General features: G+C 44.0%; 52 protein-coding genes and 1 tRNA gene (1 of these 53 running past the window's edge). 45 read left to right on the forward strand and 8 right to left on the reverse strand.

What is annotated here, in order from left to right:
* Window positions 1-9: 9 nt before the first annotated feature.
* Window positions 10-1,602, reverse strand: a complete 1,593-nt coding sequence (locus tag HYY55_00005; protein ID QQG46219.1) for a hypothetical protein — start codon at window positions 1,600-1,602, stop codon at window positions 10-12.
* An 83-nt stretch (window positions 1,603-1,685) separates the two neighbouring features.
* On the opposite strand from HYY55_00005, the gene hisF (HYY55_00010) reads away from it, so the two are divergent.
* From hisF (HYY55_00010) to HYY55_00060, 11 genes are all read left to right on the forward strand, one after another.
* A complete protein-coding gene (hisF, locus tag HYY55_00010) occupies window positions 1,686-2,447 on the forward strand; it encodes an imidazole glycerol phosphate synthase subunit HisF (protein QQG46220.1) in 762 nt (253 codons plus the stop codon).
* Between the two features lies 1 nt (window position 2,448).
* Entirely contained in the window at window positions 2,449-3,084 is a 636-nt protein-coding gene (gene hisH / locus HYY55_00015; protein QQG46221.1) for an imidazole glycerol phosphate synthase subunit HisH, read from the forward strand.
* Window positions 3,085-3,091: 7 nt separating this feature from the next.
* Window positions 3,092-3,790 carry a class I SAM-dependent methyltransferase gene (locus HYY55_00020; GenBank protein QQG46222.1) on the forward strand — a complete coding sequence of 233 codons (699 nt, stop codon included), beginning with the start codon at window positions 3,092-3,094 and terminating at the stop codon, window positions 3,788-3,790.
* Entirely contained in the window at window positions 3,790-4,974 is a 1,185-nt protein-coding gene (locus tag HYY55_00025; protein QQG46223.1) for an N-acetyl sugar amidotransferase, read from the forward strand. The genes HYY55_00020 and HYY55_00025 overlap by 1 nt, the downstream gene beginning before the upstream one ends.
* Before the next feature lie 33 nt (window positions 4,975-5,007).
* A complete protein-coding gene (locus tag HYY55_00030) occupies window positions 5,008-5,742 on the forward strand; it encodes an acylneuraminate cytidylyltransferase family protein (GenBank protein ID QQG46224.1) in 735 nt (244 codons plus the stop codon).
* 83 nt (window positions 5,743-5,825) lie between these two features.
* Entirely contained in the window at window positions 5,826-6,827 is a 1,002-nt protein-coding gene (locus HYY55_00035) for a Gfo/Idh/MocA family oxidoreductase (GenBank protein QQG46225.1), read from the forward strand.
* A gap of 75 nt (window positions 6,828-6,902) precedes the next feature.
* Complete coding sequence (gene neuB, locus HYY55_00040; GenBank protein ID QQG46226.1) at window positions 6,903-7,940, forward strand: N-acetylneuraminate synthase; 1,038 nt, start codon at window positions 6,903-6,905, stop codon at window positions 7,938-7,940.
* Window positions 7,919-9,070 carry a UDP-N-acetylglucosamine 2-epimerase (hydrolyzing) gene (gene neuC, locus HYY55_00045; GenBank protein QQG46227.1) on the forward strand — a complete coding sequence of 384 codons (1,152 nt, stop codon included), beginning with the start codon at window positions 7,919-7,921 and terminating at the stop codon, window positions 9,068-9,070. Before neuB ends, neuC begins: the two co-directional genes overlap by 22 nt.
* Window positions 9,071-9,113: 43 nt before the next feature.
* Window positions 9,114-9,929, forward strand: a complete 816-nt coding sequence (locus HYY55_00050) for a formyl transferase (GenBank protein QQG46228.1) — start codon at window positions 9,114-9,116, stop codon at window positions 9,927-9,929.
* 243 nt (window positions 9,930-10,172) lie between these two features.
* Window positions 10,173-11,288, forward strand: a complete 1,116-nt coding sequence (locus HYY55_00055; GenBank protein ID QQG46229.1) for a DegT/DnrJ/EryC1/StrS family aminotransferase — start codon at window positions 10,173-10,175, stop codon at window positions 11,286-11,288.
* Window positions 11,289-11,297: 9 nt separating this feature from the next.
* Window positions 11,298-12,386: an SDR family NAD(P)-dependent oxidoreductase gene (locus tag HYY55_00060; protein QQG46230.1), complete on the forward strand. Its 1,089-nt coding sequence runs from the start codon at window positions 11,298-11,300 to the stop codon at window positions 12,384-12,386.
* A gap of 63 nt (window positions 12,387-12,449) precedes the next feature.
* On the opposite strand, the gene HYY55_00065 is transcribed toward HYY55_00060, so the two are convergent.
* Window positions 12,450-13,418 (reverse strand): hypothetical protein, encoded by a 969-nt coding sequence (locus HYY55_00065; protein QQG46231.1) that lies wholly within the window; start codon window positions 13,416-13,418, stop codon window positions 12,450-12,452.
* Between the two features lie 127 nt (window positions 13,419-13,545).
* Here HYY55_00065 and sat point away from each other — a divergent pair, with 127 nt between their 5' ends.
* Entirely contained in the window at window positions 13,546-15,723 is a 2,178-nt protein-coding gene (gene sat / locus HYY55_00070; GenBank protein QQG46232.1) for a sulfate adenylyltransferase, read from the forward strand.
* A gap of 16 nt (window positions 15,724-15,739) precedes the next feature.
* Here the strand turns inward: sat and HYY55_00075 are convergent, their stop codons facing one another.
* On the reverse strand, window positions 15,740-16,711 hold the full coding sequence (locus HYY55_00075) for a hypothetical protein (GenBank protein ID QQG46233.1): 972 nt from the start codon (window positions 16,709-16,711) through the stop codon (window positions 15,740-15,742).
* Between the two features lie 92 nt (window positions 16,712-16,803).
* On the opposite strand from HYY55_00075, the gene HYY55_00080 reads away from it, so the two are divergent.
* The 19 genes from HYY55_00080 (at window position 16,804) to HYY55_00170 (ending at window position 38,591) form a co-directional block, all read left to right on the forward strand.
* Window positions 16,804-18,585 (forward strand): ABC transporter ATP-binding protein, encoded by a 1,782-nt coding sequence (locus HYY55_00080; protein ID QQG46234.1) that lies wholly within the window; start codon window positions 16,804-16,806, stop codon window positions 18,583-18,585.
* Window positions 18,586-18,587: 2 nt separating this feature from the next.
* A complete protein-coding gene (locus tag HYY55_00085) occupies window positions 18,588-18,869 on the forward strand; it encodes a GIY-YIG nuclease family protein (protein ID QQG46235.1) in 282 nt (93 codons plus the stop codon).
* 18 nt (window positions 18,870-18,887) lie between these two features.
* Window positions 18,888-20,192 carry a hypothetical protein gene (locus HYY55_00090; GenBank protein ID QQG46236.1) on the forward strand — a complete coding sequence of 435 codons (1,305 nt, stop codon included), beginning with the start codon at window positions 18,888-18,890 and terminating at the stop codon, window positions 20,190-20,192.
* Between the two features lie 3 nt (window positions 20,193-20,195).
* A complete protein-coding gene (gene pseB / locus HYY55_00095; protein QQG46237.1) occupies window positions 20,196-21,182 on the forward strand; it encodes a UDP-N-acetylglucosamine 4,6-dehydratase (inverting) in 987 nt (328 codons plus the stop codon).
* A 139-nt stretch (window positions 21,183-21,321) separates the two neighbouring features.
* Entirely contained in the window at window positions 21,322-22,458 is a 1,137-nt protein-coding gene (gene pseC / locus HYY55_00100; GenBank protein ID QQG46238.1) for a UDP-4-amino-4,6-dideoxy-N-acetyl-beta-L-altrosamine transaminase, read from the forward strand.
* Window positions 22,430-23,530 (forward strand): GNAT family N-acetyltransferase, encoded by a 1,101-nt coding sequence (locus tag HYY55_00105; GenBank protein ID QQG46239.1) that lies wholly within the window; start codon window positions 22,430-22,432, stop codon window positions 23,528-23,530. Before pseC ends, HYY55_00105 begins: the two co-directional genes overlap by 29 nt.
* Entirely contained in the window at window positions 23,508-24,521 is a 1,014-nt protein-coding gene (locus HYY55_00110) for a class I SAM-dependent methyltransferase (protein ID QQG46240.1), read from the forward strand. Before HYY55_00105 ends, HYY55_00110 begins: the two co-directional genes overlap by 23 nt.
* Window positions 24,511-25,134: an imidazole glycerol phosphate synthase subunit HisH gene (gene hisH / locus HYY55_00115; protein ID QQG46635.1), complete on the forward strand. Its 624-nt coding sequence runs from the start codon at window positions 24,511-24,513 to the stop codon at window positions 25,132-25,134. The genes HYY55_00110 and hisH (HYY55_00115) overlap by 11 nt, the downstream gene beginning before the upstream one ends.
* Window positions 25,131-25,937 (forward strand): imidazole glycerol phosphate synthase subunit HisF, encoded by an 807-nt coding sequence (gene hisF, locus HYY55_00120; protein QQG46241.1) that lies wholly within the window; start codon window positions 25,131-25,133, stop codon window positions 25,935-25,937. The genes hisH (HYY55_00115) and hisF (HYY55_00120) overlap by 4 nt, the downstream gene beginning before the upstream one ends.
* A 12-nt stretch (window positions 25,938-25,949) precedes the next feature.
* The gene (locus HYY55_00125; GenBank protein QQG46242.1) at window positions 25,950-27,170 is read left to right on the forward strand and encodes an N-acetyl sugar amidotransferase; all 1,221 of its coding nucleotides are present in this window, start codon (window positions 25,950-25,952) and stop codon (window positions 27,168-27,170) included.
* The gene (locus HYY55_00130; protein QQG46243.1) at window positions 27,160-28,044 is read left to right on the forward strand and encodes an aldo/keto reductase; all 885 of its coding nucleotides are present in this window, start codon (window positions 27,160-27,162) and stop codon (window positions 28,042-28,044) included. The genes HYY55_00125 and HYY55_00130 overlap by 11 nt, the downstream gene beginning before the upstream one ends.
* Window positions 28,020-29,357, forward strand: coding sequence for an aminotransferase class III-fold pyridoxal phosphate-dependent enzyme (locus HYY55_00135; GenBank protein ID QQG46244.1), 1,338 nt, complete (start codon window positions 28,020-28,022; stop codon window positions 29,355-29,357). The genes HYY55_00130 and HYY55_00135 overlap by 25 nt, the downstream gene beginning before the upstream one ends.
* Window positions 29,354-30,112, forward strand: a complete 759-nt coding sequence (locus HYY55_00140) for a glycosyltransferase family protein (GenBank protein QQG46245.1) — start codon at window positions 29,354-29,356, stop codon at window positions 30,110-30,112. Before HYY55_00135 ends, HYY55_00140 begins: the two co-directional genes overlap by 4 nt.
* Window positions 30,112-31,431, forward strand: a complete 1,320-nt coding sequence (locus HYY55_00145) for an HAD-IA family hydrolase (protein QQG46246.1) — start codon at window positions 30,112-30,114, stop codon at window positions 31,429-31,431. Before HYY55_00140 ends, HYY55_00145 begins: the two co-directional genes overlap by 1 nt.
* A gap of 46 nt (window positions 31,432-31,477) precedes the next feature.
* The gene (locus HYY55_00150; GenBank protein QQG46247.1) at window positions 31,478-31,930 is read left to right on the forward strand and encodes a GNAT family N-acetyltransferase; all 453 of its coding nucleotides are present in this window, start codon (window positions 31,478-31,480) and stop codon (window positions 31,928-31,930) included.
* A 191-nt stretch (window positions 31,931-32,121) separates the two neighbouring features.
* Window positions 32,122-33,237, forward strand: a complete 1,116-nt coding sequence (gene pseI / locus HYY55_00155) for a pseudaminic acid synthase (protein ID QQG46248.1) — start codon at window positions 32,122-32,124, stop codon at window positions 33,235-33,237.
* Window positions 33,238-33,260: 23 nt separating this feature from the next.
* Window positions 33,261-35,501: an O-antigen ligase family protein gene (locus HYY55_00160; protein ID QQG46249.1), complete on the forward strand. Its 2,241-nt coding sequence runs from the start codon at window positions 33,261-33,263 to the stop codon at window positions 35,499-35,501.
* A gap of 174 nt (window positions 35,502-35,675) precedes the next feature.
* Entirely contained in the window at window positions 35,676-37,163 is a 1,488-nt protein-coding gene (locus tag HYY55_00165; GenBank protein QQG46250.1) for a hypothetical protein, read from the forward strand.
* Between the two features lie 33 nt (window positions 37,164-37,196).
* A complete protein-coding gene (locus HYY55_00170) occupies window positions 37,197-38,591 on the forward strand; it encodes a peptidoglycan-binding protein (GenBank protein ID QQG46251.1) in 1,395 nt (464 codons plus the stop codon).
* A 55-nt stretch (window positions 38,592-38,646) separates the two neighbouring features.
* Here the strand turns inward: HYY55_00170 and HYY55_00175 are convergent, their stop codons facing one another.
* Window positions 38,647-39,696: a hypothetical protein gene (locus HYY55_00175; GenBank protein ID QQG46252.1), complete on the reverse strand. Its 1,050-nt coding sequence runs from the start codon at window positions 39,694-39,696 to the stop codon at window positions 38,647-38,649.
* Window positions 39,697-39,817: 121 nt separating this feature from the next.
* On the opposite strand from HYY55_00175, the gene dnaX reads away from it, so the two are divergent.
* From dnaX to HYY55_00195, 4 genes are all read left to right on the forward strand, one after another.
* Window positions 39,818-41,014: a DNA polymerase III subunit gamma/tau gene (gene dnaX, locus HYY55_00180; protein QQG46253.1), complete on the forward strand. Its 1,197-nt coding sequence runs from the start codon at window positions 39,818-39,820 to the stop codon at window positions 41,012-41,014.
* The gene (locus HYY55_00185) at window positions 41,014-42,531 is read left to right on the forward strand and encodes a hypothetical protein (protein QQG46254.1); all 1,518 of its coding nucleotides are present in this window, start codon (window positions 41,014-41,016) and stop codon (window positions 42,529-42,531) included. The genes dnaX and HYY55_00185 overlap by 1 nt, the downstream gene beginning before the upstream one ends.
* A 95-nt stretch (window positions 42,532-42,626) precedes the next feature.
* Window positions 42,627-42,697, forward strand: a tRNA-Gln gene (locus HYY55_00190).
* A 72-nt stretch (window positions 42,698-42,769) separates the two neighbouring features.
* Window positions 42,770-43,864: a ThiF family adenylyltransferase gene (locus tag HYY55_00195; protein ID QQG46255.1), complete on the forward strand. Its 1,095-nt coding sequence runs from the start codon at window positions 42,770-42,772 to the stop codon at window positions 43,862-43,864.
* Window positions 43,865-44,056: 192 nt separating this feature from the next.
* Here HYY55_00195 and HYY55_00200 read toward each other — a convergent pair whose 3' ends face one another.
* Window positions 44,057-44,653: a hypothetical protein gene (locus HYY55_00200; GenBank protein ID QQG46256.1), complete on the reverse strand. Its 597-nt coding sequence runs from the start codon at window positions 44,651-44,653 to the stop codon at window positions 44,057-44,059.
* Between the two features lie 135 nt (window positions 44,654-44,788).
* Here HYY55_00200 and HYY55_00205 point away from each other — a divergent pair, with 135 nt between their 5' ends.
* The 5 genes from HYY55_00205 to HYY55_00225 all read left to right on the forward strand — a co-directional run bounded on the left by HYY55_00205 (window position 44,789) and on the right by HYY55_00225 (window position 50,093).
* Window positions 44,789-45,277, forward strand: coding sequence for a hypothetical protein (locus HYY55_00205; protein ID QQG46257.1), 489 nt, complete (start codon window positions 44,789-44,791; stop codon window positions 45,275-45,277).
* A gap of 83 nt (window positions 45,278-45,360) precedes the next feature.
* A complete protein-coding gene (locus HYY55_00210) occupies window positions 45,361-46,419 on the forward strand; it encodes a nitroreductase family protein (protein ID QQG46258.1) in 1,059 nt (352 codons plus the stop codon).
* Window positions 46,419-48,044, forward strand: coding sequence for a hypothetical protein (locus HYY55_00215; GenBank protein QQG46259.1), 1,626 nt, complete (start codon window positions 46,419-46,421; stop codon window positions 48,042-48,044). The genes HYY55_00210 and HYY55_00215 overlap by 1 nt, the downstream gene beginning before the upstream one ends.
* A 167-nt stretch (window positions 48,045-48,211) precedes the next feature.
* Entirely contained in the window at window positions 48,212-49,639 is a 1,428-nt protein-coding gene (gene aspS, locus HYY55_00220) for an aspartate--tRNA ligase (GenBank protein ID QQG46260.1), read from the forward strand.
* 118 nt (window positions 49,640-49,757) lie between these two features.
* Complete coding sequence (locus HYY55_00225; GenBank protein QQG46261.1) at window positions 49,758-50,093, forward strand: ASCH domain-containing protein; 336 nt, start codon at window positions 49,758-49,760, stop codon at window positions 50,091-50,093.
* Window positions 50,094-50,502: 409 nt separating this feature from the next.
* Here the strand turns inward: HYY55_00225 and HYY55_00230 are convergent, their stop codons facing one another.
* From HYY55_00230 to HYY55_00240, 3 genes are all read right to left on the reverse strand, one after another.
* A complete protein-coding gene (locus tag HYY55_00230) occupies window positions 50,503-50,739 on the reverse strand; it encodes a hypothetical protein (GenBank protein QQG46262.1) in 237 nt (78 codons plus the stop codon).
* A 737-nt stretch (window positions 50,740-51,476) separates the two neighbouring features.
* Window positions 51,477-51,980, reverse strand: coding sequence for a WxcM-like domain-containing protein (locus HYY55_00235; protein ID QQG46263.1), 504 nt, complete (start codon window positions 51,978-51,980; stop codon window positions 51,477-51,479).
* 263 nt (window positions 51,981-52,243) lie between these two features.
* The gene (locus HYY55_00240; GenBank protein QQG46264.1) at window positions 52,244-52,726 is read right to left on the reverse strand and encodes a hypothetical protein; all 483 of its coding nucleotides are present in this window, start codon (window positions 52,724-52,726) and stop codon (window positions 52,244-52,246) included.
* A gap of 120 nt (window positions 52,727-52,846) precedes the next feature.
* On the opposite strand from HYY55_00240, the gene HYY55_00245 reads away from it, so the two are divergent.
* The 5 genes in view from HYY55_00245 to HYY55_00265 are tightly spaced (at most 20 nt apart) and all read left to right on the forward strand, a layout consistent with a single transcriptional unit that may run on beyond the window.
* On the forward strand, window positions 52,847-53,551 hold the full coding sequence (locus tag HYY55_00245) for a segregation/condensation protein A (GenBank protein QQG46265.1): 705 nt from the start codon (window positions 52,847-52,849) through the stop codon (window positions 53,549-53,551).
* A 1-nt stretch (window position 53,552) separates the two neighbouring features.
* The gene (gene scpB / locus HYY55_00250) at window positions 53,553-54,095 is read left to right on the forward strand and encodes an SMC-Scp complex subunit ScpB (protein ID QQG46266.1); all 543 of its coding nucleotides are present in this window, start codon (window positions 53,553-53,555) and stop codon (window positions 54,093-54,095) included.
* Window positions 54,092-55,066 carry a D-alanyl-D-alanine carboxypeptidase gene (locus tag HYY55_00255; protein ID QQG46267.1) on the forward strand — a complete coding sequence of 325 codons (975 nt, stop codon included), beginning with the start codon at window positions 54,092-54,094 and terminating at the stop codon, window positions 55,064-55,066. The genes scpB and HYY55_00255 overlap by 4 nt, the downstream gene beginning before the upstream one ends.
* Window positions 55,063-56,121: a hypothetical protein gene (locus HYY55_00260; protein ID QQG46268.1), complete on the forward strand. Its 1,059-nt coding sequence runs from the start codon at window positions 55,063-55,065 to the stop codon at window positions 56,119-56,121. Before HYY55_00255 ends, HYY55_00260 begins: the two co-directional genes overlap by 4 nt.
* Before the next feature lie 20 nt (window positions 56,122-56,141).
* On the forward strand, window positions 56,142-57,671 hold the 5' portion of the coding sequence (locus tag HYY55_00265) for a hypothetical protein (protein ID QQG46269.1). 156 nt of this gene lie beyond the right edge of the window; the window shows 1,530 of its 1,686 coding nt (coding positions 1-1,530); the start codon lies at window positions 56,142-56,144; its stop codon lies beyond the right edge, outside the window.

A 57,671-nucleotide genomic window follows, 5' to 3' on the forward strand; every position in this document is an offset into this window, starting at 1 on the left:
TTTATAATATTAAAAGGGCTTATTAAGGCCTAATTTTGAGGCAAGTAAATCTACGAAAGAAGAAACCTCTTTTTCTTTTCCCTCCATATTTGCTCCGCCCTCTATATCCCAAATTTTTATCAGGTCCATATCCGCGCTCTCTCCGAAGATTGCCGTAAGGAGATTAACCAGCGCCTCTTCGTCGTATTTGAATTTTTCCAACTGTTCTTTAATTAAGTAAGGTAAGTCGGTAATCGCTCGGCATATTTTAACCATGGGCAAAACGCTGAAAAAAGCGTCGCCAAAAATTACAGCCGGTTTTTTTAAAAGCGCTCCTTCCCAAGCCGCTGTTCCGGATATGGAGAAAACGATTTTGGCGCAATTCAAAAGTTCAAAACTTGTGAGGGTCGGTTTGAGCAATTTAACATTGGTAATTTTTTTTAACTCGCGATAGAAGCTTCTTGGCCGGTAGCCGAACATAACCGGGTGTTCTTTAACATATAATTTATAATTGATTGGCAGAGAGCGCGCGATTTGTTTAATAAGCCATAACTGGTCTTTATAGTACGGAGCGAAAAGCGAAATAGACATTTCCGGTTCAAAATGAAGCGGGAAGAAAGCGGAGTTCTCTTTCGGGTCAAGTTCATCATAAAATTTCTCAAATCCTATAAGCACTCTTATTTTGCGTTTCGCGCGATCTAAAAGCCAGTGCCAGGGTTTCGGGTAATAATCCTTTTTTCCGTATCGAAAATAATCCGCTGAATTTTTTGCCAGCCAATAGACCGAATTAAATAATTTGTGCGGCAGAAGAAATTTAAACTGCCTGGAGCGGGAAACCGGTCTTGCTTGCGATGTTTGGGTGGGGGAATGGGATACCGGTTTTTTACGGAACTCCTCAAGAAATTTTAGGGCCTGGGCGCGTTCATTCGGAAGGGAAATTTTTTTTGCGTCCAGGTCCCCAAAGGTTTTCTCAATAAAACTCAGGCCTCTGTAGTCATCCGTAAGCGTGTATTTGTTCCCGACCCTCGCGGTTTGTATGAAAAAAGTTTTTATATTTTTTTTCTTGGCAATGTGAAACAAAAGCAGGGAATTAATGCCGTTTATGGCTGAAAAAAGAATGAAATCCGGACTCTCTTTTTCCAGGAAGGCGATGATTTTTTTGGCGCTTGATTGCAGGATGCGCATCATTTCCTCATGCGTGAAAGGAGAGGCATTGTGGGGGTACTCGCGTAAAAATAAGCCGTGGCGTATGACTCGGTCAATTTCTATGTACGGCCAGAGATTCGGCAGGCCGTACTCTTTTTCCAAAAATTTAAGATAATCAAGGTCAAGTTTTTCGGTTTTGTGGCCGTCTTTTAACTCGGCATCATACAAAAGACGGGAGTAATTTATTTCTTTTTGCGACTTTAGAAATTCCAGACTTGAAGCCAGTTCAACATAGCCGCAAAAATCTTTAATGCCGTATTTTTTTTGCATCACCAGGGCCATGGCGTGTCCCACGTAGGCGAAGCGTCTTTGCAGTTGCAGACAGGCTTTCGGCCCGTTAGAAAATTCTCTACCGGGGTCGTTTCGAAATATTTTGCTGTCGTTGTTTGTATTGGCGGTCTTTATAACGTGGTTCATGCAAAAACGATACCACATTGACCCAAGCTTATCAACTTGGTATATTGTGAAAGATATTCGTAAATTGTTTAGGAAATTATGTTATGAAAAACATTCGCGTTATCCCGCTGCTTCATATCAAAGGGCCTAATGTGGTGAAGCCGGTTCACACCGAAGCTTTACGCGTGGTTGGAAATCCCAAAGAGCTGGCCGGGAGATATTACGAGGAAGGCGCGGATGAGATTATATATTTAGATATTGTCGCGAGTTTATACCAGAGAAATTTAGATTTCGAGTTATTGAAATCCGTTACCGAAAATATTTTTGTTCCCGTAACGGTCGGCGGAGGCATGAGAACGATTCATGACATAAATAACGCTCTTCGTGCCGGGGCTGACAAGGTGGCCATAAATACTTATGCCGTTCACCATCCGGAATTTTTGACCGAAGCGGCCAGAGTTTTCGGCTCGCAATGCATTGTCGCTTATATTGAGGCCAAACGTCAGCCGGACGGAATGTACGAAGTTTATACTGACGGCGGCAGAGAGCGTTCGGGCGTTGAAGCGATTGGCTGGGCTCGCCGGGCAATGGAATTGGGAGTGGGTGAAATTTTAATAACGTCAATTGACCAAGACGGTACGCATAGAGGATATGATTTAACGCTCCTGAAAAAAATTACGGGATTTTCTCAAATACCGGTTATAGCTCACGGCGGAGCGGGCGATCCGGAATCCGTTTTGAAGGCCGTTAAAGACGGCGGGGCGGATGCCGTATCGGCATCATCTATTTTTCATTATCAGGAATTCGGCATGAAAGAGGTCAAAAAATATTTAAAAGAAAACGAGGTTAACACGCGATCCGTTTAATATGATTAAGCCCAAAATAACAATAATAGATTACGGCGTTGGAAACCTTCATAGTTTAAAAAAGGCATTTGAGCATTTTGGAGCGGAATATAAAATTTCGGAGGAAGCAGAAACAATTTTAAATTCCGATGCCGTAGTTCTTCCGGGCGTGGGAGCGTTTGAAGCGGGCATGCGAGGACTTGAATCCAGGGGGCTGACCGGCGCCGTAAGGGATTTTGCAAAAAGTGGCAAGCCGATGCTGGGAATTTGTCTCGGGGCGCAGATTCTTTTAAGCCGAGGTTATGAATTCGGCATTTTTGAAGGACTTGATATTATTAAAGGCGAGGTGACTAAATTGCCGGAGATAAAAGACGCCAAGATTCCTCATATTGGGTGGAATAAAATTTACGCCAATGTCGGCGATAACTGGAAAGGGACCGTATTGAATGATATTGAAGAGAATGCTACTGTATATTTTGTTCATTCTTATATCTTTCAGCCAAAGGATAAAAGCGATATTCTGGCGCTATCAAATTACGGCGGTTTTGAATTTTGTTCGGCTGTTCGCAAAGGAAATATTTACGGTTGTCAGTTTCACCCCGAAAAAAGCGGGGAGAACGGATTAAGAATAATAGAAAATTTTATAAATTTAGTTTAAAAATTTTATGGCGGAAAAAGATCTCTTTCATTTAAAACAAGGCAAGGAATTTGAAGTCAAAGAACTTTTTAAGGATATTTCGCGCGCGATAAAAGACCACTTTCACGGGAATACCGGCAATCTTGATTTGCTGGATATCGGATGCGCTTCCGGAGAACTCCCTTATTTTCTGAAAAAAGACACCGGCACGTCGGGGCAGGTTTGGGGTTTTGACATTTCTCCGACCTTGACCAAAAACGCCGTTGAGAGGTTTGGCGGGGAAGGAATAAATTTTTTTGTGGCCGACGCCAAAGATTTTAAACTCGATGCCCAATTTGACGTTATAACCATGGCTTCGGTATTAAGCTATTTTGACGACCCCTATCCGGTCATGAAGAATATGCTTGGACATTTAAAAAAGGGCGGGCTTGCGATTATTTCCGGCATTTTCAACGAATATAATGTTAATGTTTTATTAAAATATAAATTGGAAAATGACGAGGAATGGGCCGCCATCAACCAGTTTTCCATGAAAAATATACGCGATTTTTTGATTAATTCCGGATATCAGGCCGAATTTGCCAAACAAAATATGCCAATTGATATTTATCCTAAAGAAAATCCGGTTCGTTCCTGGACTGTGGATGTCGGAGGTTCAAAACGGATGACCAACGGTCTGCACCTTCTTTATGATATACAGATTTTGAAAATAACCGACAAAAAATAATGAATTCTTTTTTGGATAAACAACTTGATTCCCAGCCTAAAAAAGTTGTTTTTTGCAAACGATGCGTTGTATCCAATCAGAGGCCGCGCACGGAAATAGACGAAGAAGGGGTTTGCGGCGCCTGCCGCTGGTCCGATCGTAAAAAAAATGAAATAGATTGGGCGGCGCGCGAAAAAGAATTGGCGGCGCTTTGCGATAAACATCGCTCAAAAGACGGAAAGTTTGACGTAGTTGTTCCGGGCAGCGGAGGCAAAGACAGCGGGCACACCGCGCATCTTTTAAAGGCAAAATACGGCATGCATCCTTTGTGCGTTACCTGGGCGCCGTTTATATATACCGATATCGGATGGAAAAACTTTCAGAATTTTGTTAAATCCGGCTTTACCACCATCAATTGTTTTCCCAACGGAGCGCTGCATAGAAAACTTGCCAAGGTTGCTTTTGAATTAAAGGGCGATGCCTGGGAACCGTTTACTTACGGCCAAAAGGCCTTTGCTTTTAATATCGCCGTCAAATTCGGCATTCCGCTGATTTTTTACGGCGAAAACGGCGAAGTTGAATACGGCGGCTCGCTTAAAAACGCCGGCAAGCCCTATGAATCGCCGGATGACTGGGATGAGCTTTATTTTAAAGGAGCGGGAATTGACGCGCTTTTAAAACAAGGGTTGGAGACGGGCGTATTTTCCGAAGAAGAAATTAAAGATCCGGCGCTTGAATTTTACCGTCCGCCGAAGCGTGAGGATATAGAAAAACTCGGGGCCCAGATGCACTGGATTTCGTATTACCGAAATTGGATTCCGCAGGAAAATTTTTACTATGCCCAAAAGCACACCGGTTTTACGGCGAACGAAGAAGGGCGCTCGGAAGGCACTTATTCAAAGTACGCGAGTTTAGACGATAAAACCGACGGATTCCATTTTTATCTTGGATATATCAAATTCGGACTCGGACGCGCGACCAGAGATGCCATGATGGAGGTTCGTTCCGGGCACATTACCCGCGAAGAAGCCGTTGCTCTCGTTAAGCGTTATGACGGCGAATTTCCTAAAAAATATTTTAAGGAATTTCTTGAATATTTGGATATCACCGAAGAACATTTTTGGGAAATCATTGATTTTTATCGTCAGCCGCATCTTTGGGAAAAAGTTAACGGGGAGTGGAAATTAAAATATCAAGTTAGTTAATAATTCACCTAATTCACCTAATAAAATCCACAAATGACCAATTCTAAAATATTAGCCATCATTCCCGCTCGCTCGGGCTCAAAAAGAATCCGCAATAAAAATATCAGGAGTTTTCTGGGCAAGCCCTTGATTGCTCATACAATTTTACAGGCCAAAAAAATTCCGTGGATTGACAGGGTTGTCGTTGACACCGATTCGCTGAAAATCGCCGCGATTTCTAAAAAATACGGAGCCGAAGCGCCGTATTTGAGACCAAAACCTTTGGCCGGCGACAAAGCGCAGGTAGTGGATGCCATTATTCATTTGCTCAAAAGATTAAAAAACGACGAAAGATATGAGCCGACGCATATTATAATTTTACAAACAACATCGCCTCTTCGCGGAAATGAGGATATTTATGCCTGTTGGGATTTGATGAAGAGGACTAACGCAACGACTGTTTTAACCGTAGCCCCGACTCATCCACGGCTTTACTGGATGGATGAAAATAAAAACATTGTTTTGGCTAATAAAACGGCGGTTAAATCAACAAACTTCCAGGCCTGGCGTCAGGCCTATCTTCTAAACGGCTGTTTCGTTTATATAGTTAAGACTCCGGCTTTGCTGAAAGAAAAAAAGATTATTACTAAAAATACTAAAGCGGTAGTTTGCGATAAATGGCGCTCGGTGGATTTGGATACGCCCGAAGAATGGGCGTTGGCAGAATTGCTGCATAAGAACAGGAAGAAAATTGAACAAAGGATTGAGAAATTAAAAGTGCGATGCTAATATGCGAATGCATACTAATAAAACGAATTACAAACGCATATTTGTATAATTAGTATTAATTAGTATATTGGCATCGATATTATATGAATTTAAGATTTTTGATAATTGGCTTGGGTTCTATGGGGAAAAGGCGAATCCGCAATTTACTCGCGAATGGCGAGAAAAACATAATTGGTTTTAATCCTAATCCCGAGAGACGCAAGGAGGCCGAGGAAAAATACGGCATAAAAACGATTGACAGTCTTGAGAAAATAGCGAGCAAAGATTTTGACGCGGTTATCATTTCGTCTCCGCCGAACACGCACGGTCAGTACATCCGTTTTGCCATAGCCAATAAGAAACATTTTTTTACCGAACATCCGACGACTGATGACGGGTATAAAGAAATCTTTGAAAACAAAGATTCGGGCATTATTATGGCGCCGTCTTCCACATTTCGATATTATGCCCCGATCAAGATGATTAAAAAAATTTTAGAAGAAAACAAAATAGGAAAAATCCTCGCCTTCCAGTATCATATGGGCCAATTTCTTCCCGATTGGCATCCGTGGGAAGACTATCGTAAGGTTTATTTTTCAAAAAAAGAAACGGGGGCGTGTCGTGAAATGCTGCCGTTTGAATTGATATGGTTAAATTGGCTTATGGATTCCTCGGTGACGGATGTTGCCGGTATAATTACCAAAGTTTCCGACCTTGATATGGACGCCGACGACATTATTTTAGCCAATCTTAAGTATAAAAACGGCATACTGGGCAATGTTTTGATTGATGTTATTTCAAGAAAGCCGGTAAGGACTCTGCGCGTTTTGGGAACAGACGGCGTTTTGGATTGGGAGAGATTTGACTTTGCCATCAAAATTTATGATCTGAAATCTAAAAAAACCGAAGTCTTTTCGGTTCCCAAAGGCAATCCGGAAAGCGGTTACGTGAATGAAGAGGAAATGTATAATGATGAAATCAAAGCATTTTTAGACGCCGTTTACGGCAAAGCCGAATACCGGTTTTCGTTTGAGGAAAATCTTTTGAATTTAAAAGCGCTTTTCGCGCTTGAAAAGGCTCATAAGTCCGGACTGACGCAAGTATGATTTGTGTCAGTTGACTTTATTTAGAAAGATGGTATATTTAAGGTAGATGTATGGCAAACATTGGAGGACAAATTTATGAATAAAAGACAGCGCGTTTTTGTTATAGCCGAAGCCGGAGTAAACCATAACGGCAAATTATCTTTGGCTTTAAAACTGGTTGACGCGGCAAGCCGAGCGGGGGCAGATGCCGTAAAGTTTCAGGATTTTAAGGCGGAGGAGGTTGTGACCTCGGCCGGCAAAATGGCCGGCTACCAAAAAAGAAACATCGGCCAAGAAAAAAGCCAGTTGGAAATGCTCAGGGCTTTTGAGCTTACTCCCAAAGAATGGCGCAAACTGGCGGCGTATTGCCGTGAGAAAAAAATCACTTTTCTTTCAACTCCTCACGGCGGATTTGCAAGCGTCCACAGGGTTCATAAATTAGGCGTGTCGGCTTTTAAATTCGGTTCGGGGGACCTGACCAACATTCCGCTTTTGGAATACGCCGCGCGTTTTAAAAGGCCCATGATAATTTCAACCGGCATGGCAGTAATGAAAGAAGTTGAGCGGGCCGTAAAAGCCATCAGAAAAGCCGGAAACAATAAAATCACGGTTTTACAATGCACGACCGACTATCCTTCAAAGCCCGAAGAAGCGAATTTGAGAGTTATGAATGTTTTTCGAAAAAAATTAAAAACAGCCGTCGGTTATTCTGACCATACATCCGATATTTTTGCTTCCGTCCTGGCTTCTTGCTTGGGAGCTGAGATGATTGAAAAACATCTGACTCTTGATAAAAATCTGCCCGGTCCCGACCATAAAGCGTCTTTGGAACCGGATAAGTTTCAAGAAATGGTTAGTCTGATTAGGGCGATACCGGCGTTTATGGGCTCGGCAGTTAAAAAACCCTCAAAAAGCGAACTCGCTTACAGACCCCTTGTCAGGAAAAGCATAGTGGCCGCGCGCGATATTAAAAAGGGCGAAAAATTAAGCAGGGAAAATCTGGCCATAAAAAGACCGGGCACGGGAATTAGGCCCGAATATTTCTATAAAATAATGGGCGCTGAAGCCTTGAGAAACATTGAGACGGACTCGCCGGTTAAATTAAGCGATATATGGCCAAGAAAAAAGTTTTAATTATCACCGGCTCAAGGGCTGATTATGGCCTTTTGAAGCCGGTGATTTTTTATTTGCGAAAAAGTCGTAAGCTTGAACCAAAAATTCTGGCCACCGGAATGCACGCGCTTAATAAACTCGGCAATACCCTGAAGGAAGTTAAGAAGGATTTTCCGAACGTCGCTGTTGTCGGAATTTCAGAAAAAGATGATATGCTGCGCGGCCTCTCAAAAGAAATTGAAGGAATCAGAAAATATTGTTTAAAAAACAGCCCGGACGGAATATTCGTTTTAGGCGATAGAGACGAAATGCTGGCGGGAGCAATTGTGGGCGCGCATCTTAATATACCGGTTTTCCATCTTCGCGGAGGCGAGCTGACCGGCTATGTTGTAGATGAACATATCAGGCACGCCATTACTAAATTTTCTTCTTTGCATTTTGTAACAACTAAGAATCACCGTAAAAGGGTTTTGCAGCTCGGAGAAGAGCCGAATAGGGTCTTTGTAACGGGCGCCACGGAATTTGACCGGCTTTGGGATATGAAATTTTTATCGCGCCGCGGGCTTAAAGATAAATTTGGGCCGGACCCCGAGAAGAGATGGTTTGTGGTTCTTCAGCATCCAACCCCGCTTGATATCGTTTCGTTTAAAGACCAGATAAAACCTCTTTTAAGAGTTGTTTCCGGGATTGAAGCTGAGAAAATAGTGATTTATCCTAATTCCGATACCGGAGGGCAAATTTTAATAAATGAGATTAATAAATACAGAAAGCGCGGAGATTTTTATGTTTTCGCGAATCTGTCGCGTGAAGATTATTTAAGTTTTTTAAAACAATCGGACCTTTTAATAGGCAATTCAAGTTCGGGTATCGTGGATTCGGGATATTTTAAGATTCCCTCAATTCAGGTTGGGACTCGTGAAAAAGGAAGGGAGCGGGGAAAAAATGTTATTGAGTGCGGATATGATGAAAAAAGCATAAAACGAGCGATAGCCAAAGCTTTATCGCCGATATTTAAAGCCGTTTGCCGCAAATCCGTAAGTCCCTACGGTTCGGGAGGCGCTGCTAAGAAGATTGTAAGAATACTTGAAAAACACATTGACCGCAAAGACTTGCTGCTCAAAAGTTTTGTTACCCTTGACATAATGGTATAGCGGTTATATTGATTAATAAGATTGGCGTGTTTTCGGGGGTCTTATGAAAAAGCGCAAATTAAAAAACGTCATATTTTTAGGGCGAAAAAGCGGAGCGTCAGAGGCCCTGAAATTTTTAATAGAGAGCGATATTAAAGTTTTATGCGTTGTGGCTCCTGAAAATGAGCGGTACAGTCCGTCTTTAAAATCAACTTCTGAAAATTACGGTATTCCCGTTTATACCGGCGATAAAGAAATTTACCGCATGATTGAAAGGAAAGACCCGGCGGTGGGCGATGTGGATTTGGTGATTTCCTATCTTTTCTGGAAAAGAATCAAAGCCCCTCTTATAAATCTCGGTCATCTGGGCTGCGTAAATTTTCATCCCGCGCCCCTGCCCGATTACAAGGGTCGAGCCGGTTATAACACGGCGATTATTGACCAAAGAAAAGATTTCGGGGTAAGCGCTCACTTCGTAGATTCGGAGGAATTTGACGCGGGACCCATCATAAAAGTTCTTCGTTTCCCGATTAACCAAGAAAAAGAGACCGCGCTGTCTTTGGAACAAAAAAGCCAGAAAAAGCTTTCGGAGCTTTTCAGAGAAGTTATAAAAATATTCCGGGAAAAAGAGGAAATCCCCACAACCGCGAATGTCGGCGGACTGTATTTATCTTCCGAGGAGCTTGAGAAATTAAAGATAATAGATCCGGCGAAAGACGCCCCGGAACTTATTGACCGAAAAATCCGCGCGTTTTTCTTTCCGCCGTATCCAGGCGCGAAAATTGAAATAGGCGGGCGATATTTTACTTTGGTTAATGAACAAATCCTGGACTACCTCCACCGTTTAATTGCCGGAGAAGAAAAAAACCGCGGCGATTGATTTCAGGCGGCAATACATCTATATTAGATTAAGCCGCCTTTTTGTTTCGGCCTAATTATAGGGTGAATTAGACATCAGATGAATTAGGCGAATTTTATCCGCCTTCGCAGAAGACCACGGCTGTAAAGCCGTGGATGAATGCGAAGGTCGGACCCTCCGAAGCTCGGAGAGCGAAGGAGGGTGCTTCGGCGGATTCCGCCGAAGAAATGAAAGATACTACGGGCGTAAGCCCGTGGAGGCTTCATGAAGTATCCCATAGCAAAACCTTATTTTGATAATGAAGAAGAAAAATTGGTTCTGGAAGTTTTGCGTTCCGGAACTTTAAGTATTGGTTCCAAAGCAAAAGAGTTTGAAAAAAAATTCGCCGAAGTCCTCGGCGTGAAATACGCCTGCGCGGTTTCAAGCGGAACTGCCGCCCTGCATTTGGCTCTGATTGCCGCGGGCATAAAGGAAGGTGATGAAATTATAACTTCTCCTTTTTCTTTTGTTGCTTCAAGCAACGCTATTTTATACGTGAACGCCATACCGGTATTCGCGGATATTGACCCGATTACTTTTAATATTTCTCCCGCCGAGATTGAAAAAAAGCTTACCCCAAAAACCAAAGCGATTTTACCGGTGCATATTTTCGGGCAATCTTGCGATATGCAGCCGATAATGGCTCTTGCGAAAAAACATAATTTAAAAGTCATAGAAGACGCCTGCGAAAGCATCACTGCCGGACATAAAGGCCGGAAAACCGGAACTTTTGGCGAAGCCGCGGCGTTTTCCTTTTATCCCAACAAGCAAATGACTACGGGTGAAGGAGGAATGATTGTTACCGATAATAAAGTCATTGACGGTCTTTGCCGGAGTTTGCGTAATCAGGGTCGCGCCGAAAATATGCAGTGGCTTGACCATGAGCGTCTCGGCTACAATTATCGGATGCCTGAGATGGCGGCGGCCCTGGGAATCGCCCAATTTAAAAAATTGCCTAAAGTTATAGAAGAGAGGCGGAAAATAGCCGGATGGTATTCAGAGGAGCTCAAAAAATACGCGGATATAATCGATGCTCCGCGAACACACCCGGACAATACTCACGTTTGGTTTGTTTATGTCGCGAGAATCAAGAATTTTAAAATAAGACGCGATGAAGTCATTAAAAAATTAGCTGAGCTCGGCATTTCAACCAAACCCTATTTACCTTCAATCCATCTTTTTAATTTTTATCGCGATAAGTTCGGTTTTAAGGAGGGAGATTTTCCGGTGTCAGAGCGGGTAAGCAGTTCTTCAATCGCGCTTCCGTTTTATATCGGACTTGACAGAAAGGATATAAAATACATTTGTCAAAAATTAGCGGAAGTGGTAAAGATAACATAATAGCTGATTATGTTTAAGAACGAAATTGTCAAAAATAAAGCCGAACAAAAAGGCTTTCTGGCGGAGTTTAAGGGCAAAGATATTTTGGTGACCGGAGGAACCGGTTCCATTGGTTCTGAAATTGTCAGGCAGCTTATTTCTTTTGGGCCGAGAAAAATAAGGGTTTTTGCCAGAAGCGAGTATGCCCACCATAAATTCAGGCGGGAAATGGGGCCCGAGCAGGACCACTCGGTACGTTTCATTATCGGCGACATCAGGGATAAGGACCGGCTTAAGCTTGCTATGGAGAATGTGGATATTGTTTTTCACGCGGCAGCCATGAAGCACGTTGATATTTGCGATAACGACCCCTTTGAGGCGGTTGCCACCAATATCATAGGCACCCAAAATGTAATCAACGCGTCCAGGGAACTCAATGTCGGCAAGGTTATCGCCATCTCCACCGATAAAGCCGTTAATCCCGAAGGTGTTCTGGGTGTTTCCAAATTGATGGCCGAAAAGTTAATTCTAAATTCTTATTATTATCGCGGCCACAAAAAAACCCAATATACCTGCGTGCGTTTCGGAAATGTTCTGGGTTCTTCCGGAAGCATCTTGCCGACATTTAAAAATCAAATTATAAAAAACGGCTATATTACTGTTACCGACCCGAAGATGACTCGTTTCGTGATGACTATTCCGCAAGCGGTTAAACTGGTTTTGCGCGCGGCCGTTTTAACAAAGGGGCAGGAGATTTTTGTTTTAAAAATGCCCGCGGTAAAACTCGGGGATTTAGCTGATTGCGCGATTAGGCACTATTCCGATGTTTTTGGCAAAAACCCCGCCGATATTAAAAGAAAGATTATAGGGTTGCGCGCTGGAGAGAAAAAACACGAACAACTTCTGGCAAATCATGAGATAGATAAAGTTTTTGAAACCGAAGATATGTATATTTTAACTCCCCGAGAAGATGTTTGGGGCTATTTTCATAAAAGCGGTTATCTCGGCAGGCCTCAAAAAGCCACTCGCGGTTTTTCTTCCGAATTTGCCAAAAAACTTAAGCCGAAAGAAATTTTAAAATTACTTAAAGAAACAGACAGCGATTTGAATATCGTTTAAGTCGGAACAAAAGAAAAAAGACGATCCCCTCGGATCGCCTTTTTGATTTTTTGGGAATAATTTTTATCCGCCAAAAGACAAAGCAATGGTTATTGCTCCGATTACCGCCAACAGAACCAGAATTTTTTCTATTCCCCGATATTGTTTATATTCGTCAAACATAAAGAGTCCCAAAATCATCCTTCCGAGCATCTGGGAAACAAAAAAGATCGGCTTTACTACGGTAAGGGGCGCGAGCTGCAGCGCCCAGTATGAAAGAAAAATAGAGGAAAAAATAGATCCGCCTGCGACGGCAGTCATCCATAAAGTGGTTCTGATTGGAAGCGGACTTAGTTCTCTATTCATTTCATCGTTTTTCTTTTCATTGTCCTTGTTTTCGTTATCCTTTTTTGGGAAAATACTTTTTATCTTGGTTATGCAAAAGATTGCCAGCGCCATCAGGAATGCTCCGCCATACCATCCGAAAACAAATTTACCGACGGAAATATCGCTAAGAGCAAAATACCGCATAGAGAAAGTGGCAAATCCCCAGATAACCGTATAAACGGCGACATAGATGAAAAGCTTTGGGGCGACATGCTCTTCTCCGATCTTTTGCTTGCGGTAGTTGCTGAATCCAAGCCCTATAATTGTAACCACGCAAAGAAAAAGACCCGCGCCCATCCCGAAATTTAGGTATTTGCTCTCGTTTAGGACGATGTAGCCCAAAGTTATGGCAATGACATCATCCATGAATAAAGTTATGGACACAAAACTAAGGGAATGCTGGTCTGCCTTCCATTGGCAGTAAGCGGCGTAGCCGTTCGCGGCGCCTATGGACGTTATGAACAAGAGTGTTTTATCAAAGACTAATTGTCCAAGGAATAACGCGGCGACGGAACCGAAAGCCGCGGCAAAAAAGTAATGCAGGGTAAAGCGGTTGTTAAAACTGATTTTGTCGGTATGTATAAGTTTTGCTTTTCCGAACCAGGGGTAAAATATGTTGCCGATTAGAATTCTTATAATTACCGGCACAAGCCACATTCCGGCCATTTCCGCTTGCCCCTCTGTTTATCTTGTTGATTTCAAACAACTTTCAAACTCAATTAATGTTTAGCAGAATTTTACCAAAAAGTCAAGCAGGGTTGTTAAATTGTGATATATTTTTTATGTTTAGAATGTGTCTAAAAACGTGAAAATTATAGCTACTCTGGGCCCCGCAACCAGAAAAGAAGGCGATGTGCTTAAAATGCGCGGCCGTGTTGATTTTATCAGGGTAAATATGTCCCACTCTTCGCTTGAGGACTTGGATTATTTTGTTAAAATTTCAAAAAAAGTCGGCATCCCTTTTATTCTTGATACCGAGGGGTCGCAGATAAGGAGCGGAAGGTTTGAAAAACCGCCCGTTTATTTTAATAAAAACGATATGGTGGAGCTTTTGGGCGAGAGCGGAATTAAATCTGTAGGAGATAAAAATAAGATTTATCTTCGTCCAAAAGAAATAATCCCGCAGCTTGAAGAAGGAGATATTCTTTATATGGATTTTGACACGTTGGCTTTGCGTGTTACCGATAACACTTTGCGTGACAAGGGGCGCGTTGGGACTAGCGTTATTACGGGAGGTTTTTTGGGCAACAATAAAGGTGTCGTGGTTGATTCGGCTTTTACTAAATCATATAGTTTGCCCACTCTTTCGCCAAAAGACACAGAAGCCATAAAAATCGGACTTGCTGAAAACCTCGGCTATATCGCCGCCTCGTTTATGCGTTCGGGGGAGGCCGTTGATGAGGTAAGAGAGGAAACGGATGGCAAGATGAAAATTATTTCAAAGATAGAATGCCAAGACGGCCTGAATAATTTAGATGACATTATTGCCAAGTCCGACTTTTTGCTTATTGACAGGGGCGACTTAAGTAAAGAAGTCCCTTTGGAAGACATCCCGTTTCTGCAAAAGGAAATAATTTCAAAAGCAAAAAGCGCAGGCAAAGGCACGTATGTCGCCACAAATCTTTTAGAAACAATGGTTGAGAAGAAAAAATCGACAAGGGCTGAAGTATGCGACGTGGTCAATATAATCCGCGACGGAGCTTATGGGCTGACGTTGGCGTCAGAGACCGCCATAGGAAAATATTCCATGGAATGTATAAATATGCTAAATACCTTAATCTCGCGCGCCGGGTTGGGAAAAGGCAGCGACGCTTTAATTGCCCCTCACGGCGGAAAGCTTATCCATAGAATGATAAACACCCCGCCCGATAGTTCTTACTTAAACTCGCTTAAAAAATTGGAAATATCAGATGATATAGCGATGGACACGGAGCAGATAGCAACCGGCGTTTTCAGCCCACTGGAAGGTTTTATGGGGCGGGCAGATTTTCAAAGCGTTTTAGACAGCGCCCGTCTTGCAAACGGTCTGGTCTGGCCGCTTCCGATTGTTCTGGACGCCAGGCAAAATGACGCTGACGGATTTAATGCCGGAGAAGATATCGCGCTTACGCATAAGGGAGAGACACTTGCCATTTTACACTTGGATGAAAAATTTAATTTTGACAAAAAAGAAACAGCCCGAAAGATTTACGGAACTCTAAACGAAGAACATACCGGCGTGCGGGGGGTTTTCGCGATGAATCCGGTTTTACTTGCCGGAAAAATTTCTCTTTTAAAAAGGAGAAATGCCGAACACTTGGCTTACGCTCTGACTCCGAAGCAAGTGAGGCGGATTTTTAAAGAAAGGCACTGGTCGCGCGTGGTCGGGTTTCATACAAGAAATGTGATTCATAGAAGTCATGAGCATATACAGCTTGCCGCAATGAAGCAGGAAAACTGCGACGGGCTGTTTGTGCATCCGGTGGTCGGTAAGAAAAAGCCTGGCGATTACAACGCACGCTACATAATCAAGAGTTATGAAAGGATGCTCGGCGGCTTATATCCTGAAAATAAAGTTGTACTCGCAGCTTTCAATACCTATTCAAGATATGCCGGGCCAAGAGAGGCGTTATTTACCGCCATTTGCCGCCAGAATTTCGGCTGCAGTCATTTTGTGGTCGGACGAGACCATACCGGAGTCGGAAATTTTTATCCTCCGACGGCCTCGCACGACATATTTGACAAGTTTCCCGACCTGGGCATTAAAGCCGTGAAATTTGACGAAGTGTTTTATTCCAAAAAACTGGGTGCTTATGTGCGCGGCGAGGACAGCCCGAATCATGCTCCCGAGGACAAACTTTCCATCAGCGGCACCCAGGCGCGAAAAATGTTTGAGCGCGGTGTGGCGCCTCCGGAGTGGTTTATGCGCCCGGAAGTGTCCGGAATAATTATTGACGCCTTAAAACGCGGCGAAAAAGTGTTTGTGGAATAAATAAGGATGAACAAATCTAACCGCGTCTAAATAATTCGCGCATTAAAGCCCCGCCCATACTCTTCATTCTTTTTATTTCCCTGATAATCTCCGTTCTCGCTTTTCTTTTTAAATGCCCTTCCGGGAGAAGGGTAATATGTTTATAACTTTTGTAGACCTCGTCCAGTTTTAAAGGAGAAAAACGTTTTAGCGCCTGTAGCCGTTCTATATCTGCAAAAATGGTTTCTTTTGGAATTTTTGCTGTCGGGTTATTATAGTACGCGTCAAAAATCGGAAGTAATTCGTCCCAAAATGGATGCGGAGCGAGAGTTACTTCCGTATCCTCGTTTCCGCGCGGACCGTAATGGGCGCTAACAAAGTGTCCGTCGCGCCATTTTTGCGCTCTCTTTGGATGTGAATCAGGAAAAGTTACTTTCCACCACTCGTTTAAATGCGGTCTCATAGCCAGATTGAGAAATGAAGACAGAGCTTCAATTGTGTCGTTATTTCTGCTAATGATGTCTTCCATTCGCGCGCGCAGCACTTTGTCCAGCAGGAAGCTTTTAATGAAGAAAGTCGTATAATCAATGGCGGCGCAAACCACGTTATTATCGGTAAAATATTGTGTTATAGTGCTGTTTTTGGCCAACCAGGTTCTTATGTCGCGGATTGTAAAAATTACAGGGTGGGGATTAAGAATGTCCATGGGGCAAGCGTTCATTTCGAATTCCGGCGCGTCAGAGCCCACGACCTTAAAAGGATATCCTTTTTCGGCTAAAAATTTTTGCAAGCGTATAAAAAAATCCTCCGGTATTGCTCCGTAGGAAAAAAGATTTCTGGCATCAGGGTAAGAAGAAATAAATCGCCCTCCGTATTTATCAAGCGAGTGTCTGCCGATTCTTGTTTCATACAGAATAAAAACATCCGGGTGGGCATTAAGCATTTGCACGATGACCGAGGTGCCGGTTTTGGCCGCGCCCACGACAAAAATAATGTTTTTATTCTCCATTTGGACAGTCTAATATAAAATGATGCTGAAAATCAAATACGCTTTCTTTGTCTAGATTTTTTGCGGGTTTTGTTGTATTGTAGATTTTAAATATGACTATGGGAGTGAACAAAATTGTTCGGATAATTACGCTCGCGAAATCAGCTTTCGGGCAATATAAATGGCAAATTGCTCTTTTAGCGGGGCTTAGTTTTTTGAGCGGCGTTCTGGATGTGGTGGGAATCAACGCTATTATTCCCATTTTTTCCGTGATTCAGGGCGGGGGCGCGACCGACATTATTTCAAAAACGACAAAAAGTTTTTTCTTATTTTTCGGCGTTCCTTTCACGGTCAGATATCTTATGATTTTTATGGCCTTGATGTTTTCGGCAAAGGCCGCGTTTCTTTTCGCGTCCAAATATATAAATTTGAAGATAGCCGCGGACTACGAAAAAAACACCAGAAATGAATTGTTTAGGGCAATGGTTGAAAGCAACTGGCCCCATCTCGCGAGGCAAAAGGCCGGACACCTTAGTCAGGTTTTGATTATGAATGTAGAGAGAGGCTCGTCTCTTCTTATTCATCTCGGGGGATCCGCTCTCATTGTCACGAATTTTTTGGTCTACGGTTTTCTGGCGCTAAATGTGTCTTTTCTTATAGCAATGCTCGCTTTTGCTTTCGGAGGAATAATCCTTCTGGTTTTTAAACCGCTTTATTACAGAACTAAGATGGCCTCTGAAGAGATGGTCCGAAAATACAAAGATTTGGCCCATTACACCGATGAAACCGTTTTGGGAATGAAAGCCGTAAAGTCGGCTCGGGTCGAAGAACCGGTTTTAAAATTGTCCTCTAAATATTTTAGCGCGATGAGAAAGCTTTATTTGCGCATCGGATTTCTTAGAAGCATTACGGATGTTCTTCTCCAGCCAATTGCCGCTTTTTTCATTTTGGGAATTCTTGCCGTTTTTTACAAAACAGGAACATTGCATTTTGTTTCTTTTGCCGTAATTATTTACGCGATTAACCGGGTTTTTTCCAATGTTCAGGCGGCTCAAACCGAAATACATGTTTTGAATTCAGACGCGCCGCATGTTTTGAGCATTTTGGCGTTTAAGGAAGAGGCGAAACTTAATAAGGAAAAAGAAACGGGAACAAAATCGTTTCAATTCGGCAAATCAATTGAATTTCGAAATGTCGGTTTTTCTTACGATGGCGATAGCCGGACTCTGTCGGACATAAATTTTTCCGTCGCCAAAGGCGAAATGCTGGGAATTATCGGTCCGTCGGGCGCTGGAAAATCAACTCTCGTGGATTTGTTTTTGCGGCTTCAAATTCCTCAAAAAGGCGCCATTTTGGCCGACGGAGAAAACATAAAAGACATTAAGCTCGGGGATTGGAGGGCAAACATCGCTTATGTTTCCCAGGAGGCGTTTTTAATGAATGACACTATTTATGAAAATATCAGATTTTACAATGAAGGACTGAACAAGGAAGACATAATTGACGCGGCAAAACTCGCGAACATTTACGATTTTATTCAGGCATTGCCTGACGGATTTGAAACGGTGGTCGGTGAACGCGGTATGCGGCTTTCCGGCGGAGAACGTCAGCGCGTAGTTCTTGCCCGGGCGCTTGTCAGGAAGCCGCAAATTTTGATTTTGGATGAAGCAACGAGTTCGCTTGACAACGAATCAGAGCTCTTAATTCAAAGAGCGGTTGAAAAGCTGAGGGGCAAAATGACCATTATCGTCATAGCGCATCGTTTGAGTACCGTTGAAAATTCCGATAAACTGGTTGTGCTTGAAAATGGCAGGGTCTCCGAGGCCGGAGCTCCAACCGAACTTTTAAGAGATAAACATTCCTATTTTTTTAAAGTTTATAATTTAAGAAAATAAACATGCCCAGTACAATTACACCGATTGTGTTCTTCTACACTTATGTTCTGCGTAGCGATAAAGATGGCGATAATTACATAGGTTACAGCCACGATCTAAAAAAGAGATCAGAAGAACACAAAAAAGGCCTTGTTCCTGCCACTAAACACAGAAGGCCATTGAAGTTAATATATTATGAAGCATGTTTAAACAAAGAGGACGCTCAACAAAGAGAAAGATATTTAAAAACCACAAGGGGTCGAAGGTGGTTTGGCATGAGATTGCGAAATTATAAATCGGTGTAATTGTACTGCAAAACCTGTTTGCCCGGAATTATTTTTCACGAGCACTATGATGCCTGGGACGGCAAGCCCGCGCCGGCTTTGGCTTCGGCCGAATTTGAGCCGCCGTCTTACGAACTTATCAGTAAGTTCCATAAGACGGAGTCATTAGTCTTAACAATGATGAATAAACGTTTTGACTGGATGGGGACGGATGAACGAAGACATCTTTACTACACAATGCTTTCATACTGGAACGGAGTGGTTAAAAAATTTAATCCGGATGCCGTGATTTTCAGTACTGCTCCGCACACCGTGTATGATTATATTCTTTACGAAATCGCGCGCTCGGAAAACATTAAAACAGTTATGTTTTGGAATATGTCTCCGATAGACGGCCGGCTGTTTTTCTATGAAGATTTTCGCGAGGGGAGCGGGCTTTTAAGTAAAATTACGCGAAAAAACATGAGTTACAATTTTTCGGTTTCTGATTTAAGCGAGGAAACGAGGAAATTTTATGAAACCGGAACATTAATCGGCGTTGACGCCCTCCCGCTCTATTTAAAAGAAGACCATGAACGCTTCGCTTTTTTAAACAGGATGATTCTAAAGACGAAAGCGATTTTAGCGACTATTAAGCGGGGAGAATTTGTTGAACAGACGGCGCGGCGCGCGGCCAATTTTTTTAAAGAAAATATCCGGGACGAACACATTCGGGCGCAGTTTATTCCCGATTACTCCCAAAAATTCGTTTATGTCCCTCTGCATTATCAGCCCGAATGCACAACTTCCCCCTTGGGAGACATATTTGTTGACCAAATTCTGATGATTAAAATTCTTTCAGCGTCTCTTCCCGTCGGATGGAAAATTTACGCAAAAGAACATCCTTTTCAATGGTATCAGCGCGGGCTAAATTTCGCGGGCTCGCGTTACCGCGGCTACTACGATAAAATATCCGGCATTAAAAATGTTCGTCTGGTGCCCCTGGAAACTGACAATTATGAACTGATAAATCGCGCTCAAGCCGTGGCAACCGTCGGCGGCACCGCCGGCATTGAGGCGCTTTTACGCCAAAAACCCGTTATAGTTTTTGGTTATCCCTGGTATCGCTCTTGTCCCCATGTTTTCAAAGCGGACGGCGTGGAATCTTGCAGCAAGGCTCTTCAAAAAATCGCGGACGGATTTTCCGTGAATAATCAATCGATAATAAATTTTTTAAAAAACCTTGACGAAAGCACGATTCGCGGGTATGTTGACGAATATGGTCAGAGGTTTGTAAGGTTGAGCGCGGAAGAAAACTCGGCAAACATATCGCGCGCGATTTTGGAAATAATAACGGAAAAATAATCTATGTCGTTTGAATGCTTAAAAGATAAAGCTATTTTAATAACCGGAGGCACCGGTTCTTTCGGCCGGAGTTTTGTCCGTCATTTGCTGGGCTCTAAAGCAAAAAAGATTGTTGTTTTTTCAAGGGACGAGCTGAAGCAATCCGAGATGCAGAGCGAAATGAAAGACGAGCGTCTGCGGTTTTTTATAGGCGATATTCGCGATTTGTCCCGCCTTCAAAGGGCTTTTCGGGATGTTGATGTCGTGGTGCATGCCGCGGCTCTTAAACAGGTGCCGGCAATGGAATACAATCCGTTTGAGGCGGTGCAAACCAATATAATCGGAAGCCAAAATGTTATTGAAGCCGCGATTGACCAAGGTGTCCGAAAAGTTTTACTTATATCAACCGACAAAGCCGCGGAGCCGATAAATCTTTACGGCGCCACTAAGCTCTGCGCGGAAAAATTGTTTATAAGCGGAAATTCTTACGCTCCGGGGAAAACCATTCTTAGCGCGGTGAGATACGGGAATGTTATCGGCAGTCGCGGGAGCGTTATTGACGTTCTTAAAAGAAGTCGGGATGTCAAGCGCGTTTACATCACGGATCCGGCTATGACTCGTTTTTGGATTACCTTAAATCAAAGTTTTAAACTTGTGGATTTCGCGCTTGAAAATATGACCGGAGGAGAAATTTTTATACCGAAACTTTCAAGCATGAAACTTTCGGACTTGTTTGATGTTTTGGCGCCGGGAGCCGAGCGGGAAATAATCGGTCCTCGCGCCGGAGAAAAAATTCATGAAGTACTGCTTACCAGCGAAGAGTCCTATAGGGCGTTGGAAATGGAAGATATGTATGTGGTGCTCCCTCTGTTTCCTTATGAGGCGGATATTCATTCCAAATATCATGAATCTGGACGGAAACCCGAGTCGGGATTTCGCTTCGCCAGCCACACGAATAAAAATTGGCTTACTAAAGAGGATTTTAAAAAAATACTTAACGACGAATTATGACCCAGTACAATTAAATCGAATGCTAAATTTAGTTTCTTGGGTGGTATAAATATGTATTATTATAAAATTATATTTAAGCAAATTAGTCGGGAGTTTGCTTGCGAATTTAGCAAGAAACTTTCGATTTAATTGTACTGGGATGATTCCTTATAGCCGTCAGTCTGTTGACGCGAACGATATCAAAGCGGTTGTCGGGGTCTTGTCGTCTGATTTTATTACGCAAGGGCCGACGGTGTCTAAATTTGAAAAATCGCTCGCGCTTTATTGCGGTGTTGAGTACGCAGTCGCAGTTTCAAACGGAACGGCTGCTTTGCATCTGGCGTATCTCGCCGCCGGATTAAAGAAGGGGGACGAGGCAATTACGACCCCGAACACTTTTGCCGCGACCTCAAATATGCTTCTTGTCGTCGGCGCGAGGCCCGTTTTTGCCGATATCCGTCTTGATACGCGTAATCTTGACGAGACAAAAATTGAAAAGCTGATTACCCCGAAAACAAAAGTGATTGTGCCCGTGCATTTCGCGGGATTGCCTTGCGATATGAAAACAATTTCATCAATCGCCAAAAAACGCCGTTTATTGGTTATTGAAGACGCTTGCCATGCTTTAGGCGCCAGGTATCGCGATTCCAAAATAGGCGATTGTAAGTACTCGGACATGGCCGTATTCAGCTTTCATCCGGTAAAAACGATAACAACCGGCGAAGGCGGAGCGGTATTAACCAATAAAAAATCATATTACGATAAACTCTTGCGTTTGAGAAGTCACGGCATTCACAAAGACAAAATCGGAAAAAATGTCATGACGGCTCTCGGATACAACTACAGGATGACCGATATTCAGGCCGCTTTGGGCTTGTCCCAACTTTCTAAAGTTGATTCTTTTGTCAGGCGGCGCAATCAAGTCGCGAGATATTATGAGGAGGAATTAAAAAATTCCAAAGATGTTTTGTTGCCCGTAAGCTTTCCCGGATATTATTCAGCGGGGCATATTTATGTAATAAGGGTTTCCAACCGGAAGAATCGCGATGAGCTCGCGTCTTTTTTAAAAAAGAACGGCATCGGCGCGAACTTCCATTATCCGGCCGTTTATTCCCACCCGTATTACAGGCGCAACGGTTATAAAAATATCCGCCTTGCTCAAACGGAAAAATACCATAATTCTTGCATCACTCTTCCGTGTTACCCCGGTCTTTCCAAATCAATTGTTCGTGAAATCGCGGGGCTTATTAATAAATTTTTCATAAAAAATGAAAATACACGCGTTGACTCCGTCTGATTGCGGCCGGTGGGATGATTTTTGTCTGGAGTCAGACGATGCGTGGTTTTGGCACACTTTCGGATGGCTCAAATACACTCTTGATTATAAACCGGAATATAAACCGCGTTCGCTTTCTTTTTTTATGGAAGAGGGAGGTCGGATTATTGCGATCTCGCCTTTGATTCTCGAAGAACGCGGGAGCGTAAAAGAATTTTCTTACGGCGGAGGCTGGGGTCCAATACCGGCGTTAGCCAATGATTTAACCAAAAACGAACGGGAAAAAATTACCAAAGCTGTTTTTGAAGAAATCGACAGGAAAGCTAAAGAAGAAGGGGTCAAATTGGCAAAATTTCGTTTCTCAACGCTTAATAAATCATTTATTGAAACGGGGGAGCAGAAATTCAATCACTTAATGAAGTTCGGATATTTCGGCGAAATGCTCAACACCCAAGTTATTGATCTCTCGCGCTCTTTGGATGTTCTGCGCGGCGCTTTGCGTCACGGCCATGATTCCGATATTTCCCGCGCCGAAAAATCACTAAAGGCCGAAGTGTATGATTCCGAAACCATAACGGGGCCGGTATTTGAAGAATATGTAAAATTGCATCACAAGGCCTCGGGGCGTTCTACTCGTCCGCGTTCAACTTTTGATATGATGCATAAATGGATCGAGAACAAAAACGCATTTCTGGTCGGGGTAAAAAAAGACGGCAAATTCGCCGGTTTCTCTTATTTTTTCAGTTTTAAAAACAATGTTTATTACGGTTCGTCCTGCAATGACCCGGATGTCGAAAAAATGCCCATAGGGCATCTAATTCAGTGGACGGCTATTCGCTGGATGCGCGAAAAAAATTTTGGATTTTACGAAATAGGCTGGCAGCAGTACGGAAACACTCTTTTTGATTTTCCTTCCGAAAAAGAAATAGATATCGCGCGGTTCAAGCGCGGTTTTGGCGGAGAAACTTACCCGCTTTTTATAGGCGAAAAGTATTATGATAAGGATTATTTCCTGACGATTTATAAGCAAAGGATTGGCGATTACTCCGGATTTTTAGCGAAAACACACCATGAAGAACAACCGATTCAATGAACAAAATATAAAACCGGAAAGCAAAGATTTTCAGGAAGCCCTCGCGTCTGATATCGCGGTTTTGGCCGCCTCCAAAAGTAAATTTATAAAAGTATCGTGTCCCGCTTGCGGAAAAGACGATGCCGGATCCGCCTTTGAAAAATACGGTTTCAATTTTGATGTTTGTCGTAAATGCGGCACGGCATATATGAATCCCAGGGCTACGCCCAAAATTTTGCGGGATTTTTATGAACACTCGCTGGTTTATGAGTGTTGGAATAAATTTATTTTTCCCGCGTCCGAAAAAATGCGCAGAGAAAACATTGTTAAACCGCGGGTGCGGCGAATTTTGGAAATATGCGACAAATTTGACGTTCCGACTGATTGTTTGGTTGAAGTTGGGGCTGGTTTCGGCACGTTTTGTAAAGAAGCAAAAGCCACAGGCAGATTTTCTAAAATTATCGCGATTGAGCCAATGCCTGCGCTTGCGCAATCATGCCGCAAGCGGGGCATAGAGACCATCAACGATTTTATTGAAAACATTAAGTTTCTCAATACGCCTCCGGACATAATCGTTTCTTTTGAGGTGATTGAGCATCTTTTTTCGGCCGAGGAATTTTTAAAAACTTGCAGAGGCCTTATGAATCCGGGGTCTATTATTGCGGTAACCTGCCCTAATTTTAAGGGGTTTGACATTTCTACGCTCGGGATTATGTCGGAAAGCATTGACCATGAGCATATCAATCTTTTTAACCCGGATTCGCTTAAAATTCTTTTTAAGCGCGCCGGTTTTGAGGCGCTGGAATGCTTCACGCCTGGAGAATTGGATGCCGAAATTGTCAGAAATAAGGTTCTTGCCGGAAAGTTCAGTGTGTCTGACCGACTTTTTTTGAAGACGATACTGATTGATAGATGGAATGAATTGGGCGCCGGATTCCAGAAATTTCTGAAAGAGAATAACCTCTCGTCCCATACATGGTTCGTAGCGAGAAAGCCTTATGATCGGAAATAAAAAAGTCTGCATACTTGACTACGGTTCCGGAAATGTCGGCTCTGTCTTTAATATGTTTCAGACCTTGATTGACACGGCTGTTATCTCAAATAAATCGGAGGATATTGTCGGCGCCACTCATATCGTGCTTCCGGGAGTTGGCGCGTTCGGCGCTTCAATGGACAAAATTAAAAAAACAATTACGCTGGATGTCTTGAAGCGCGAGATTTTTGAAAACAAAAAACCATTTTTAGGCATTTGTGTGGGCATGCAAGTTTTGGCCGATAAGGGTTTTGAATTCGGAGAATATGACGGTCTCGGTTGGATTCCGGGGGAGGTGAGAAAAATAAATTCGGGCAAACTCCCTCTGCCGCATATCGGCTGGAACAGCGTTGTTGCGCTGAAAAAAAATCCGCTTTTGGACGGGTTAAGTGAAAGTCAAGATTTTTATTTTGTTCACAGCTTCGTTTTTGATGAAAAAGACGCGGAAAGTGTTGCCGCTAAAACAGAATACGGAGAGAAGTTTAATTCCATAATAGCCAAAGGCAATATTTTTGGAGTCCAATTTCATCCTGAAAAGAGCCAGAAAGCCGGCTCAATTTTATTAAAAAATTTTCTCTCTATAACACAATGAAGAAGCGGCGTCTGATTCCGGTTTTACTCCTTAAAAACGGATGGCTTGTTCAGAGCAAGGGCTTCCAATTTTATCAAAATCTCGGAAATCCCGTAACTTCCGCAAAGCGTCTTTCGGAATGGGCGTCCGATGAGCTTATTTATCTTGATATTTCGCGTGATGAAGTGTATGATTTAAGGCGGGACGATTTGGGGCATGAAAACCGCCGCTCTTTTCTGGAAATAATTCAGGATGTTTCAAAGGTGACCTTTATGCCAATGACCGTGGGGGGGCGGATAAGGACGCTTGCCGACATTGAGCGCCGCCTTTCTTTGGGGGCTGATAAGATATCCATAAATACGGCCGCACTTCTGAATCAAAATTTTATAACCGAGGCGGCGCGTGAATTTGGCTCTCAATCTGTGGTTGTGTCGGTTGACTTTAAAAAAATAGGCGATAAGTTTGTTGTTATGTCCGAAGGAGGAACAAAGGAAACGGATTATTCTCCGCTAGAGTGGGCGAAGATCGCACAAAGCGCGGGCGCGGGGGAAATACTTTTAAATTCAATTGACCGAGACGGCGCGCGCACGGGATATGAAATTGATGTCATCGCCGAAGTTTCAGAAAATGTGAAAATACCCGTTATTGCCTGCGGCGGCGCGGGCGAATGGGCGCATTTTGCCGAAATTCTTGAAAAAACCAAGGCAGACGCGGTGGCAGCCGCAAATATTTTCCAATATACCGACCAGAGCGTTTATCAAGCGAAAAAATATCTATATGAACGCGGTTATAATGTCAGACCCCCTGATTTATTAACCGTATAAATTTTAATCAAGATGAATTATTGTAAACGTTGCGTATATCCGCAAATTGCGGTCAATTTGGAAATAAATAACGACGGCATCTGTTCAAGCTGCGGAGTTTTTGAAAAATTCAAAAAATTAACGCCGGAGTTTTGGGCGCAAAGAAAAAAGAAATTTGAGGAGTTAATCAAAGAAATTTCAAAAAACAATACGTCCGATTACGACTGTGTTATTCCGGTCTCCGGCGGCAAGGACAGTTATTATCAGACGCATATGATGGTTTCCGTTTACGGCTTAAAACCGCTTTTAGTGACATATCACGGCAATAACTATTTGCCGGAAGGCGATTATAACCGCGATAGAATGCGCCATGTCTTTAATGCCGACCATCTTGTTTTCGGGCCGTCAGTCGAGGTTTTAAAAAAGCTGAATCGTCTTTGTTTTCGTAAAATGGGCGATATGAATTGGCACGCGCACTGCGGCATAATGACTTATCCGATTCAGGTAGCGGTGAAATTTAACATTCCTTTAGTCATCTGGGGGGAAACGAGCTGGGACATATCGGGGATGTATGAGCCGGAGGATTTTGTGGAATTCAGCGCGCGCGCGAGACACGAACATAGTTTGCGCGGTTTTGAGTGGCACGATATGCTTAACGACGAAAAGGAGAAATTAAGCGAAAAGGATTTGCTCTGGACGAAATATCCTACGGACGACGAGATTTTAAAAGTCGGCGTCAGGGGTTTGTACATCGGTAATTTTTTTAGATGGGACCCGAATAAGCATTCTAAAATGGTGCAGGAAAAATATGGTTGGAAGCCGAGAGAAGTTCCGTTTGAAAGGACTTATCGCAAGTTTTCAAATTTGGATGACAGGTATGAAAATGGAGCGCATGATTTGTTAAAGTTCATAAAGTTCGGCTACGGCCGGGCTTCGGACCACGCGTCCAAAGACATACGCGACGGCTATATGACGCGCGAAGAAGGGATTGAAAAAGTAAGAAAGCATGACCATGTTGTTTCAAGCGATTTGAACTACTGGCTTGATTATGTCGGGATGTCCGAGGAAGAATTTTGGCGAGTAGCGGACACCTTTCGCGACCCGCGTGTCTGGAGAATTGAAAATGGAGCATGGGTTAAGGATAATGTTTGGGGAACTTCCTCTGCTTACGGCCCCGTTTATCTTTCCGAGGAACAAAGCAAGGAATTTAATAAAAGGCAGAAAAATTTGGGCCTAAAAAATAATGGCAAATAAACTTTGTTTGGGAACTGTTCAACTGGGGCTGGATTACGGCATGAATAACAAGCGAGGGAAGCCTTCGCGCGAGGAGTCCTTGGCGATTTTGGACCGCGCATATGAGGGCGGCATAGAGGTGTTTGACACGGCTTACGCTTACGGCGACGCCGAAGATATTTTGGGCGAGTGGTTGGAAGGCCGCGGATTGAACAACAAAATTTCTGTAATTTCAAAATTAAAACCGCATACAACGGAAGTTGAAGAAGAAGTTAAAAAATCGCTTGCGCGTTTGAAGCGCGATTATTTGGACGGTTATTTACTGCATACGCCCGAATATATTTATAACGACGCCGTTTGGTCAGCCCTTAAATCCGTAAAGAAGAAAGGATTGGTAAAAAATATCGGCGTCTCAATTTACGAGGAAAAAGACGCGATGTACGCTGTCCAAGAACGTAAGGTTGATTATGTCCAGATTCCATACAGCGTTTTTGACCAGCGTTTGCATAAAACAGATTTTTTTGAAACCGCGCGAAAAAACGGCGTAAAAGTTTTTGCCCGCAGCGCATTTTTGCAAGGTCTTGTTTTTATGGATGAAGGGGCAATACCGGATTATTTATCTGACGCAAAAGAATATCTGCGCGAATTTAATAACATTATAAAGAAACATGGTTTTACGCGGGCCGAAGCGGCGCTTTTATTTTCACATAAAAATCCAGCTATTGACTATGTTGTTTTTGGAGTGGATAATATAGAGCAACTGGAAGAAAATTTGCGCATTATCCGGGACTCAAAAAATTTTGACGCTTGCGCGAAAGAACTGCGCGATAAATTTACCGATATTAAAAAAAGCATTATTTTCCCAAGCTTATGGAAAAGTCGTCAAAAAAAATAATCCCTAAAGGGGTAAGATTATGGAACCGTGCGAAAAATCTGATTCCCGGAGGAACCCAGCTTTTGTCCAAGAGAGCGGAGATGTTTCTGCCCGATGGTTGGCCGTCTTATTACAAAAAAGCCAAGGGGGTTGAGGTCTGGGATTTAAGCGGCAGAAAATTTATAGATATGTCTTATATGTCTTTGGGCGCGGCTACGCTTGGTTATTCCGATCCTGACGTAAATAAAGCCGTAAGCAAGGTGTTAAATAACGGCGTGGTCTCCACTTTAAATACTCCTTTTGACGTGGAATTGGCGGAGCTTTTGTGTAAACTGCATCCGTGGGCCGGACAAGTGAAATTCGCAAGGACGGGCGGCGAGGCAATGACAGTTGCCGTCAGGATTGCAAGAGCATATACCGACCGCGACAAAATAGTTTTTTGCGGATACCATGGTTGGCATGATTGGTATTTGGCCGCCAACCTGGCTCATAAAAAAAATCTTGACGGGCATCTTCTCCCCGGACTTTTTCCGAGAGGCGTTCCCCGCGCGTTAAAGGGCACCGCTTTCACTTTTCATTATAATAAGTTTTCGGAGCTTGAAAGAATTGCCGCAAGACATAAAAAAACCATTGCGGCCGTTGTCATTGAACCGATGCGTCACCACGAACCCGAAGACGATTTCTTAAAAAAAGTTCGGAATCTTGTTTCAAAAATCGGCGCCGTTTTAATTTTTGACGAAATCACCATAGGTTTCCGAAAAAATATAGGCGGAGTCCATCTTTTATATAAAGTAAATCCCGACATAGCCGTTTTTGCCAAAGGAATTTCAAACGGACATCCTATGGCGGCGATTATCGGCAAAAAACGCGTTATGGACGCGGCAGAAACATCGTTTATATCCTCAACTTATTGGACTGAAGCGGTGGGTCCCGCCGCGGTAATCGCGACCATAAAAAAGATGCAGCGGCTTAATGTTCCCGCCCATCTTAAAAAAATAGGTGAAAAAATAAGCGAGGGGTGGAAAATCCGCGCCGCGAATTACGGCTTGAAAATAAACATTTTAGGTCCCGAGCCGTTAATCACTTTTTCTTTTGATTACGGTTCAAAAAATCAGATTCTCAAGACCATCTTTACGCAGGAAATGCTTAAACGCGGATTTTTAGCGGGGCCCAGTGTTTATGTTTCCTACGCGCATAAAGATTCGCATGTGAAAAAATATCTTAAAGCGATTGATGAAGTGTTTGCTATTGTAAAAAAATCCGTTGACAGCAAAAACCCTAAAAAATTTCTTAAGGGTCCCGTGGCGCGTTCAGGATTCAAACGCTTAACATGATTGCGGCGATTATACAGGCGCGTTTGGGTTCAAGCCGCCTTCCGGGCAAGGTGTTAAAAAACATTTGCGGCAAGCCGATGCTCGAGCATTTGCTGGAGAGAGTTAAACGCGCGAAAAGTTTGGATAAAATCATTGTTGCCACAACTGAAAAACCGGAAGATGGGGCAGTAGCCGAGCTTGCCAAAAATTACGGAGTAGAATTTTTTCGCGGTTCCGAGAAAGATGTTTTAGACCGATATTATCAAACCGCCAAAAAATTTTCAGTAACTCATATTGTTCGTTTGACGGGCGACTGTCCTTTGATGGATCCGGAAATCATTAATGAAGTCGTTAATTTTTATGTTCAGAATTTGGATAAATATGATTACGTTTCTAATGTCCATCCGCCGACATATCCTGACGGAATGGATGTCGAAGCATTTTCAATTGACGTTTTGGAAAAATCTCGGCAAGAAGCCGAATTGCCGTCCGAGCGCGAGCACGTGACGGCCTATATCGGAAATCATCCGGAGATTTTTCGCGCCTGCAATGTCAAATATAAAACTGATGTCTCCGGCATTCGTTTGACCGTTGACAATCGGGAGGATTTCGCCGTTATGAGTTCCGTTTTCCGCGAGCTTTACGCGAAAAACGAAAATTTTAATTTAGACGATATTTTAAATCTTTATAAAGAAAATCCGGAAATATTTTCAGCAAACAGCCGTATTAAAAGAAACGAAGGGTATGCCAAGTCCGTTAGAGAAGATGAGTTTTAATGAAAAAGTCGTGGATATTTTTTGATTTGGACGGAGTATTGGTTGACAGCGTTCCCTTGCTTAAGAGGACCTTTTTTGACTTCGGAAGGAAATTTTCCGTTAAATTAAGTCCGGCTGATTTTGACAAGTGCAACGGCTTAAATGTCAAAGAAATAGCGGCTTACTTAAAAAGGAAGGGCGGCTTGAGTTATTCCGTGAAGGATTTGAAAAAAAAGTATGAGGAGGTGCTCAAAAAAGTTCGGAGCGGCATTCGCGTTAAAAAGGAAGTTTTAGACGCATTGAAAAAACTTAAAAAAAGAGGGTGGAATTTGGCATTGGTGACAAGCGCGCCGTCCGGGTATTTACGGGCCATTATAAAAAAAGGAGGGGCGGAAAAACTTTTTGATTTTACCGTAAGCGGCGAAGATTTTAAAAAAGCCAAACCTCATCCGGAAATTTATTTGAAAGCCGTCAAAAAAGCGGGGAGAGGTTTTTACGTGGCCGTGGAGGATTCGGAAAACGGGCTTGCCGCCGCTCGCAAGGCCGGCTGTTTCGCGCTTAAATACGACAGGAATCTTAAAAAAGATTCATTTTTTTCTTTTAGAAATTTCAACGACCTGCGCAAAAAATTGATTATCGCGGGGGAAAATTCCTTTTTAGCCGCAAAAATTACCGCAAAAAATAAAATATCTTTTCGTGAAGACAAAAAAATTCATCTCAACTTTTTTTCAAGAGCCGAGATTAACGATTTTTGGCGCAAGTCCAGGAAAAAAAATTCACGCCTTTTTGACGGCAAGATTTTTGCTCTGGGTTATGAAGCCGCGCCGTTTGATTTTCACGGCAAGTTTACCGACTACGCGGGCGCTTTTTACTCGGCTGAAAAAGGAAGGCCCGCGGGTCCGATTTATTGCGGCGTTACGGGTATCGCGCGTTTTAACGGCGGCTATCTGCTTGCCCGCAGAAGCAATGACACAACGCGCGGCGGATTATACGAATTTGCGCCGGCGGGCGCCATTGATGCTTCGGCTCAAAGGGGCGGGAGGGCTCAACCTCTTGTACAGCTGAAAAAGGAACTAAAAGAGGAAATGGGATTCGACAGTCGTTGTATCTCCTCCATAACGCCCGTCTTTTTGGCGCTTGAGATTAGCACGGGCGTTATGGATGTTTTTTTCAAAATTCAACTATCCGGATTATCCGATGTTCATTCGTTTTTTAACGCGAGCTCCGAGCACGAAGATTTCAAGTTTTTTTCAAGACGCGGGCTTAAAAAAGCTCTGCGGCAAAAACCGGAAATGTTTTTGGAGAATGTCGGACTCGTGCAGCAGCTGGATTTTTTGTAGCAGGTATGTTATTTTTCTGAAAGACGTTCGCGACGGGGGAAAACCAATGAAGTTAATGGACTTGAAGCCCGCGGAAATACGCTCTTATTTGGAGATGTTGCTTAAATGGAGGAATGACCCGGATACGAGGCGGCAATCCAGAAGAACTCAGGTTTTTAAAAAAGGGGATTACGAAAGAGAGCTTTTGGGAAGAGTTGCCCAAAATGGGATTATTTATCTCGCTTTGGAAAATAAAAAACCGGTTGGGGTTTTGATGGTTGATAAATTTTCTGAAGGCGAAGGTCTTGAGTTTTCGTGGACCGTCGCGCCCCAAGAACGCGGAAAGGGATTCGGCAAAAAAATGCTCGCTCTGGCCGTTAAAGACCCAAGGTTCGCGGGTGAAAGACTGGTGGCGGTAATAAAAAACAGGAACTATGCTTCAATAAAAATGGTGCATGGCCTCGGTTTTGTAAAATTTTCGAAAAAAGGAGGAATGTCTTTTTGGGAAAGAAATAATTGAGCCCCGCCTCGGCGCGGGCCTTTCTTTTCCTATCCGAATCCGAACTCGGTTCGGACCGAACTCGGTTCGGATTTGTGCGGGAAAACAATTGCCCCGAGTTTTTGCTGCGGAGTGTCCGGAATGCGCGCTTCTTAACCATCATTTGACACAATGTATTTTTAAGCGTAGTTTGATGGTTATTCAACGTAAATATGTCGGAAATTTTTAAAATTGGCAATAAGTCGGTTGGAGGCGGACAGCCGGTTTTTTTGGTGGCCGAAATTTCCGCGAACCACCATCAAAAATATGAAGAAGCGGTTAAGCTGGTGAGGGCGGCGCGCGAGGCCGGGGCTGACGCCGTAAAACTTCAGACCTACACTCCCGACACCATAACTTTGAATTCCGACAAAGAGTGGTTTAGGGTGGGCGGGGAAAATAACCCCGATGATTGGCAGAAAAAGACCCTTTACCAGCTTTACCAGGCCGCCTATACCCCCTGGGAATGGCAGCCAAAGCTGAAAAAACTCGCGGATGACCTGGACATTATTCTTTTTTCAACGCCTTTTGATGAAAGCGCGGTTGATTTTCTGGAGTCTATTGAAGTTCCTTGCTATAAAATTGCTTCGTATGAAGTTAACGATTTTTTGCTTTTGCGCCGCGTTGCCCGCACCGGAAAGCCGGTTATAATTTCCTTGGGTTATGCTTCAGCAAAGGACGCCGACTTCGCTATAAAAACTTTGCGCGAAAACGGAGCCAAGGACATAGCCGCGCTTCATTGCGTAACGCAATACGAAACAGAGCCGGATTTTTCCGGCATGAATTTGGCGACGATTAAAAATATTGCCGAACGGTTTGACGTTGTGTCCGGATTTTCCGATAATAACGCGGGTATTGAAGCGCCGTTGATTGCGGCCGCCGCGGGCGCCAAGATTATTGAAAAGCATGTTATTTTGGATAGAAAAAGCGGAGGTTCGGATGCCGGATTTTCTCTGGAACCGCAGGAATTTAAATTGATGGCTGAAAAAATAAGGGCAGGCGACAGTATTGCCGATGGTGAAAAAACAAAAATCGCTTTGGGCGGCGTTCATTACGGACCGGCCAGCGCCGCCGAAGAACACAATAAACGTTTCCGCCGTTCGCTCTTCGTTTGCAAAAACATTAAAAGAGGCGAGAAATTTAGTCCCGAAAATATTCGTTCTGTTCGTCCGGCATTCGGCTTGCCCACCAAGCATTTTGACGAAATAATCGGCAGAGCCGCGACCGCGGATATTGAATTCGGCACGCCTCTGAAAAAAGAACACATAAAGGGCCGCCTTGATTTAAATTGATATAGCCTGCTATATTAAAATTTATGAACTTAATCAAATATCTGGGTTGGGCGATAATCGTCGGTCTTTTCGCGATTGTCCTCATAACCCCCTTCTTCGTTTCGGAATCAATGTTTTTTCCGTTTATTACGGGCAAAAATTTTTTATTCCGTATAATCGTTGAAATAATTTTCGCTCTCTGGATTATATTGGCTATGGCCGACAGCCGGTATCGGCCAAAGGCCTCGCCCATATTGTGGGCAGCGTGCTCTGTTGTCGGGGTTTTAATCCTTTCCACGATTTTTGGCGTAAACCCTTATCGCAGTTTTTGGTCTAACTTCGAAAGAATGGAGGGCTTAATATCGCATCTGCATCTACTCGCCTATTTTTTGGTTTTGATAAGCATGTTTAAGTCGTCCATTCAGTGGCGCAGATTTTTTTATGCTATCTCGGCTTCCGGAGCGGCTATGGCTTTATACGGATATTTTCAGGCGCTCGGTATTTTGACAATCTCCGTTCAAAGCGGTCCGCGCGCGGACGGCTCGTTCGGCAACGCGAGTTATATGGCCATTTTCATCCTTTTAAACGTCTTTTTCGCTTCTTACTTGTTTTTTACCGAAGAGCGCAAGTGGCTGAAAAACATATTCGCGGGATTAGTCGTTTTTGAAATTCCCGTTGTGTTTTTGACGGCAACTCGAGGCGCGATTCTGGGGCTTATCGGCGGTTTTTTTCTTCTCGCCCTGCTTCTCGCCTTTTTTTCAAAAGACAAGCGCTTTCGCTGGGCTTCGATCGGCGTGATAGGAGGCGTTATTCTTTTGGTTCTGATTTTTCTTTCGGTAAAAAATACCGATTTTGTCAGGAATAACTATGTTTTCCAGCGTTTCGGCGACCTTAGTTTTGCGGAGCGAACGATCCAGTCGCGTTTTATTATTTGGAAAATGTCATTTGAGGGGTTTAAGGAAAGGCCAATTTTTGGATGGGGAATTGAAAATTTCGGTCAGGTTTTTAACAAATATTATGAGCCTGCTTTATGGCTCCAGGAGCCGTGGTTTGACCGGGCGCATAATGTTATTTTTGACTGGCTTGTGAGTTCCGGCATCATCGGACTTTTGGCATACTTATCGCTTTTTGGTTCGGCCATATATATTATTTGGAAAAAATCCGAACTCGGTTCGGAATTGGATTCCGAACCGAGTTCGGAATCGGAATCTGCAAAATTGATAACGGCAGTAGTTTTTACCTCGCTTCTTGCCGCTTACTTTTTTAACAACTTTTTTATTTTTGACAACCTAACATCTTATATTCTATTTTTTTCCGTTCTAGCCTTTATCCACTTTTATACGAACTCGGTTCGGAATCCAATTCCGAACCGAGTTCGGACTTGGACATCGGGGCCACTTCATTCGTTTCTTGTGGCATTTATTATTTTGGGGCTTATTTTTTCACTCTATTTCTTAAATATAAAACCGATATTGGCCAATACTTGGCTTTTGCAGGCGCTAAAGGACACTAATTTTCAAGGACAAAATATTGATTTGGTCTTATCCGATTTTGAAAATGTCTTTAATTTACGGACATTTGGAACAGGGGAGGCGAGAGAGCAGTTAAGCACCTATGCTAATGCTGTTTTCGGTTCCGTTTTGCCCCAAAAGTTAAAGGACAAAGTCACACAAGTGTCTATTAATGAGCTTGAACGTCAGACTAGGGATAATCCTGAAGATCCTCGCGGTTATCTTTTTCTGTCCTCTATGTATACCAATGCCGGACGCCACGAGGACGCCCTGCGCGCGGTTGAGCGTGCCCTTGAGCTTTCTCCAAATAAACAGCAAATTCTTTTCCTTTTAGCGGAAACTCACCTTAATCTGGGCGGCGTTAAAAGGGCCTATGATTTGGTAAAAATTGCTTATGAATCGGCCCCGGAATATCAAAAAGCAGTCCAAAATTTTGCCACTATGTCCATTATTAATGGTTTGTCCGATGAAGCTGAAAAGGCTCTGATAAAATTTTTTGGGACTGCTCTGGTGGCAGATCAGCAGTTGGTTAATGCCTACGCGCGGGTTGGAAATTACGAACGGGTACGCGATATTTGGTTGGAATTCATTAGGAAGGACCCGCAAAACGTCCAATATCATATTAATCTTGCTGCCACCTATATGGAGCTTGGCGAGCGTCGGGAGGCCATAAATGAAATTGAAAAAGCCATTGAACTAAATCCTCAATTTAAAGATCAGGGCAGAGCGCTGATAAATGAGATAAATGCCGGCAGGAATCCTGTGAGCAGGTAAAAAAATTTTACCTCGGATACTTATCCACAGGTCGCCTACTTGCGGCCTTTTTTCTTTAATAAGATACTAAATACAAGGGCATTTTATATGTCCTGAAATGGTCTGAATTTTAATAATTTTTTATTATTAATTATTAAATAGTTTAATTACTAATTAATCTAAAAGCATAAAAATATGCGTAATGTCTTAAGTTTTTTTGATACTCGTCGAATCAGCGGCATAATTGCCGCGACAGTTTTGTCGCTTTTAATGGTGGCCCTCATTACATACGGTGCGACCACAATAAGCACGAATATAGATACTGCAGGAACATTGAATGTTAGCGGCGCAACTACGCTTAACGGCGCGGCTACTTTGGGCGATGCGATTGGTGACAATGTTACAATAACCGGCAATGCCACCACATCGAATTCATTGTATGTGACCGGCGGATTTGTTGTTGATGGTTATGCGACTACAACAGCGAACAACGGAAATTTCGAGACTGCGGGCACGCTTACCGTAACCGGCGCCTCAAACTTGAACGGCGCGGTAACTTTGGGTGATGCGATTGGTGACAATGTTACAATAACCGGCAATGCCACCACATCGAATTCATTGTATGTGACCGGCGGATTTGTTGTTGATGGTTATGCGACTACAACAGCGGGCAGTGGAAATTTCGCGACCGAAGGCTCGCTTTTGGTTACCGATCTTTCTACTTTGACCGGCGGTTTTATTTCCTCCGCTTCCTCTACGGTAAATTCTCGCTTGAATGTGCAAGGTCCGCTTTCAGCTTCCAGCTCATTGATAGTGGCCGGCACGGCAACTTTTGATGGTAATGTTACGGTAACAGGCACTTTCTCGCCTTCGCAGACGTCAGCAACTAACTTTACTGTTAACGCTTCCACCTCCTTAAACAGAGTACAGGTAGCAGGAAATTTTTCAGCTTCTTCCACAGCTGACATATTGGGGGAGGCAAATTTTCAGGGCGGATTTATTGGTAACTCTTCCTCCTCTGTAAATAGGTTGCAGGTTGCCGGGTACCTTTCAGCTTCCAGCTCATTATTGGTGGCCGGAGCAACTACGCTTGATGGCGCGGTTACTTTGGGAAATGCCGAGGCAGACAACATTGCGGTCTCAGGCACAATCACCGGATTTTTCTCTAACGCTTCTTCATCCGTTCATTCCAACTTTAACGTAAATGGCCCGCTTTCCGCTTCCAGCTCATTGATAGTGGCCGGAGCAAGTACGCTTGATGGTAATGTCACTTTGGGCAATGCCGCGGCGGACGTCATTACAATTACTGGCAACGCCTCCACGACCAACTCATTGACGGTTGGGGCCACGGCAAGCACGACTAAATTAATTGTCGGTGGCAATGATATAAACGGCACATTTGCCGGAATGGTCTTTGGGACCTGCAACTTGACATCCGCAGCTCTTGCTGCCTCAACGACCAAGAACTTTGCCTGCACGAGCGCCACAGGAGTGCGCTCTAGCGATACACTATTCGTTAACGCGACTTCCAGTTTGGTTTCCGGCCGTTTTGACGATCAAATCTTCATTCGCGCAGCGTCTTCGTCAATTCTCAACCAGATAAATGTGGATATTACCAATACAGGAATAACCTCGGGTTCTCAAACAATATCAGGCACTTTGCAATTCTGGGCAGTGCGATAATTTAGAAGTTAATTAAAAACTAAATTATCGCCCATGAAAAAAATCTACATAACGATTTTAACTTCTCTCCTGATTCCTACGGCTTCATTTGCCGCTCTGGGCGATTTCACTTTTGATTCCAATGTTGACCTAACTCTTAACGGCGTAACCATAGATGTTTCTGGCTCTGGTTTTACGGCTGATAGAATTGAGGTCAGCGCCAATAGTTTTGACATTGGTATTTCTGCGGGCGGCGGATTTGAGGTTACTTCTTCTGATCGCAGGAAAATAACCGCAACTGTGGTTGGGTCATTGGAAACAGGATTTTCTTGCACCAGCAGTAATTCCAAAATGACCGTTTCTAACCCCGGTAACGCTCCTTTCGCAACCACTACTCTGTCCGTTTCTTCTGATACTTGCGCTACGGAAGGAGGCAGTAGCAGCAGTGGCGGTGGTGGCGGCGGCGGCGGAGGTTCTGCGCCGAGCGTTCCCGCGCAAACTCAAGTCGCAACACCCGCGGTTCCGGCTGTTCCGACCGTAAGTCCGGCAGTGCCGGCAGTTCCTTCGGCCGCGGCTCAGCCGTCAGCGGTGGCAGTTGCGGTGAGTCCGGCGTTTAATCGCTCATTGACTATTGGTTCAAAGGGTGAAGACGTTAAGCGCCTTCAACAGCTGTTAAACTCCGATTCTGACACCGTAATTGCGGCGTCAGGTGTTGGTTCTCCCGGAAACGAATCGGAATATTTCGGCTCGCTTTCTGAAAAAGCCGTACAAAAATTCCAGGCTAAATATGGCCTAGCCAAGGCAGGCGATGCCGGATATGGATATGTTGGACCGAAAACAAGGGCGAAACTGGCTGAAGTGTTTGTAAAAAGCGCAGCTGCGGCTCCAGAATTGCCGGTAGTGCCGGCTGTTCCTTCGCCGGTCGCGGCCGCAGTGAGCCCTGTCTTTAACCGCGCTCTCACGATTGGTTCTAAAGGAGAGGATGTTAAGCGTATCCAGCAATTGCTTAACTCCGACCCTGACACTATGATTGCTTCATCAGGCGTCGGTTCTGCGGGAAATGAAACAGAATATTTCGGCTCGCTTTCTGAAAAAGCCGTACAAAAATTCCAAGTTAAATATGATGTAGCCAAAGCAGGCGATGCCGGATATGGATTTGTTGGGCCGAAAACAAGGGCGAAACTGGCTGAAGTGTTCGGAGAGTCCGCGGCGGTTCCAGCCGCTCCAGCGGCGCCAGCCGTAACGCCAGAAGTAACACCAGCGCCCGCCGTAACTCCCGCTCCAACCCCGGCTCCAGCCGCTCCGGCGCCAGTCCCATTCTGGCTGCAACTGACTCCCGCTACACCCGGTTCGGCTAATGTTTACACTCCTCCGCCGGCTCCGGAGCCAACAGCGCCTCAATCCGGAGATGTTCTGCCCTGGATGCAAGGAATGGTGCCCGCCAATTAGGCGCTGAGTATTCTGACGAAAAAACCGCCCCGCAGCTGCGGGGCGGTTTGGTTTTTTAGCCATTTTTACCGGAGCCGTATTTTTGTATGGTTTCGGCCATAATTTTCACAGCTCGTCCTTTTTCCTGAGGCGCGGGATAGATTTCTTTCTGCCGCTCAATCATAGCCGTAAAATCTTGGCCAAAGGCCAAGGAGAGTTCGTCGGGGCTGTAGACAGGGAGGATAACGCCGGATTCGCACGGTCTCCACGATCTTTTAGTGGTTGATTCTTCTAAGCTGTCTAACGCTTCTTTTGAACAGTAACATATGACGGGCACTCGCAGGCAGGCCGCGTTAATGCCGATGGAACTGCCGGGCGTATCCACCACATAATCCGCGCCGGGGATAATATCCATTGTGGGCATTTTGTCTTTTGGGACAAACAAAGCCCGAAAGATTGGCGAAAGAATTTTTGCGTAAATCCGCGGGTCGTTTCTGTAGTTTTGATCTCCCGGATGAATACCAATGATAATTGTCCGCAAAGAATAGTTATTTTTTCCGGCGGCAAGAGCGCCATTCAGGTTTTTTAGCATTGCCAAATTTGGTTCAAGCGCGGTGCCAAGAGAGCATAGAATGACTTTCTCCCCCGTTTGAATCTTGAATAGCGAACGAACCTCATATTTTGAAAATCGCGGGGAGAAAAAATATTCCCATGTCGGGTTGCCCGAGGCCACGATTTCGGCGTCGGGGAAAAGTTTTTGCGCCTCTACTTTCTCTTCTTCTCCGACCGTAAACAGAAACGAAGTTCTTTTTCTCAGAAATTCAGGAATCCATGGCCTGCGGAAAGCATCATAGGTGTCGGCGTAAAAACCGAAAGGAACATCTTGTTTCAGCGCTTTTTCTGCAATTTCCAGCTCTGTTTGGGCAAGTTTTTCTGGCCCGGACATGCCAATAAGAATCACATCTGCTAGATAAACTAAGTCGCGGACAGCGTTAGAGGATAAATCTATTTCTTTTCCGCATCCAAGTAGCGAAATAGTTTGAATGCCGCGGGCGGCCAAATGCCGGTTAAGCATAGCAAACGCGACTGACGGAGCCATTATATTGCCGGCAAGCGTTACATGCATCTGTTTGCCTCCTTAAGGATTGAGGGTTATTTCAACGATTAATTCCTAGAGCATTTTAAATTAAAAAAATGTTTATGTCAATAAATTTTATAAATTCAATTATTTCTGTTATCATATCCAAATGACCGACGCAGTTTTATACAGAAAATATCGTCCGAAAGTTTTTGACGAGGTTATAGGGCAGCCGCATGTGGTTAAAATTCTGAAAAACGCTCTGAAACTTAACCGTATAGCCCACGCTTATCTTTTTTCAGGACCCAGAGGCACCGGCAAAACCAGCGTTGCCCGTATTCTTGCCCGTGCCGTCAACTGTGCCAATTTAGCCAAAATTTCTGGAGGAAATTTTGATGCTAAATTGAGCATCCGCCGAAGCCTTGCTGCGCCCTCCTCCGTAGCCTCTGGCGAAGGATGGGGCGAAGGCGGACCACTCGCGCCCTGCAACTCTTGCCAAACTTGCGGAGATTTTATGACCGGTAGGACGCTTGATTTGGTTGAGCTAGATGCCGCCTCTAACCGCGGAATTGATGAAATTCGGGCAATTTGCGATGCCGCGAACTTTTTGCCCGTTTCGGCCAAGCGCAAGGTTTATATAATTGATGAGGTTCATATGCTTACCCCGCCGGCTTTTAACGCCCTTTTAAAAACGTTGGAAGAGCCGCCTTCTCATGTGGTTTTTATTCTTGCTACAACCGAGCCCGAAAAAGTTCCCGACACCATAAGTTCCCGATGCCAGCATTTGAGATTCGGGCGGATGACGGACGAGGTTTTGGCCGGAGCAATTTTAGGCATCGGCGAGAAAGAGGGTTTTGAAGTTGAACCGGAAGCCACTGAAACTCTCGCGCTTTTTGCGGACGGTTCGCTAAGAGACGCGCTAAATCTTCTGGGGCAGGTTTCTATATTGGCCGGCATCTTAGAAACCAGACCTTTTGCGGGCGGGCCCGAACGCAAGAGGGCCGGTTTTAAGCCAAAAATAATCGCCAAAGACGTGCGGGAATTTTTTGGCGCGCCCGCGCAAAGCGTTATGAACGAACTGGTTTCGGCAATTTCGGCAAAAGACCATGAGCGCGCTTTTAAATGTTTGCGTTTGTCCTTAAATAACGGTTCTGACCCCAAGGTTTTTATAAAAATTCTTACTCACGATTTCAGAAACAGATTTTTAAATGTTTTAGGCGGAGGAATTGACGACCGTAATTTTTCGGCAGATCGTCTTGAGAAAATCCTTTTAACGCTTCTGGATACCGCAAGCACCCGTTTTTTCTCTCCTCACCGCGAACTGCCGCTTGAACTTGCCATATCCAGAATAATAAGGGAAGTGTAGTGAGCAAGGATTTTTTTGTTTTTTTATGCGTCGTGCTGCTGCTTGCGGTTGTTTTGCATTTTGGCGCGGATAAATTTCCAGATCCGGATGTTTTTTATCATTTTCGCCACGCGGATTTATATTGGGAAAACAGCATCGCAATGTCCGGCTTCCCGTGGGTTTCTTTTTCGGTCATAAATGATTTTTCCTCCGATATTTGGTACGGCTTTCATTTTCTTTTGATTCCCTTTACATGGTTTCAAAATGAAATTTTGGGACTGAATCTCGCGGGCGTTTTCGTAACGGCAGCCGCTCTTTTGATTTTTTACTTTGCCGTTAAAAAGGCGGGAATTTTTTGGCATTACTTCTGGCCGTTTTTCCTGCTTTTTTCATCACCTCTTGTTTTATATCGTTTCACAATGCTCCGCCCGCATCTTTTATCTCTCGCGTTGTCGGCATTATTTTTTGTTTTCGCCGTCCAGGGGTCTATTTGGGGTGTTTTTTGGGCGGGTTTTTTAATCGCCTTTTTTCATCTGGGTCTTTTCTGGGCGCCAGTTTTAATTTTTGGAATTGTCGCTCTTGTCAAATTTTTTTCAGAAAAAATAATAATATGGCGTTCCGGCGCGGCGCTTGCTCTAGGGCTTTTGCTTGGCTGGGTCTTACGTCCGAATCCTTTGGGCGCTTTGAAAATAGCAAAAACACAGATTTTTGACCTTCTTATTGCGCGTAAAGATGCCATTCCTCTTAATTTCGGAATGGAGCTTTCCCCTATGACTGTTTCCGGTCTCGCTGCCTTTTCAATTTTTACGATTTTTTGGCTTTCGGTGATGTTTATATTTTTTTGCGCGGTATTCAAAAAAAACCAAGTCGTGTCAAAGCGCCAATTCCTATTTTTATGGGCGGGACTTGTGCTTTCTTTAATTTTCTTTTTGCTAACCTTGTTTGTTGCTCAGCGCTCGTTTGATTTTTGGGTTATGTTCGGAGTTCTATTTATTGCCTTTGTTTTTACTTATTTTTTGAGAAAGGATTATTGGTACAAATACGCGCTCGCGGCCATTTTTTTGATCATGGTCATATATAGTTTTTACGGCTATCAGAAAAACATATCTCAATTCGGCTGGGATGCCGAAAGATTCAGGTCCGCTTCCGAATGGCTCAAAGAAAATTCTAAAGAAGGCGAAATTGTTTTTAACGTAGCGTGGGAATATTTTCCGGAACTCTTTTTTTGGAATACGCATAACCGATATATCAGCGGAATGGACCCGATTTTTCAGTATATTTATGACCCCGAGCTTTACTGGAAGGCGTATTATCTTGGAACCGGGCGTACGACCGGCTTCACTTGTGCTTCAACATTTTGCGAAGAAAAGGACTTTGAGGATACATACGCGGTTCTAAAAAACGATTTTGGCGCGTCTTTCGTTTTTCTTTCGCGCGCGTATGACGATAATTTATACAATTATTTTTCAAACGATCAGCACTACTCGCTTGGATACGAAAATGCCGACTCCGCGGTTTTTAAAATAATAAAAAAATAACGAAGAAATAGAATGCGCGCCTTTAAAAATTCTTGAATTAATAATAAGATGATAGATTGTCAAATCGGCAAAAATAATTTATAATAAGTAATTATTGCCGGGTCGTCTAACGGTAGGACATCGCCCTTTGGAGGCGAGTATCTTGGTTCGAATCCAAGCCCGGCAGCAGCGAAAAGCGGCTATATTGCCTCGCGGCAGGCCGATTTAAGCAATCCCCAATTATTATTAGAATAAACATATGCAAAAACCACAATTTTTTAATAAAAAAGAAGAATTGCCGGCGGACGCGGAATTAATAGACGCGTTTGAAAGATCGTTAAAAGAGCTTTTTTTTGTCAGAAATCCGCGTTTTAAGAAAGGAATGCCGGGGGTAGACGAGGCGCTGGCAAAATTTATGCGCGATGACGCCAAAGCTGTAAACGGGGTGTATGTTTATTATCCGTGGCTCAAAAAGGCGATTTATTTGCCTGAAGAAAAAATTTATTTTGAACTTCGCACCGCGAGGAACAAAAACGTAATTCACGTCGATGAACAGGAAAAGTACCGCGACATAAAAATCGGAATTGCCGGAATGTCGGTCGGTTCAAATGTTGCTTCCACTCTCGCTTTGACCGGCGGGCCGAAAAATATGCGTCTGACCGATTTTGATGAAATTGAGGCGACCAATTTAAACCGAATCCGCGCCGGACTGCCGTCAATCGGCCAGAATAAAGCGATATTTTTCGCCCAAAATATTTATGAACTTGACCCGTGGGCCGAATTGGATGTTTACGATAAAGGCGTCAATAAAGATAATCTGGAGGAATTCATAAGAGGGCTGGATATTTTTATTGACGAGATGGATTCCATTGAACTTAAAGTCCGCGCGCGCTTTATTGCCAAAAAAATCGGCATACCGGTTTTAATGGCGACCGATAACGGCGACGGCGTTATCTTTGACGTTGAGCGCTACGACGAAAATCCCGATCAGGCGATTTTTAACGGCCGCGTTGAGATAACCGAAGAAGAACTGGCCAATCTCAAAACTTTTCAGGATTGGATTAAAATCGCTTCAAAAATAGTTGGGGCGGAAGCTCATACGCCAAGAATGCTGGAATCGCTCTTGGAGCTCGGCAAGACAATTGCCGGCGTGCCGCAAATAGGTAGCGGCGCCTCAATGGCCGGGGCCGTCATAAGCTACGCTGTTCGCAAAATTGCCATCGGAGACCCAATGCCGTCCGGCCGTTATATAATAAGTTTGGATGAAAAAATAACTTTTGGTTATAATACCCCCGAAGGCCTAAAAAGCAGGGAAGAAGCGATCAAGGATTTTCTGTCAAAATTTGGGAAATAACAAGCAATATATAAAATAGTATATATAAAAGAAAACAGTAATATATAATAGTATATATAAAAGTAATGATGTTTAAAGTAAGTTTAAAATATTAAATGTATGTCTAAAGCATGTTTAAAGTATTAATGTTTATAAATACCACGATCGTGTCATTTATAAACATACGCGTCATTTCTAAACTCTAAACATAGATTATTTGTCGCCAAAAAAATATTCTTTTAATTCGTTTTCTCGGTCCAGATTTTCCAATATACCAATGCGAACAAAAGGCAAAAGCGCTGGATCAACGATTTCTTTCCAGAAGTCTTCCGGGATCGGCAGGGGATGGATCCAGACGCTTTTTTGAATAGGGTAAAAATTAAGGGTTTTTAATTCTGTTCTTAAAAAGTCGCGATATTTCCTTAGACGTTCCGGAATGTCAAAAATTATTATTCTCCACTTGCCGTCCCAGTCGTATTTTGACGGTCCTATAAAAAAATCGGCAAACTCAAGTATGGTGCGAAAAATTTTGCTTTTTTTCTTGCCTTCGCGAGTAAGGATAAAATTTTGTTCCCCATCTTTTTTGTAATGTTTGACCAGACCCTTTTTGCGCAGTTGGTAAAGGCCTTGATAGACGGACCTTTTTCCGGCTTTTATGTTTCCGTGTTCGCAGAAAGTGTGATAATAGGGATGCGGCCAAAATGCCTTTGCGGTTCCCGTGGTTATATCTCCCAGTATAGCCAGCAGTGTTTTTATGAGAGTAATAGCGGGGAAGCGTCTTTTCGAGAAGGTTTTTTTGTGTTTATTCATATGTTTAATTTTACTACGATCGTGAAAAAATCAAACACTTGACAAAGTATGAGAATAAGAGTACGATAAAGATTGAATAAATAAGGCTCTTTCAACTTTCACAGCACTTTCAATTTTCACAAGGGAGGAAACAAGATGACGCGCTTGGCGTGGTTCGCGATTTTGTTTGTCGGTTTTATAGTGGGTTGGGCTGCTTCAAATGTGTTTCCTCTGCCGTTTCCGGACCGAGGGCACCGTCTTTTCGGGGTTCGCGATGAAAAAGCGGCAGAGGCGGTGATAGCGGTACTCGAAGAGAACGGGCTTAGGAAGAAATGGGCCTTTGACGCCGAGCCGACGCACCAGGTTGTGATGAGTGACAACATGACTGTCATTGCCTGGTTTGACGAAGCGGCTTCTAAGCTGCCCAAGAACGCCATCTCGGTGGCGGTAGATAATCCGCGTAGCAGCGCTGCCCGCGCTGTGGCGATCTTGCGGATGAAAAGATACGAGGCATCTTTCAGCCAGCCCATGAAAGACCTGCCGGATAACACGTTGTATCTGGTCAAGACCGATGCCATGCCTTACAGCGGGCTGGTTTTCCGAAAGCCTTTTTGGAAGATGCCATCGCCTAGAATCAGGAAATAGGTGATGGCGAATCAAAAGCTGGGTACGCGAGTATCCAGCTTTTTTCATTTTTCTGTTATAATTAGTTTATTAAAATCAGACAGATGGTTGATAGAGAAACAATAACCAAAATAATAGAATACGGCTCTTACGCGCCTTCGGGGGATAATTCCCAGCCGTGGAGGTTTGAGATTGAAGGAAATAAAATCAATATTTTTAATATCCCGGGCAAAGATAACCCTATTTTAAATGTGCGAAACAGCGGTTCGTATGTTGCTCACGGGGCCCTGATTGAAAATATGCTGATTGCCGCTTCACAAATGGGCTTTACGGCCGATTTAAAAATTTTCCCGCAAGGCATTTCCGATTTGGTTTCAAGTATTACACTTTCGCCCTCTAGCGCCAAAAGCGAGCCGCTTTTTCCGTTTATCAAAGAGCGCGCCACGAACCGCAAGCCGTATAAAAAAATTCCGCTTTCCGAAGCCGAAAAAGAAGTTTTGCTTTCGGCCGGCTCCGCGATTCCCGGCTGCGAGCTCAAATTGGTTGAAGAGCGGGAAATGATAAGAACCGTAGCCGAAGCCATGAGCGTTACCGAAAGAGTGGCTCTGGAAACTATGGCCCTGCACAACCTTTTTTTCAAAAGCATTTTTTGGGATGAGACAAAAAATAAAAGAGGAGAGTCGGGCCTTTACATAAAAACACTGGAAGTTCCGCCGCCGGTTCGGGTCATTTTTAAAATGATAAAGAAATGGCCGGTTATGCGTTTTTTTAACGCGTTTGGTTTCAATAAATTGGCGGCTAAAGGCAATGCCGCGCTTTACGCTCAATCCGCCGCCCATGGCGCGATAATTATTGAAGATGAAAGTCAAAACTTTGTCGCCGCCGGCCGCGTCTTTCAAAGGGCGTGGCTTGAAGCAACCCGGCTCGGATTATCTCTACAGCCGGTTACCGGAACGCTTTTTTTGGCCAGGCGCGTTGAGGGCCGTGAAGATAATCCTTTCAGCGAAAAAAACTCCGACCTTATACGCAAGGCGTCTCAAAAAATATCTTTTATTTTCGGCATAAACGGCTCTAGGGTCGCGGCCATGCTTTTTAGAATCGGCAGAGCCGATTCTCCCAGCGCCAGATCCGGACGCAAGATACCGGAGGTAATTTTCAAATAATGAGTTTTAATTTTTTTCAAAATCTGGACCTTTTGTCGGTGGGCGTGGCCGTGGCCGCCATCGGCATTTTGGGTTTTGTCGTATATTTGAATAACCGCCGCAGCATAACCAGCCGGACTTTTTTGTTTTTTTCCGTCATCACTATTTTTTGGAGCATCGCCAATTATTTGCAATACAACATCGCGAATCCGGCGGTCTCTTTTTGGATGCTGAAATTGGTGGTTTTTTTCGCGGTGTGGCACGCTTTTTTAATTTTCCGGCTTTTTTATGTTTTTCCCGAGGATGCCGTTATTTTTCCAAAAAGTTATAAGACCGCTCTTTTGCCCCTAGTTATCGCGACTTCCGTCATCGTTTTGACTCCTTTGGTTTTTGAAAGTATCGCCGAGGTTTCAGCGGATGGCGCCATAGCCAGAGTCAACAACGGTCCGGCCATAGCTTTATTTTCGGCCATTGTCGTAAGTTTGATTTTCGCCGCGGTTTTTTTGCTGGTTAAAAAAACTTTTTTGGCTAAAAAAGGCAAAAAAAGCCAATTCGTATGGGTGCTAACCGGAACATTTTTGACTTTCACGCTTCTTTTGATTTTTAATTTTGTTTTGCCGGCATTTTTTAACCGTCCCGATTTTATTCCTTTAGGCCCGGTTTTTTTGCTGCCGTTCGCGATCTTTACTTTTTACGCCATATTGAAGCATAAACTTCTGGATATAAAAGTCATTTCCACCGAAGTAGTCGCTTTTTTTCTGGTGATCGCCGCTTTTTCGCAGATTCTTCTTTCAAAATCGGCGGGGGAGACCATTTTTCAGGTTTCGGTTTTCATATTACTTTTGATCTTCAGCATTCTCTTGATAAGAAGCGTGATGCGCGAAGTCCGTCAGCGCGAGGAGCTTCAGGAATTGACCAAAAAACTTGAATCGGCTAACGCCGAATTGAGAAAATTAGACCAACTGAAATCCGACTTTTTGTCTTTCGCCACTCATCAGCTTCGTTCCCCCCTGTCCATAACCAAGGGCTACATATCAATGATTATTGAGGGTTCTTTCGGCCAAGCAAGCGATATGATTATTGAAAGATTGAAAAGGGTTTACGAGTCCAATGAACGGCTTATTAAACTTGTTGACGATTTTTTAAACCTTTCGCGCATAGAACAAGGCAGGATGAGCTACGATTTCAGCCGCGCTTCGCTTGACGAGATCGCGGAAGAGGTGGTTGGAGAATTAACGGAAGCGGCCAAGAAAAAAGGGCTTGAGCTTCTGTGGCAAAAACCCATTCCGCCGCTGCCGCAAACAGTTCTGGACAGTTCAAAAATACACGAAGTTATTTATAATTTGGTTGATAATGCCATTAAATACACTCAAAGGGGAAAAGTGGCGCTTAAGGCCGAAAAATCGGGAATTTTTTTGCGCTTGTCAGTGAGCGACACCGGCATCGGACTCAACGAAGAGGATAGGGGGCGTCTTTTTGAGCGTTTCAGTCGGACTGAACGCGGCTATCGAGCCAACGCGCAAGGGCACGGCATAGGGCTTTATGTCGCGCGCTATATTATTGAAGCCCACGGAGGAAAAATTTGGGCCGAATCACCCGGGTTGGGACAAGGCAGCGTTTTTCGCGTTGAATTGCCGATTAAATGAGTAATTTCTAATTGATCTTAAAAAATTAACCTAATTACTCTAATTTACCTAATTAATCTAAAAAATATCCAAGCACTAAATCCTAAAAATTGGACATTAGGGTTTGGGATTTGTTTAGAATAATTAGAGCAATTAGAAATTAGAAATTTCGATGTTATACTGATTTTATGTCAGAAAGGACACTAACCAAGGATATTCCAAATAAAGTTGGTGAGATCGTAAAATTAATGGGCTGGGTTGATGTCAGACGCGACCATGGCAAGCTGATTTTTATTGATTTACGCGACCGCTGGGGCAAGGTTCAGATTGTTTTTAACCCTAAAGACGCCGAACTGCTGAAACTGGCCGACAAACTCCGCTCGGAGTGGGTGGTGGCTATTGAAGGCGAAGTTAAGGAAAGGCCTAAAGGAATGGAAAATCCCGAACTGCCAACGGGCAAAGTTGAAATTGAAGCAAAACGGCTTGAAATATTGTCTGAAGCCAAAACTCCGCCTTTTGACATTTCGGGCGCCGGTTTTGATGTCGGCGAAGATAATCGGCTGAAATATCGCTATCTGGATTTGCGAAGAGCGCGCTTGCAAAAAAATCTTTCTTTGAGGGCCGATACAATTTCATTCATGCGCGAATATTTGCGCGGCTTTGATTTTACGGAAGTTGAAACGCCTATTTTAACCAAGTCCACTCCGGAAGGCGCGAGAGATTATGTCGTGCCTTCGCGGCTGCAGCCAGGAAATTTTTACGCTCTTCCGCAGTCGCCCCAGCAGTATAAACAGCTTTTAATGGTCGCGGGGCTTGAAAGATATTTTCAGATTGCCAGGGCTTTTCGCGATGAAGACACAAGAGGCGACAGACAGCCGGAATTTTCACAGCTTGATTTGGAAATGAGCTTTGTTTCCCCGGAAGACGTGATGGGCGTTATAGAAGGTCTTTTTGTCAAACTTGTAGAAAAACTTTTTCCGGATAAAAGAATATCCAAAAAGCCATTCCCTTTAATCTCTTATAAAACGGCGAAAGAAATTTATAGAAGCGATAGGCCGGATTTGAGGGAAAATAAAGACGACCAAAACGAGCTTGCGTTTGCTTTTGTCGTTGATTTTCCTATGTTTGAAAAAGGGGAGGGCGGCGGCTGGGGAGCGACACATCATCCGTTTACTAAAATTCGCCGCGGCGAAAGTGGAGACGAAGGAGTTTTATCGGCGCTTAAGGGTCCGCTTGAAAACATTTTCTCGGAACAATACGATATTGTGTTAAACGGCAACGAAATTGGCGGGGGATCAATCAGAGAACATAAGCCAGAAATATTGGAGGCGGTTTTTATCGCTTTGGGGCATAAAAAAGCGGAGGTCAGAGAAAAATTCGGGCATCTGCTTGAGGCCTTTGAATACGGTGTTCCGCCTCACGGGGGGATAGCCATCGGTCTTGAACGGCTGATAATGATTTTGGCCGGCGAACCCAATATCCGAGAAGTAATCGCTTTCCCTAAAACAGGCGACGGCCGGGATTTGATGATGTCAGCACCGTCGGAATTGGATAAAAAACAGCTGGACGAGCTCGGGTTGAATATAAAAAGAAAGAAAAACAAGCGAAGCGTATAAAATTGGCGACCTTGCGCGAGCGCAGTCCCGCACTGAACCGCAAGGTTCTAGTACGGGAGAAAAAATAGTTCCGTAGCTTTAGCGAAGGAGGATAAGAAGTGTCATGGAGCGTAAGAACATGAAAACATTAAAATTTAGACACAATTTAGTTCAGAAAGTGTTGGATGGCAGTAAAACTGTTACATGGCGGCTTTTCGATGATAAGAATATACAAGTAGGAGATCAAATTGAGCTTATTGATTGGGAATCAGGAGGAAAGTTTGCCGAGGCGAAAATTACAGGAGTGCGAGAAAAAAAGCTGGGCGAGATAGAGGAAAAAGATTTTGAAGGGCATGAAAAATATCAGAGCAATGAGGAAATGCTGGAGCATTACAAGAAATACTATGAGGAAAAGGTTGATATGAACACAGAAGTTAAAATAATTGATTTTAAACTCCTGCGCGATAGTCAATAAGTAACAGAAGTGCCATGGGAGATGAGACAAGAAAAAAGGAGCCCCATCGAGCAGGGCTCCACGGGGCGAAGCTGAGATTACAACTAGGCAACTAGAAGATCATTCACGACCTTGTCATAGAAAGACCGTGCCAGCTTCTGATCGTGAGCTATGGAGGAGTAATTGACTCCCGAGGCGTGAACTGAGACGAAAATCGTCCCACGATACTCCCTCATACCGACATAATGCTGGGAGTCAGGGGGCGCAACGATTTGAAATCCGTCGTTCGTCAACAGGGGTCGAGTGATTGCCTCGAGAATTTCGTCGTCCCACGGCTCGATCATAGACAGCGCAGACTCGTAAATGAAACGAACGATTTTCTTCACGCGACACCTCCTTTTAAAAGATTGGTTGAATCGATTAGAGATGCTCAGTTCTCGAAGCGTCGAACGAGTCCCTGGAGTTCCCCAGACGCCATGTGTACGAGCATCACAGCGCGAGACTTTTCATAACCCTGACTCATCAAGTCTTGAGCTGTCTGCATATGTGCTTTGGCGTCATGTGGCTTCCAGCCGGCATCCTGTAACATCAGGACCACGAGTTGGAACTCGTCCTCGTCGACTCGCAAGCTCGACACATCCCACTCCAATCTGATTTCTTTCGCCATTGTTCACCCCCTGTCAGGTTTGATTTTACGGAATTTTAGTCTAGCGAAATGATAGCATATCTTGTATCAAAAGTCAAATTTTTGTACTGGAAGGGTACATTCAACTTTGAAGCGCAACATTTCTTGCAAAGGCGACGCCTTTGCAAGTCAAAAATATAAAAAGTGTCATGGGGCGCAGGGATGTACGAAAATGAAAAGTACCCACGCATGGCGGGTACTACGGATTTTGGTGGCTTCCGAGACGGTTTAGTCGAAGAGGTAATCGAGTTCCGGGTGCGGTTCTCGAATACCGTTCATAACCATCTCAGTTTTGCCACACGAGAGACACCGCCAGAGGGCTTCGCTGTGCTCCCATGGAAATTGGTCACCGGGTGGATACTTCATCGAGCTCTCCAGCTCTTGGCATCCACCACAGTGATGGCAATCCATGTGGTTTGCACCTTCATGTGGACGCGGCATGGTCACCTCCTGTTAAGTTGTTAAGTTGGACTACTGCCTAAAGTATAGCATGAAAGTATACGATTTGTCAAGTTTTTGCCCGCATGACATTTTCTATAAACCGACCGATTTGATAAGTTCGAAAATGGAAAAACGGCTTAAAATAAGCAAAATCCCCGCCTACGCCAAGGCTTCGGCGGGCAGGCCTGCGGTTGGTTATTAAAAAAGCAGAAGTGCTGTGCCCTTCCGTAGCTCGAAAAGCGGAGGAGGGTCATGGTGCGTAGAAAAAAGGCCAGCAATTAAGATTGCCGGACCGAAGATTGAAGCTTTTTGAATTCCTCAATAGAGTAGGTGTCGTGTGTTTGAGGATCATCTGGCGTGAAGAGAGTATTAGCAAGAACAATCAGTCCGCTGTCAGGTTGTAGGACTTCGTAAGTATGCAGAATATACGGGGGCATCCAGAGGCCATCCCCAATGTTAAGAGTATCTTCTCTAATGCTTCCGTGGACATCTTCGCATTTCCATAAAATCTGTCCGTTAAGACAAAAAACGATTTCTTCACGAATATGGTGAAATTCGGTTCCGCCTATTCTTCCGCAAGGCAAATTCATAACAGTGTATGAACGAAATCCTCGGATGTCACTTGGCACATGCGCAAGCTCGCTTGCGTCATAACGAAAGAACTGCTGAATGACTTTATTATACGGAAGAGCTAATAGTACCGTGAGTTTACCACCCGACTTGGTATCCCATGGTCCTCGAGGTGAAAAACTCATCACATCACGGACTTTGCGATATGCCATACTTAACTTACTCCCTGTAGTGTCTGGAATTCTGTAAAGTATTTTACATTATTGCCCACCGGTCGTCAAGGAATTAGGGTAATGTGCGCACACTTTTGGCGATTTTTCCTGACTGGTACATTCAACTTTGAAGCGCAACATTTCTTGCAAAAGCGACGCCTTTGCAAGTTACAAGTCACCCACTACATAACCTTGGCAATAAAAAAATCGCCACGGACCCGATGAATGTGGGGCCCGTGGCGGCGCTCGGATTTTTTGGTCTATTATTGATTCGTTGAACGTTGCAGGTGTTTGATATAGTTTTTGGTTTCAAACAGTCCTTCATATAACCCATATAAAAGTTCATATGCGGCTGTCAGGGCTAATTGGAATAAAATCATAACCGTATAATTGTTATAGTTAAAAGGGTTAGATATCAAGACGGGTATTGCAAATTCTAGATGCCACAGAAGTATCGCCAATAATCCTCCGAGTATCAAAGCAGATCCAATGCCGCCGGAAAAAGACATAAAGTAAATGTTGGAAGTTTTCATTCTGCTGTCGGGTTTTATCGCGACTTCGCCTATATAGCCCGTAAATAGACCGGAGAAGATGCAAAGCCTTGTCTTTAAAATTTTCACATTGCATAGCCGCGCCGCAATCCAGTGCGCGCTTTCATGCAGTATAGTGGAAATAATGTGCCAAAACAAAAGACCGGAAACCATAAATAATATAGGAAAAAGTACTTCAACTATCAGCGGTCGCATACTTTTTCTCCTTTTAAAGGTGCTCGGTTATTTCAGAATGCCGTTATAAATAATAGCATATCCGTTTTATCATGTCAAATTTTCCTTTTCTCGCGTATAAAAATATGATAAAGTTTTTTAATGGCGTACAAAGTAAAAACTGAGAAATTTGAAGGACCGTTTGACGCGCTTTTAGACCTGATTGAAGAAAAGAAACTTTCAATCAGTGAAATTTCTTTGGCTCAAGTATGTGAGGACTATTTGAAGCATTTTAAAACCTTGGGTGATATTTCGCGCTCGGAAGCCGCCTCTTTTTTGGCCGTTGGAGCAACCCTGATGCTTATAAAATCGCGGACACTCCTACCGGCTCTGGAACTTACGCCCGAGGAGGAAGAATCCATTGAGGAACTGGAAAATCGCCTGAAATTATTAAGAAAGTTCAGGTCCCTTGCCAGGAATATTCACGAATACGGCGCGAGAAACACTCCGCTTTTTTCGCGGGAGGCTTTCAGTGGCCATGAATTCGGTTTTTTGCCCCCTGAAAAAGTGACGATTTCGCTCCTTCAAAAGTTGGCCGGAAGAATAATTGATACCCTGCCTAAAACGGATTTGCTTCTTGAGCGCACATTGGTTAAAGTTATCACTATTGAAGAAAAAACCCGCGAATTGATGGGGCGCATACAAAACCGTCTCTCCGGATCTCTTGAAAAGATTATTTCGGCCAAAGATAAAATTGAGCTGATTGTCGGATTTCTGGCGCTTTTGGAATTAATCAAGCAGGGAATTTTCGAAATTGAGCAGAAAAGCCCTTTTGGCGAAGTGGAATTAAAAAAAGCACCCGTTTAAAATGAACAGTTTAACTAAAAGGATAGAAGCCATACTTTTTATTCACGGAGAACCCGTGGCGCTTGAAAGATTGGTTAAGATTTTGGGTATAGACATCACCGAAATTCGTAAAGCCGCCGAAGAACTGGACCAGCGGCTGATTGATACGGCTTTGACTTTAGTCTGGAAAGGAAATGACCTTCAATTAGTTACGCGCCCCGCCTTATCAAAGGACGTTGAGGTTTTGGTTAAAGAGGAAATGTCCAAGGAAATAAGCCGCGCTTCGTCCGAGACGCTCGCGATTGCAGCCTATCGCGGCCCTTTGACCAGAGCTGAAATAGACTATATCCGCGGCGTTAATTCTTCCTACACCTTAAGAAATCTTTTGATCCGCGGACTGATAGAAAGAAAAACAAACCCAAAAGACGCGCGGACGTATATATATCAGGTTTCAATTGATTTTCTTAAATTTCTTGGTCTTGCCAAATTAGAAGAATTGCCGGAATACGCCGGGTTTTCGGATAAGCTCGGACAATTTTTATCCGACAAGCCCAAAGAAAAATGATGCGATACGCGCTTTTTTTGCTTATATTGGTTTTGTTTGCCGGAGTCGGCGTCTCGCGGCCCGATATTAAAATCGCGCGGCCTGATGCGTATTTTTTTACCGCAAGTCCGTCCGCCGAAAAATATCCTCCGGAAATTGTTGATCCGTTTAAGGATTTAACCATTGAAGCCGAGTCAGCCGTTCTTTTGGATTTATCCGGCGATAAAATAATTTTCAAAAAAAATTCCGATTTTGAGCGGCCTTTGGCCAGTTTGACCAAGTTGGTTACGGCGGCTGTTTTTTATGATTTGGTTGAGGACATTTTATCTGCCGAAAACGCCGGTTTGCCGATCGGGCAGGAATCAGCCTCTATTGTTATCCCCATAACTTCGGAAGCCGTAAAGCAGGAAGGCGATGATGGATTTTTGGTAAACGAATCTTTTCGGGCCGAGGATTTAGTGTCGGCGATGCTGGTCAGGTCTTCAAATGACGCGGCTTACGCTTTGTCTTCCTGGCTGCAGAAAAAATCCAATAAACCCGACTCCTTATGGTTTGTAAATGAAATGAATGTTTTTGTAAGCGGCATCGGTTTGCACCAAACTTATTTTTTAAATCCCACGGGGTTAGATGTTGACGATTATCTTGCGGGGGCCTATGGTACTGCCGAGGAAATGGCCCGTCTTTTTTCGTGGCTGATAAAAAACAAGTTTGACATTATTTCCGCGACATCCGGGCCGCAGATCACCGTTTATTCCGTTCAAGGAAAGAAACATATTTTTGAATCAATCGCCGTCCCCGTAATGCCCATTCCCGAACTTATATCGGCCAAAACAGGCTATACTGAACTTGCGGGAGGAAACCTTGTTTTTGCTTTTGGCCTTGGAGTCGGGCGTCAGTTTATCGCAGTCGTTTTAGGGTCGTCTTATGAAGGAAGGTTTGAGGACGCCATGAAACTTTACGCGGCTGCCTCCCGATACGTTAAAAATTTATGATTCTCAACGTTTTTAAAGTTTTCGGCCTTTCAATTATTGCTTTTTTTGTCGGCATTCTTCTTACGCCTATTTTTACCCGCTATCTTTATAAATATAAAATGTGGCGTAAGGACGCGCGGCAGTTTGCCCCCGATGGTTCTCCGACGCCTATTTTCAGCGAATTGCATAAGGGGCGCGAAACAAGCGTGCCGCGGCTTGGCGGAGTTTTAATTTGGTTTGTCCCCTTGGTGATAATTGCCGTAATTGGTTTCCTGTCTTCTTTTTTTCCGTCAAATTTTGTTTTGCACAAATTAAATTTTTTAAGCCGGGACCAGACTTGGCTGCCTCTTTTTACTTTAATCGCCGCGGCTCTAGTCGGGCTGGCTGACGATCTTCTGCAAATTTTCGGAAGGGGAAAATATATAGCCGGCGGCATGCGTTTTTCAAGAAGGCTTGCCATGATAATTCTCATTGCCGCGGCAGGAGCCTGGTGGTTTTATTCTAAATTGGGAGTTGATTCGGTTTTTATTCCTTTTTTCGGAGATTTTTCTTTAGGACTTTTGTTCCCCTTATTTTTTGTTTTGGTTATGGTCGCCACTTTTTCGGGCGGAGTGATTGACGGGCTGGATGGATTAGCCGGCGGGGTGCTGGCCGCGGCGTTCTCGGCTTATGCCGGCATTGCTTTTTTCCAGAATCAAATTGACCTTGCCGCATTTTCGGGGGTGATAATCGGCTCGCTCCTTGCCTTTTTGTGGTATAACATTCCGCCCGCCAGATTTTATATGGGTGAGTCGGGCATAATGGGGCTTACTACGACTTTGACGGTGCTCGCATTTCTGACCGATTCGGTCTTGGTTTTGCCGATTATCGCTTTGCCGCTTGTTTTGGCATCAGCTTCCAGTTTGATCCAGCTTTTATCCAAAAAGTTTTTTGGGCGGAAAATTTTTAAAGTGGCGCCTTTGCATCATCATTTAGAAGCCATAGGCTGGCCGGCTTACAAAGTAACCATGCGTTTTTGGGTGGTGGCCGTGGTTTTTTCGGTGATAGGAATGGTTTTAACTTTGATTGGGCGTTAAGCTTTTAGGGGGAAACGTTTATGTTTTGGAATAAGTATAAAAATTTTGTCCGTAAAGATATTGAACCGGATGAAATTTTTATGGACTCCGCGAATTTGCCGGGATTTGAACGCGGTCTTTTTGAGGGCCGTATTGAAGCCCCGCTTTCAAACAGGGTGCCTTATTCCGTTTTCGCCGTTTTTTTATTTGTGGCATTCGCGGCATTGGCGCTTTTGATTCGTCTTCAGGTAATTAATCATGACGCGTATTTAGCCAGAGCCGAGAATAACACTCTTACGCGCGTAAGACTTTCAGCCGAACGGGGGCTTATTTATGATCGGAATATGAATGAACTTGCCTGGAATTCTTCCGACGGCAGGGCTTACTGGAAAGATTCCGGGTTGGCGCATATTTTGGGCTATCTGGGATATCCGGATAAGATTTTGGCAGGTATTGATCCAAAATCCAGGGTAGGCAGAGGCGGCATTGAAGCGGTTTACGAAGAACTTTTGCGCGGAAAAGATGGCTCCAGGCTTATTGAAGAAAGCGCTGACGGCGATATTTTATCCCAGAGTGTTGAATTGGAACCGGTAAACGGAAAGAGCGTTGTTTTGACTATTGATGCCGAGATGCAGTCCAAATTTTTTTCCATCGTGGAGGAGGTGGTTAAAACCCGCGGTTTTCGCGCCGGAGCCGGCGCGGTTATAGACGTTCAAACCGGAGAGATTTTGGCGGCGGTAAGTTTTCCGGAATTTAGTTCCGAGGTTTTGTCGCAGAGTTCTTCCGAGGAAGAAATTATTTCTTATTTGAAAAGCGGCAGCCAGCCCTTTTTTTTCCGGGCGTTTGAAGGCCTTTACGCTCCCGGCTCTATTTTTAAAACCGTCGTCGCGTTGGCCGCGCTTAGTGAAAAAATTATAGATCCCGCGAAACAAATTTTTAGCGCCGGAAGCATATCCATACCCAACCCTTATTTTCCGGACCAATCCAGCACTTTTTATGATTGGAAGGCCCACGGTTGGGTTGATATGCGTCGGGCTCTGGCCGTTTCGTCAAACATTTATTTTTATACGGTTGGCGGCGGGTTCGGAAATCAGAATGGTCTGGGAGTAAAAAAAATAACGGACTACGCCTTAAGGATGGGGCTTGGGAAAAAGGTCGGCGTGGAACTTGCGGAGTCTGAAGGGTTTTTGCCGAGTCCTGAATGGAAAGAAAAAAACGACCCTTTGGATCCGGTCTGGCGCATAGGCGATACTTACAATTTAAGCATCGGCCAGGGGATGGTACAGGTTACGCCTCTGCAAATGGCCTCTGTTGTCGCGACCATATCCCGAGGCGGCGTAAGTTCGGATATTCATCTGGTCAAAGGAACGATGCTGCGGGATAAATTTGATCCGATTAATTTGCAGCCGGATAAAAAAGCGGATATACCCGATGATGCATTTGAGATTGTAAAAGAGGGGATGAAGCAGGCCGCTGAATATGGTACTGCCTCGGCCCTTTCCGGCTTGGGGGTGAAAGTCGGCGGCAAGACGGGGACAGCCGAGATAGGTTCGGAAAAAAAGAAAGTAAAT

The sequence above is a fragment of the Candidatus Niyogibacteria bacterium genome, assembly GCA_016432485.1.
In the GTDB taxonomy this organism is placed as follows: Bacteria; Patescibacteriota; Minisyncoccia; order HO2-45-28; family HO2-45-28; genus HO2-45-28.

Bases quoted from the DNA above. Each gene is read 5' to 3' on its own strand.
- HYY55_00140 (QQG46245.1), top strand. From the start codon at position 29,354: ATGATTGCGGCGATTATACAGGCGCGTTTGGGTTCAAGCCGCCTTCCG.
- HYY55_00005 (QQG46219.1), bottom strand. From the start codon at position 1,602: ATGAACCACGTTATAAAGACCGCCAATACAAACAACGACAGCAAAATA.
- HYY55_00060 (QQG46230.1), top strand. From the start codon at position 11,298: ATGTTTAAGAACGAAATTGTCAAAAATAAAGCCGAACAAAAAGGCTTT.
- HYY55_00135 (QQG46244.1), top strand. From the start codon at position 28,020: ATGGAAAAGTCGTCAAAAAAAATAATCCCTAAAGGGGTAAGATTATGG.
- pseB (QQG46237.1), top strand. From the start codon at position 20,196: ATGTCGTTTGAATGCTTAAAAGATAAAGCTATTTTAATAACCGGAGGC.
- HYY55_00125 (QQG46242.1), top strand. From the start codon at position 25,950: ATGAATTATTGTAAACGTTGCGTATATCCGCAAATTGCGGTCAATTTG.
- HYY55_00260 (QQG46268.1), top strand. From the start codon at position 55,063: ATGATTCTCAACGTTTTTAAAGTTTTCGGCCTTTCAATTATTGCTTTT.
- hisF (QQG46241.1), top strand. From the start codon at position 25,131: ATGAAGAAGCGGCGTCTGATTCCGGTTTTACTCCTTAAAAACGGATGG.
- HYY55_00240 (QQG46264.1), bottom strand. From the start codon at position 52,726: ATGCGACCGCTGATAGTTGAAGTACTTTTTCCTATATTATTTATGGTT.
- pseI (QQG46248.1), top strand. From the start codon at position 32,122: ATGTCGGAAATTTTTAAAATTGGCAATAAGTCGGTTGGAGGCGGACAG.
- HYY55_00035 (QQG46225.1), top strand. From the start codon at position 5,826: ATGAATTTAAGATTTTTGATAATTGGCTTGGGTTCTATGGGGAAAAGG.
- HYY55_00195 (QQG46255.1), top strand. From the start codon at position 42,770: ATGCAAAAACCACAATTTTTTAATAAAAAAGAAGAATTGCCGGCGGAC.
- HYY55_00065 (QQG46231.1), bottom strand. From the start codon at position 13,418: ATGGCCGGAATGTGGCTTGTGCCGGTAATTATAAGAATTCTAATCGGC.
- HYY55_00055 (QQG46229.1), top strand. From the start codon at position 10,173: ATGAAGTATCCCATAGCAAAACCTTATTTTGATAATGAAGAAGAAAAA.
- HYY55_00030 (QQG46224.1), top strand. From the start codon at position 5,008: ATGACCAATTCTAAAATATTAGCCATCATTCCCGCTCGCTCGGGCTCA.
- HYY55_00210 (QQG46258.1), top strand. From the start codon at position 45,361: ATGGTTGATAGAGAAACAATAACCAAAATAATAGAATACGGCTCTTAC.
- HYY55_00145 (QQG46246.1), top strand. From the start codon at position 30,112: ATGAAAAAGTCGTGGATATTTTTTGATTTGGACGGAGTATTGGTTGAC.
- HYY55_00130 (QQG46243.1), top strand. From the start codon at position 27,160: ATGGCAAATAAACTTTGTTTGGGAACTGTTCAACTGGGGCTGGATTAC.
- HYY55_00150 (QQG46247.1), top strand. From the start codon at position 31,478: ATGAAGTTAATGGACTTGAAGCCCGCGGAAATACGCTCTTATTTGGAG.
- HYY55_00215 (QQG46259.1), top strand. From the start codon at position 46,419: ATGAGTTTTAATTTTTTTCAAAATCTGGACCTTTTGTCGGTGGGCGTG.
- HYY55_00020 (QQG46222.1), top strand. From the start codon at position 3,092: ATGGCGGAAAAAGATCTCTTTCATTTAAAACAAGGCAAGGAATTTGAA.
- dnaX (QQG46253.1), top strand. From the start codon at position 39,818: ATGACCGACGCAGTTTTATACAGAAAATATCGTCCGAAAGTTTTTGAC.
- HYY55_00255 (QQG46267.1), top strand. From the start codon at position 54,092: ATGATGCGATACGCGCTTTTTTTGCTTATATTGGTTTTGTTTGCCGGA.
- HYY55_00025 (QQG46223.1), top strand. From the start codon at position 3,790: ATGAATTCTTTTTTGGATAAACAACTTGATTCCCAGCCTAAAAAAGTT.
- HYY55_00205 (QQG46257.1), top strand. From the start codon at position 44,789: ATGACGCGCTTGGCGTGGTTCGCGATTTTGTTTGTCGGTTTTATAGTG.
- HYY55_00225 (QQG46261.1), top strand. From the start codon at position 49,758: ATGAAAACATTAAAATTTAGACACAATTTAGTTCAGAAAGTGTTGGAT.
- HYY55_00235 (QQG46263.1), bottom strand. From the start codon at position 51,980: ATGGCATATCGCAAAGTCCGTGATGTGATGAGTTTTTCACCTCGAGGA.
- HYY55_00105 (QQG46239.1), top strand. From the start codon at position 22,430: ATGAAAATACACGCGTTGACTCCGTCTGATTGCGGCCGGTGGGATGAT.
- HYY55_00050 (QQG46228.1), top strand. From the start codon at position 9,114: ATGAAAAAGCGCAAATTAAAAAACGTCATATTTTTAGGGCGAAAAAGC.
- pseC (QQG46238.1), top strand. From the start codon at position 21,322: ATGATTCCTTATAGCCGTCAGTCTGTTGACGCGAACGATATCAAAGCG.
- HYY55_00080 (QQG46234.1), top strand. From the start codon at position 16,804: ATGACTATGGGAGTGAACAAAATTGTTCGGATAATTACGCTCGCGAAA.
- HYY55_00230 (QQG46262.1), bottom strand. From the start codon at position 50,739: ATGGCGAAAGAAATCAGATTGGAGTGGGATGTGTCGAGCTTGCGAGTC.
- HYY55_00245 (QQG46265.1), top strand. From the start codon at position 52,847: ATGGCGTACAAAGTAAAAACTGAGAAATTTGAAGGACCGTTTGACGCG.
- HYY55_00085 (QQG46235.1), top strand. From the start codon at position 18,588: ATGCCCAGTACAATTACACCGATTGTGTTCTTCTACACTTATGTTCTG.
- aspS (QQG46260.1), top strand. From the start codon at position 48,212: ATGTCAGAAAGGACACTAACCAAGGATATTCCAAATAAAGTTGGTGAG.
- hisF (QQG46220.1), top strand. From the start codon at position 1,686: ATGAAAAACATTCGCGTTATCCCGCTGCTTCATATCAAAGGGCCTAAT.
- HYY55_00075 (QQG46233.1), bottom strand. From the start codon at position 16,711: ATGGAGAATAAAAACATTATTTTTGTCGTGGGCGCGGCCAAAACCGGC.
- scpB (QQG46266.1), top strand. From the start codon at position 53,553: ATGAACAGTTTAACTAAAAGGATAGAAGCCATACTTTTTATTCACGGA.
- HYY55_00175 (QQG46252.1), bottom strand. From the start codon at position 39,696: ATGCATGTAACGCTTGCCGGCAATATAATGGCTCCGTCAGTCGCGTTT.
- HYY55_00200 (QQG46256.1), bottom strand. From the start codon at position 44,653: ATGAATAAACACAAAAAAACCTTCTCGAAAAGACGCTTCCCCGCTATT.
- HYY55_00170 (QQG46251.1), top strand. From the start codon at position 37,197: ATGAAAAAAATCTACATAACGATTTTAACTTCTCTCCTGATTCCTACG.
- HYY55_00110 (QQG46240.1), top strand. From the start codon at position 23,508: ATGAAGAACAACCGATTCAATGAACAAAATATAAAACCGGAAAGCAAA.
- hisH (QQG46221.1), top strand. From the start codon at position 2,449: ATGATTAAGCCCAAAATAACAATAATAGATTACGGCGTTGGAAACCTT.
- HYY55_00160 (QQG46249.1), top strand. From the start codon at position 33,261: ATGAACTTAATCAAATATCTGGGTTGGGCGATAATCGTCGGTCTTTTC.
- neuB (QQG46226.1), top strand. From the start codon at position 6,903: ATGAATAAAAGACAGCGCGTTTTTGTTATAGCCGAAGCCGGAGTAAAC.
- HYY55_00165 (QQG46250.1), top strand. From the start codon at position 35,676: ATGCGTAATGTCTTAAGTTTTTTTGATACTCGTCGAATCAGCGGCATA.
- neuC (QQG46227.1), top strand. From the start codon at position 7,919: ATGGCCAAGAAAAAAGTTTTAATTATCACCGGCTCAAGGGCTGATTAT.